The sequence below is a fragment of the Thermocrispum municipale DSM 44069 genome (assembly GCF_000427825.1).
GTDB classification, from domain to species: domain Bacteria; phylum Actinomycetota; class Actinomycetes; order Mycobacteriales; family Pseudonocardiaceae; genus Thermocrispum; species Thermocrispum municipale.
On sequence record NZ_ATYT01000006.1, the window covers coordinates 226910 to 283495 of the forward strand.

At 69.1% G+C, this 56586-nt stretch carries 55 protein-coding genes and 1 tRNA gene (2 of these 56 only partly in view); 27 read left to right on the forward strand and 29 right to left on the reverse strand.

Annotated elements, in window-relative coordinates; translation table 11 throughout:
• From YWM_RS0108010 to map, 4 genes are all read left to right on the forward strand, one after another.
• Positions 1-267 carry the 3' portion of a helix-turn-helix domain-containing protein gene (locus tag YWM_RS0108010; protein WP_028850291.1) on the forward strand. The gene continues 537 nt to the left of window position 1, outside the view, so 267 of the gene's 804 nt are visible here — the last part of the coding sequence; its start codon lies beyond the left edge, outside the window; it ends in the stop codon at positions 265-267.
• Between the two features lie 98 nt (positions 268-365).
• A complete protein-coding gene (locus YWM_RS0108015) occupies positions 366-1220 on the forward strand; it encodes a GNAT family N-acetyltransferase (RefSeq protein ID WP_028850292.1) in 855 nt (284 codons plus the stop codon).
• Positions 1221-1264: 44 nt separating this feature from the next.
• On the forward strand, positions 1265-3061 hold the full coding sequence (locus YWM_RS0108020) for a penicillin-binding transpeptidase domain-containing protein (protein ID WP_245565963.1): 1797 nt from the start codon (positions 1265-1267) through the stop codon (positions 3059-3061).
• Positions 3062-3123: 62 nt separating this feature from the next.
• Entirely contained in the window at positions 3124-3975 is an 852-nt protein-coding gene (gene map / locus YWM_RS0108025) for a type I methionyl aminopeptidase (protein WP_043660099.1), read from the forward strand.
• Here map and YWM_RS0108030 read toward each other — a convergent pair whose 3' ends face one another.
• Positions 3976-5364 carry a mycothione reductase gene (locus tag YWM_RS0108030; protein WP_028850295.1) on the reverse strand — a complete coding sequence of 463 codons (1389 nt, stop codon included), beginning with the start codon at positions 5362-5364 and terminating at the stop codon, positions 3976-3978.
• Positions 5365-5483: 119 nt separating this feature from the next.
• Here YWM_RS0108030 and YWM_RS22655 point away from each other — a divergent pair, with 119 nt between their 5' ends.
• Both YWM_RS22655 and YWM_RS0108040 read left to right on the forward strand, forming a co-directional pair.
• Positions 5484-6302 (forward strand): S1 family peptidase, encoded by an 819-nt coding sequence (locus YWM_RS22655; protein WP_052344669.1) that lies wholly within the window; start codon positions 5484-5486, stop codon positions 6300-6302.
• A gap of 29 nt (positions 6303-6331) precedes the next feature.
• Positions 6332-6769 carry a GNAT family N-acetyltransferase gene (locus YWM_RS0108040; protein WP_028850296.1) on the forward strand — a complete coding sequence of 146 codons (438 nt, stop codon included), beginning with the start codon at positions 6332-6334 and terminating at the stop codon, positions 6767-6769.
• Here the strand turns inward: YWM_RS0108040 and YWM_RS0108045 are convergent.
• On the reverse strand, positions 6766-7926 hold the full coding sequence (locus YWM_RS0108045; RefSeq protein ID WP_028850297.1) for an 8-amino-7-oxononanoate synthase: 1161 nt from the start codon (positions 7924-7926) through the stop codon (positions 6766-6768). The genes YWM_RS0108040 and YWM_RS0108045 overlap by 4 nt on opposite strands.
• A gap of 70 nt (positions 7927-7996) precedes the next feature.
• On the opposite strand from YWM_RS0108045, the gene YWM_RS0108050 reads away from it, so the two are divergent.
• On the forward strand, positions 7997-8701 hold the full coding sequence (locus tag YWM_RS0108050) for a PIG-L deacetylase family protein (protein ID WP_043660100.1): 705 nt from the start codon (positions 7997-7999) through the stop codon (positions 8699-8701).
• Positions 8702-8703: 2 nt separating this feature from the next.
• Here the strand turns inward: YWM_RS0108050 and YWM_RS22660 are convergent, their stop codons facing one another.
• The 3 genes from YWM_RS22660 to YWM_RS0108065 all read right to left on the reverse strand — a co-directional run bounded on the left by YWM_RS22660 (position 8704) and on the right by YWM_RS0108065 (position 12369).
• Complete coding sequence (locus tag YWM_RS22660) at positions 8704-9942, reverse strand: DEAD/DEAH box helicase (protein WP_156914701.1); 1239 nt, start codon at positions 9940-9942, stop codon at positions 8704-8706.
• 574 nt (positions 9943-10516) lie between these two features.
• Complete coding sequence (locus YWM_RS0108060) at positions 10517-11452, reverse strand: serine protein kinase RIO (RefSeq protein ID WP_028850299.1); 936 nt, start codon at positions 11450-11452, stop codon at positions 10517-10519.
• Between the two features lie 179 nt (positions 11453-11631).
• Entirely contained in the window at positions 11632-12369 is a 738-nt protein-coding gene (locus YWM_RS0108065) for a YaaA family protein (protein ID WP_028850300.1), read from the reverse strand.
• A gap of 128 nt (positions 12370-12497) precedes the next feature.
• On the opposite strand from YWM_RS0108065, the gene YWM_RS0108070 reads away from it, so the two are divergent.
• On the forward strand, positions 12498-14249 hold the full coding sequence (locus YWM_RS0108070) for a proline--tRNA ligase (RefSeq protein WP_028850301.1): 1752 nt from the start codon (positions 12498-12500) through the stop codon (positions 14247-14249).
• Between the two features lie 229 nt (positions 14250-14478).
• On the opposite strand, the gene YWM_RS0108075 is transcribed toward YWM_RS0108070, so the two are convergent.
• Both YWM_RS0108075 and YWM_RS0108080 read right to left on the reverse strand, forming a co-directional pair.
• The gene (locus tag YWM_RS0108075) at positions 14479-15381 is read right to left on the reverse strand and encodes a DUF8017 domain-containing protein (RefSeq protein ID WP_028850302.1); all 903 of its coding nucleotides are present in this window, start codon (positions 15379-15381) and stop codon (positions 14479-14481) included.
• 44 nt (positions 15382-15425) lie between these two features.
• Entirely contained in the window at positions 15426-15836 is a 411-nt protein-coding gene (locus YWM_RS0108080) for a YjbQ family protein (protein ID WP_028850303.1), read from the reverse strand.
• A 193-nt stretch (positions 15837-16029) separates the two neighbouring features.
• Here YWM_RS0108080 and YWM_RS22665 point away from each other — a divergent pair, with 193 nt between their 5' ends.
• Genes YWM_RS22665 through YWM_RS0108095 form a run of 3 tightly spaced genes read left to right on the forward strand, consistent with a single transcriptional unit; the run spans position 16030 to position 18910 of the window.
• Positions 16030-17184, forward strand: a complete 1155-nt coding sequence (locus YWM_RS22665) for a Re/Si-specific NAD(P)(+) transhydrogenase subunit alpha (RefSeq protein ID WP_052344671.1) — start codon at positions 16030-16032, stop codon at positions 17182-17184.
• An 11-nt stretch (positions 17185-17195) separates the two neighbouring features.
• Entirely contained in the window at positions 17196-17507 is a 312-nt protein-coding gene (locus tag YWM_RS0108090; RefSeq protein ID WP_028850304.1) for an NAD(P) transhydrogenase subunit alpha part 2, read from the forward strand.
• Between the two features lie 5 nt (positions 17508-17512).
• Positions 17513-18910 (forward strand): NAD(P)(+) transhydrogenase (Re/Si-specific) subunit beta, encoded by a 1398-nt coding sequence (locus tag YWM_RS0108095; RefSeq protein ID WP_028850305.1) that lies wholly within the window; start codon positions 17513-17515, stop codon positions 18908-18910.
• Positions 18911-19332: 422 nt separating this feature from the next.
• Here the strand turns inward: YWM_RS0108095 and YWM_RS0108100 are convergent, their stop codons facing one another.
• Positions 19333-20079 (reverse strand): SDR family oxidoreductase, encoded by a 747-nt coding sequence (locus YWM_RS0108100; RefSeq protein ID WP_028850306.1) that lies wholly within the window; start codon positions 20077-20079, stop codon positions 19333-19335.
• Between the two features lie 394 nt (positions 20080-20473).
• On the opposite strand from YWM_RS0108100, the gene YWM_RS0108105 reads away from it, so the two are divergent.
• Complete coding sequence (locus YWM_RS0108105) at positions 20474-20944, forward strand: RrF2 family transcriptional regulator (protein WP_028850307.1); 471 nt, start codon at positions 20474-20476, stop codon at positions 20942-20944.
• A 63-nt stretch (positions 20945-21007) separates the two neighbouring features.
• On the opposite strand, the gene YWM_RS0108110 is transcribed toward YWM_RS0108105, so the two are convergent.
• Positions 21008-22459, reverse strand: coding sequence for a hypothetical protein (locus tag YWM_RS0108110; protein ID WP_028850308.1), 1452 nt, complete (start codon positions 22457-22459; stop codon positions 21008-21010).
• A gap of 545 nt (positions 22460-23004) precedes the next feature.
• Between YWM_RS0108110 and YWM_RS0108120 the strand changes: the two genes are divergently transcribed.
• Both YWM_RS0108120 and YWM_RS0108125 read left to right on the forward strand, forming a co-directional pair.
• Entirely contained in the window at positions 23005-23508 is a 504-nt protein-coding gene (locus YWM_RS0108120) for a DUF3145 domain-containing protein (RefSeq protein WP_028850310.1), read from the forward strand.
• A gap of 25 nt (positions 23509-23533) precedes the next feature.
• Entirely contained in the window at positions 23534-24100 is a 567-nt protein-coding gene (locus YWM_RS0108125) for a hypothetical protein (RefSeq protein WP_028850311.1), read from the forward strand.
• A gap of 47 nt (positions 24101-24147) precedes the next feature.
• On the opposite strand, the gene fabF is transcribed toward YWM_RS0108125, so the two are convergent.
• From fabF to YWM_RS0108150, 5 genes are all read right to left on the reverse strand, one after another.
• The gene (fabF, locus tag YWM_RS0108130; RefSeq protein ID WP_028850312.1) at positions 24148-25389 is read right to left on the reverse strand and encodes a beta-ketoacyl-ACP synthase II; all 1242 of its coding nucleotides are present in this window, start codon (positions 25387-25389) and stop codon (positions 24148-24150) included.
• Positions 25390-25434: 45 nt separating this feature from the next.
• A complete protein-coding gene (locus YWM_RS0108135) occupies positions 25435-25677 on the reverse strand; it encodes an acyl carrier protein (protein WP_028850313.1) in 243 nt (80 codons plus the stop codon).
• 63 nt (positions 25678-25740) lie between these two features.
• Positions 25741-26715 carry a beta-ketoacyl-ACP synthase III gene (locus YWM_RS0108140; protein WP_028850314.1) on the reverse strand — a complete coding sequence of 325 codons (975 nt, stop codon included), beginning with the start codon at positions 26713-26715 and terminating at the stop codon, positions 25741-25743.
• Positions 26712-27662, reverse strand: coding sequence for an ACP S-malonyltransferase (locus YWM_RS0108145; protein ID WP_281168809.1), 951 nt, complete (start codon positions 27660-27662; stop codon positions 26712-26714). Before YWM_RS0108145 ends, YWM_RS0108140 begins: the two co-directional genes overlap by 4 nt.
• A 114-nt stretch (positions 27663-27776) precedes the next feature.
• Positions 27777-28982 (reverse strand): PucR family transcriptional regulator, encoded by a 1206-nt coding sequence (locus YWM_RS0108150; protein WP_028850316.1) that lies wholly within the window; start codon positions 28980-28982, stop codon positions 27777-27779.
• Positions 28983-29378: 396 nt separating this feature from the next.
• Between YWM_RS0108150 and YWM_RS22670 the strand changes: the two genes are divergently transcribed.
• Positions 29379-30137: a mechanosensitive ion channel family protein gene (locus YWM_RS22670; RefSeq protein ID WP_052344673.1), complete on the forward strand. Its 759-nt coding sequence runs from the start codon at positions 29379-29381 to the stop codon at positions 30135-30137.
• Positions 30138-30250: 113 nt separating this feature from the next.
• Here the strand turns inward: YWM_RS22670 and aceE are convergent, their stop codons facing one another.
• Positions 30251-33043, reverse strand: coding sequence for a pyruvate dehydrogenase (acetyl-transferring), homodimeric type (aceE, locus tag YWM_RS0108160; RefSeq protein WP_028850317.1), 2793 nt, complete (start codon positions 33041-33043; stop codon positions 30251-30253).
• A gap of 255 nt (positions 33044-33298) precedes the next feature.
• Between aceE and YWM_RS0108165 the strand changes: the two genes are divergently transcribed.
• From YWM_RS0108165 to YWM_RS0108175, 3 genes are all read left to right on the forward strand, one after another.
• The gene (locus tag YWM_RS0108165) at positions 33299-33709 is read left to right on the forward strand and encodes a DUF3052 domain-containing protein (RefSeq protein ID WP_028850318.1); all 411 of its coding nucleotides are present in this window, start codon (positions 33299-33301) and stop codon (positions 33707-33709) included.
• 63 nt (positions 33710-33772) lie between these two features.
• Entirely contained in the window at positions 33773-34228 is a 456-nt protein-coding gene (locus YWM_RS0108170) for a peroxiredoxin (protein ID WP_028850319.1), read from the forward strand.
• A gap of 34 nt (positions 34229-34262) precedes the next feature.
• A tRNA-Val gene (locus YWM_RS0108175) sits at positions 34263-34334 on the forward strand.
• A 236-nt stretch (positions 34335-34570) separates the two neighbouring features.
• Here YWM_RS0108175 and YWM_RS0108180 read toward each other — a convergent pair.
• The gene (locus YWM_RS0108180; RefSeq protein WP_156914702.1) at positions 34571-35041 is read right to left on the reverse strand and encodes a hypothetical protein; all 471 of its coding nucleotides are present in this window, start codon (positions 35039-35041) and stop codon (positions 34571-34573) included.
• 319 nt (positions 35042-35360) lie between these two features.
• On the opposite strand from YWM_RS0108180, the gene YWM_RS26790 reads away from it, so the two are divergent.
• Together YWM_RS26790 and YWM_RS26795 are read left to right on the forward strand one after the other, a co-directional pair.
• Positions 35361-35747, forward strand: coding sequence for a class I SAM-dependent methyltransferase (locus YWM_RS26790; protein WP_245565964.1), 387 nt, complete (start codon positions 35361-35363; stop codon positions 35745-35747).
• A 47-nt stretch (positions 35748-35794) separates the two neighbouring features.
• The gene (locus YWM_RS26795) at positions 35795-36166 is read left to right on the forward strand and encodes a hypothetical protein (RefSeq protein ID WP_245565965.1); all 372 of its coding nucleotides are present in this window, start codon (positions 35795-35797) and stop codon (positions 36164-36166) included.
• Between the two features lie 77 nt (positions 36167-36243).
• On the opposite strand, the gene YWM_RS26800 is transcribed toward YWM_RS26795, so the two are convergent.
• The 3 genes from YWM_RS26800 to YWM_RS0108200 are packed head-to-tail and all read right to left on the reverse strand — an operon-like array spanning position 36244 to position 40636.
• Complete coding sequence (locus tag YWM_RS26800) at positions 36244-38874, reverse strand: multicopper oxidase domain-containing protein (protein WP_028850321.1); 2631 nt, start codon at positions 38872-38874, stop codon at positions 36244-36246.
• Positions 38871-39989, reverse strand: coding sequence for a hypothetical protein (locus YWM_RS0108195; RefSeq protein WP_028850322.1), 1119 nt, complete (start codon positions 39987-39989; stop codon positions 38871-38873). The genes YWM_RS26800 and YWM_RS0108195 overlap by 4 nt, the downstream gene beginning before the upstream one ends.
• Positions 39986-40636, reverse strand: coding sequence for a helix-turn-helix transcriptional regulator (locus YWM_RS0108200; protein WP_211232455.1), 651 nt, complete (start codon positions 40634-40636; stop codon positions 39986-39988). The genes YWM_RS0108195 and YWM_RS0108200 overlap by 4 nt, the downstream gene beginning before the upstream one ends.
• Before the next feature lie 77 nt (positions 40637-40713).
• On the opposite strand from YWM_RS0108200, the gene YWM_RS0108205 reads away from it, so the two are divergent.
• The 4 genes from YWM_RS0108205 to YWM_RS22685 all read left to right on the forward strand — a co-directional run bounded on the left by YWM_RS0108205 (position 40714) and on the right by YWM_RS22685 (position 44948).
• Complete coding sequence (locus YWM_RS0108205; RefSeq protein ID WP_028850323.1) at positions 40714-41472, forward strand: DUF2249 domain-containing protein; 759 nt, start codon at positions 40714-40716, stop codon at positions 41470-41472.
• Positions 41473-41706: 234 nt separating this feature from the next.
• On the forward strand, positions 41707-42399 hold the full coding sequence (locus tag YWM_RS22680) for a TetR/AcrR family transcriptional regulator (RefSeq protein WP_052344674.1): 693 nt from the start codon (positions 41707-41709) through the stop codon (positions 42397-42399).
• A complete protein-coding gene (locus YWM_RS0108215) occupies positions 42386-43300 on the forward strand; it encodes an ABC transporter ATP-binding protein (protein ID WP_028850324.1) in 915 nt (304 codons plus the stop codon). The genes YWM_RS22680 and YWM_RS0108215 overlap by 14 nt, the downstream gene beginning before the upstream one ends.
• Before the next feature lies 1 nt (position 43301).
• Positions 43302-44948, forward strand: coding sequence for an ABC transporter permease (locus YWM_RS22685; protein WP_043660107.1), 1647 nt, complete (start codon positions 43302-43304; stop codon positions 44946-44948).
• Between the two features lie 33 nt (positions 44949-44981).
• Here YWM_RS22685 and YWM_RS0108225 read toward each other — a convergent pair whose 3' ends face one another.
• Positions 44982-46268 (reverse strand): pyridoxal phosphate-dependent aminotransferase, encoded by a 1287-nt coding sequence (locus YWM_RS0108225; protein ID WP_245565966.1) that lies wholly within the window; start codon positions 46266-46268, stop codon positions 44982-44984.
• A gap of 72 nt (positions 46269-46340) precedes the next feature.
• Here YWM_RS0108225 and YWM_RS0108230 point away from each other — a divergent pair, with 72 nt between their 5' ends.
• A complete protein-coding gene (locus tag YWM_RS0108230; protein WP_043660108.1) occupies positions 46341-47231 on the forward strand; it encodes a MurR/RpiR family transcriptional regulator in 891 nt (296 codons plus the stop codon).
• 1 nt (position 47232) lies between these two features.
• On the opposite strand, the gene YWM_RS0108235 is transcribed toward YWM_RS0108230, so the two are convergent.
• Positions 47233-47490 carry a hypothetical protein gene (locus YWM_RS0108235; RefSeq protein WP_028850327.1) on the reverse strand — a complete coding sequence of 86 codons (258 nt, stop codon included), beginning with the start codon at positions 47488-47490 and terminating at the stop codon, positions 47233-47235.
• A 3-nt stretch (positions 47491-47493) separates the two neighbouring features.
• On the opposite strand from YWM_RS0108235, the gene YWM_RS27050 reads away from it, so the two are divergent.
• Both YWM_RS27050 and YWM_RS0108245 read left to right on the forward strand, forming a co-directional pair.
• Complete coding sequence (locus YWM_RS27050; RefSeq protein ID WP_281168810.1) at positions 47494-47628, forward strand: hypothetical protein; 135 nt, start codon at positions 47494-47496, stop codon at positions 47626-47628.
• A gap of 60 nt (positions 47629-47688) precedes the next feature.
• A complete protein-coding gene (locus tag YWM_RS0108245) occupies positions 47689-48204 on the forward strand; it encodes a DUF6585 family protein (protein WP_028850328.1) in 516 nt (171 codons plus the stop codon).
• A gap of 4 nt (positions 48205-48208) precedes the next feature.
• Here the strand turns inward: YWM_RS0108245 and YWM_RS0108250 are convergent, their stop codons facing one another.
• The 8 genes from YWM_RS0108250 to YWM_RS22695 form a co-directional block, all read right to left on the reverse strand.
• Entirely contained in the window at positions 48209-49168 is a 960-nt protein-coding gene (locus YWM_RS0108250) for an esterase/lipase family protein (protein ID WP_028850329.1), read from the reverse strand.
• A gap of 122 nt (positions 49169-49290) precedes the next feature.
• Positions 49291-49593, reverse strand: a complete 303-nt coding sequence (locus YWM_RS0108255; RefSeq protein ID WP_028850330.1) for a DUF1905 domain-containing protein — start codon at positions 49591-49593, stop codon at positions 49291-49293.
• A gap of 75 nt (positions 49594-49668) precedes the next feature.
• Positions 49669-50145: a (2Fe-2S)-binding protein gene (locus YWM_RS0108260; protein ID WP_028850331.1), complete on the reverse strand. Its 477-nt coding sequence runs from the start codon at positions 50143-50145 to the stop codon at positions 49669-49671.
• 8 nt (positions 50146-50153) lie between these two features.
• Positions 50154-52514 carry a molybdopterin cofactor-binding domain-containing protein gene (locus YWM_RS0108265; protein ID WP_028850332.1) on the reverse strand — a complete coding sequence of 787 codons (2361 nt, stop codon included), beginning with the start codon at positions 52512-52514 and terminating at the stop codon, positions 50154-50156.
• A 172-nt stretch (positions 52515-52686) separates the two neighbouring features.
• Positions 52687-53895, reverse strand: a complete 1209-nt coding sequence (locus YWM_RS22690) for a PucR family transcriptional regulator (RefSeq protein ID WP_052344675.1) — start codon at positions 53893-53895, stop codon at positions 52687-52689.
• Entirely contained in the window at positions 53892-54653 is a 762-nt protein-coding gene (locus YWM_RS0108275; protein WP_028850333.1) for a cupin domain-containing protein, read from the reverse strand. The genes YWM_RS22690 and YWM_RS0108275 overlap by 4 nt, the downstream gene beginning before the upstream one ends.
• A 45-nt stretch (positions 54654-54698) precedes the next feature.
• Positions 54699-56120 carry a glycosyltransferase family 39 protein gene (locus tag YWM_RS0108280; protein WP_052344676.1) on the reverse strand — a complete coding sequence of 474 codons (1422 nt, stop codon included), beginning with the start codon at positions 56118-56120 and terminating at the stop codon, positions 54699-54701.
• 284 nt (positions 56121-56404) lie between these two features.
• Positions 56405-56586, reverse strand: the 3' portion of a protein-coding gene (locus YWM_RS22695) for a DedA family protein (RefSeq protein ID WP_245565967.1). 577 nt of this gene lie beyond the right edge of the window; the window shows 182 of its 759 coding nt (coding positions 578-759); its start codon lies beyond the right edge, outside the window; its stop codon occupies positions 56405-56407.

Sequence of the window (56586 nt, forward strand, 5' to 3'; positions counted from 1 at the left end):
GAGGTCGGCTGGAGCGAACGGCACTTCCGGGAACGGTTCCGCGCCCAGGTGGGGCTGTCGCCCAAGGAAGCCGCCCGAGTGCTGCGGTTCGAGCGGGCGAAGGAGGCGTTGCTGCGACGGCCGACGCAGTCCCTGGCGGAGCTGGCCGTGGCGTGCGGCTTCTACGACCAGGCCCATCTGACCAACGAATGGCGCAGGCTCGCCGGGTGCACGCCCACGACCTGGATCGCCGAGGAGACACCGCACCTGCGCGTCGATGCCGCATGAGGCGTCCGGGTGCCCCACTCCGGCATTTTTCCCGGTCAACCGGGCCACAGCGGGCCGGAGAGTAGGCGGAAGTCCGAAATGTCTGGCAGGCTGAACGAGTGCTGCGGCTGGTAGGGACGAGGGTGCTGGACGCGCGGGATCACGCCGCGATTCGCGCTGCACTCGCCGACGATCCGATCGGCAGCTGCATGGTGACGTCGCGGATCGAGGCGGTGGGCCTGGAACCACGCAGGCTGGGGGGCGAACTGTGGGCGCTGGAGCATCGCGCCCTGCGGTCGCTGTGGCTGGACGCGTTGTGCTTCTACGGCCCGAACATGATCCCGTTGCGCGGAGACCAGGCGGCGTGGCGCGCGTTCGCCGACCGGGCGCTGCGTCGGGCCAGGCAGTGTTCGTCGCTGGTCGGCCCGGCCGAACAGGTGATGGGCCTGTGGGAAGAGCTGGCGATGGCCTGGGGCCCGGCCCGCGACGTGCGGGAGTCCCAGCCGCTGATGGCCGTCGACGGCCCGCCCGCGGTCAAACCGGACCCGCTGGTGCGTCGCGTGCATCCCAGCGAGTTGGACACCTACTTGCCCGCCGCCATCGCGATGTTCATCGAAGAGGTGGGGGTCGACCCGCGGCTCGGTGACGGTGGCGCGAGCTACCGGACCCGGGTGTCCGAACTGATCTCCAGCGGCCGGGCGTTCGCGCGGTTCTGTGACGGCGAAGTGATTTTCAAGGCCGAGATCGGCGCCCTCTCGTCGACCGTGGGACAGATCCAGGGCGTATGGGTGCATCCGCACTGGCGCGGACGGGGCCTCGGCACGGCCGGCACCGCTGCCGTGGTCGCGCACCTGGTCGAGGACTTGCACCGGACCGCCAGCCTGTACGTGAACTCCTACAACAAGCCCGCGCTGGCCGCTTACCGCAAGGTCGGATTCCGGCAGGTGGGCGAGTTCGCCACGGTGCTGTTCTGACGCTGTTCCGAGCTCGTCGTGGGGATCGGGCATACTCCACCAGCGTGATACGTCGCACGCTGTGCTGGGGCCTGACCGTCGTGCTGGCCGGAGTACTGGCGGCTTGCGGATTGTTCTCCTCCACCGGTGCGGACGAGGCCGCGCGCGCGTTCGGCGCGGCTTTCGGCGACCCGGCGAAGGCGGCGCGGATGACCGACGCGCCGAAGACCGCCGAGGCGGCCCTGCGGCAGGCCAAGCAGGCCCTCGCGCCGGAAAAGGTCCGGGTCTCGGTCGGCGAGGTCACCGAGTCCGACGGCGTCGCGACCGCCGACTACACGGTGACCTGGCAGCTGCCGCACGACCGCACGTGGAGTTACCGCACCAAGGTCGAACTGGTTCCGCACGACGATTCCTGGCAGGTGCGTTGGACGCCGTCGGCGCTGCACCCGAAGCTCGCCGCGCAGCAGACGCTGGCGATGGAGAGCGAGACACCCGAGTTGGCGCCGGTCCTGGACCGGGACGGGGCGAAGCTGCTCGAGCCGGGCCAGGTCGTGTCGGTGATGCTGTATCCAGCCGAGGCCAAGCAGGCCGGCGGGGTGCAGCGGGTCGCCCGTTCTCTCGCTGCCTCGCTGCGCACGTTCGACCGGTCCATCACCGCCGACTCGATCGTGGCCGAGGCGCGCAAGGCGACCGGCAAGAACGACTCGACACTGGTGGCCGTGCTGCGCGAAGGCGACTACCAGTCGGTGAAGCCTGCGATCTACGACTTGCCCGGCGTGAAGTTCGCCCGGCAGACCCGCCTGCTCACGCCGACGAAGGACTTCGGGTCGCAGGTGCTGCCGGCAGTCCGGTCGATGGTGACCGAGCGCATCGCGGGCGAGGCGGGCTGGCGGGTGATCGCCAAGGACTCGCTCGGCGCGGAGGTCGCCGAGCTGCACCGGGTCGAGCCCAAGCACGGCGCGGCGGTGAAGACCACACTGAGCCGGAAAGTGCTGACGGCGGCCGAGAAGGCCGTGGACGACGTGCGCAAGCCCGCCGCGTTGGTGGCGCTGCAGCCGTCCACGGGGGACATCCTGGCGGTCGCGCAGAACGAGGCCGCCGACAAGCAGGGCGCCATCTCGCTGACCGGTCGCTATCCGCCCGGGTCGACGTTCAAGATCGCCACCGCGCTGGCCGCACTGCGCGCCAAGGAGGTGACTCCGCGCAGCAAGGTCGACTGCCCGGGCACGACGGTGATCGGGGGCCGGCTGGTGCCGAACGAGAAACGCTTCCAGCTGGGCACGGTGCCGCTGTCGCGGGCGTTCGCCAAGTCGTGCAACACCACGTTCGCCCGGCTCGCCGCGCGGATGCCCGCCAACGCCCTCACCGACGCCGCGCGTGACCTCGGCATCGGCGCGGACTTCGTCATCCCCGGCCTCACCACGATCACCGGCTCGGCGCCGCCGTCGGGCTCGCTGGTGCAGCGCGCGGAGAACGGCTTCGGGCAGGGCAAGGTGCTGGCCAGCCCGTTCGGCATGGCGCTGGCCGCGGCGACCGTGCGAGAAGGCCGCACACCGGTGCCGTCGTTGATGGACGGCGACAAGGTCAAGGCCACCGGCCTGGGCAAGCCGCTGGCCGCGAAGGACGCCGCCGCGTTGCGCGACATGATGCGGCGCGTGGTCACCGAGGGCACCGCGACGGCACTGCGCGGGATGGGTCCGGTGCACGGCAAGACCGGCACGGCCCAGTTCGGCGACGGCAAGCACTCGCACGGCTGGTTCGCCGGCTATCGCGGGGACCTGGCGTTCGCCGTGCTGGTGGTCGGCGGGGAGAGTTCGCAACCGGCGGTCGAGGTCAGCAAGGCGTTCCTCGGCGGATTGTGACGTTCGGGCCGACTTGCTTGCCCCGGCCTCGGGCCGCGGGCGGCCGCAGTAAGGTCGGGAGTATGCGTGAACCGTTGCAGCCCGGGGTACAGAGCCCGCCGCGCGCCGTCCCGCCGTCGATCGAACGCCCGGAGTATGTGGGCAAACCAGCGCCGCAACGGGATCGGGGCAACGGTGTGCGCACGCCGGAGGTCATCGAGGCGATGCGCGTCGCGTGCCGGATCGCGGCCCAGGCGCTGGAGGAGGGTGGCAAGGCGGTCAAGCCCGGTGCCACCACCGACGACATCGACAAGGTCGTGCACGAGTTCCTGTGCGATCACGGCGCCTACCCGTCCACGCTCGGCTACCGCGGCTTCCCGAAGTCGTGCTGCACGTCGCTGAACGAGGTCATCTGCCACGGCATCCCGGACTCGACGGTGATCGAGGACGGTGACATCTGCAACATCGACGTCACCGCCTACATCGGCGGCGTGCACGGCGACACCAACGCCACGTTCCTGGCCGGTGAGGTCTCCGAGGAGGCCCGGCTGCTGGTCGAGCGCACCAAGGAAGCCACCATGCGAGCGATCAAGGCGGTGCGTCCCGGCAGGCAGCTCAACGTCATCGGCCGGGTGATCGAGTCCTACGCCAAGCGCTTCGGCTACGGCGTGGTGCGGGACTTCACCGGCCACGGCGTCGGCCCGGCGTTCCACACCCCACCGACGGTGCTGCACTACGAGGAGCCCTCGGTCACCACGATCATCGAGGAAGGTATGACCTTCACCATCGAGCCGATGATCACCCTGGGCACGATCGAGTACGACATCTGGGACGACGGCTGGACGGTCACCACCAAGGACAAGAAGTGGACCGCTCAGTTCGAGCACACCATCGTCGTCACCGCCGACGGGGCGGAGATCCTCACGCTGCCGTAGTCACAGCGGCAGGTTGAGCAGCGCGTTCTCCAGCACCTCCGGCATGGCCGGGTGGATCCAGTACTGGCCGCGCGCCATCCGCTTGGCGTCCAGGCCGAAGCTCATCGCCTGGATGGCCGGCTGGATGACCGTCGGCGCCTGCGGGCCGATGACGTGCACGCCGAGCAGCAGGCCGGTCTCGGGGTCGGCGAGGACTTTCGCGAAGCCCGTGGTGTCCTCCATCGCCCAGCCGTAGGCGACGTCCGAGTAGTTCTGGGTGCCCACGACGTAGGGAACACCTTGCGCGCGCAGTTGCTCCTCGGTGCGGCCGACGGTGGCGATCTGCGGGGAGGTGAACACCGCCTGCGGGATGTACTCGTGGTTGGCGGCGACCGGGTCGTCGGGGTGCAGCAGGTTGTGCTGGACCACCCGCGCCTCGTGGTTGGCCACGTGCTTGAGTTGGTCCGGCGAGCTGAGGTCACCGAGCGCGTAGACGCCTTCGGCGGACGTCCGCTGGTACTGGTCGACCCAGACCCGGCCGTCGACGGTGCGGATCCCGCCCGCTTCCACGTTGAGCAGATCGGCGTTGGGTTTGCGGCCGATGGCGATCAGCAGCAGCTCCGCCTCGACCGTTTCCGGTCCGCGGGCGGTGGAAAGCTCCAGCGCGACACCGCTCTCCGTGGTGCGGACGGCAGTGGCGTGCGACTCCAACCGGACGTCCCACTTGCGGGTGGCGATGTCGGTGATGCGCTCGCTGATCGCGCTGTCGTGATCACGCAGGATGTGCTTGGTGCGGGCGATCATGGTGACCTTGACACCGAACGAGGACAGCACGTGCGCGAACTCGGCGGCGATCGTGCCACTGCCCAGGATGACCGCGCTCTCCGGCAGCTTGTCCAGCCGCATGACGGTGTCCGAGGTGTGATACTCGACCTGGTCCAGGCCGGGCAGGTCCGGGATGATCGGTCGGCTGCCCGCCGCGAGGACGATACGGTCCGCGCTCAACTGGTGCGGCGCGCTGCCGTCGTTCGGGATCACCTCGAGCTTGCGTTCGCCGGTGAAATGGGCGACGCCTTCGAACACGGTGACGTTGGCGTTGTCCGGGTGCTCGATGCGATAGGTGCGGCCGCCTTCCGCGATCGGGTCGATCCGTCCGAAGATCCGGTCGCGCACGTCCGCCCAGCGCACCCCGGCCAGCTCGGCGTCGACCCCCAGTCGCTCGCTGTTGGCCGCGTAGGTGGCCACGTCGGCGGTGTGGACGAACATCTTCGTGGGGATGCAGCCCACGTTCAGGCAGGTGCCGCCGAAGGTGCCTTTCTCGACGATGGCCACCTTCATGTCCGCGAATCGCTGGTCGAGAATCGAGTTGCCGGATCCCGTGCCGACAATCACCAAGTCGAAGTGCTCCACGGTGATAGTCAACCCCGTCGCCACCCTCGGTGTTCCCTCCACCCCTACCGGAGTGAACTCCGCGACGATGTCCGATTCGCTGTCCGTGGTGCGCGGCCGGGGCGCCTAGGGTCGCCGCCATGCGAGGGAGCAGGTGCGTTGCCGGTGTGCTGGCCGTGGTGGCGTCGTTGGTGTTCGTCGCCGGGACGACGACGGCCGAGCCGGCGGACGAGTCACAGGAGCAGATCGTCGGCGGCGAACCGGCGCAGGTGGAGGACTACCCGTATGTCGCGTACCTGGCCAACGAACGAGGGCGGCAGTTCTGCGGTGCCGCCTTGTTCGCCCCGGATCGGGTGGTGACCGCTGCGCACTGTGTGTCCAGGGAGGACGAGGACTCGCTGACCGTCGTCGTCGGACGGCAGGACGTCAGCACGTCCGACGGCCACGAGGTGGGCGTACGGCGCATCTGGACGCACCCGGAGTACCGCAGCGCCGTTCGAGGCTACGACGTGGCGGTGCTGGAACTGGACCGGAGCGTGCCGTATCGGCCGTTGCGCCTGGCCACCAAGCGAGACGGTGCGGCATACCAGGCGGGGCGCAAGGCCACTGTCCTCGGCTGGGGCCATGTCGACGAGCATGGCGAGTCGTCGCGGACGCTGCGCAGTGCGCAAGTGCCGGTGCGCTCGGACAACGTCTGCACGAAGGCGTACACGCGATTCGAGCCGACGTTGATGGTTTGCGCGGGCTACGACAAGGGCGGCGTCGACGCGTGCCAAGGTGACTCCGGTGGACCGCTCGTGGTGGGCGACCGGCTGATCGGCATCGTCTCCTGGGGTGAGGGCTGCGGGCGTCCCGGCAAGCCCGGGGTGTACACGGAGGTGCGGGCGCTGGCGGACGACATCGCCACCGCGGCCGACACCCGCTCGGACACCGGAGCTTGGGACATATTGGGCGGCTGAGTGGGCCTGCTTGTGCCAGGATGCGGCCTATGACGATCATCGCCGCCACGGGGGACCAGGTCACCGCGAGCCAGTTGTACGCGCTGCTGCGGCTGCGCGTCGACGTGTTCGTGGTCGAGCAGCAAGCCGCGTATGCCGAAGTGGACGGCCTCGACCTGCTCCCGACCACCGTGCACCTGTGGCAGCCCGGCCAGGGCGAGCTGCTCGACGGCTGCGTGCGGCTGCTCGACGAGGACGGTGTGATCCGGGTCGGGCGGGTGTGTACCGCGAAGTCGGCCCGTGGCACCGGGCTCGGCGCGCGGCTGATGGACGCCGCGATGCGTCACATCGGGGAGCGTGAGTCCGTGCTCGACGCCCAGACCTACGCGACCGGGTTCTACGAGCGCTACGGCTACCGCATCGAGGGCGAGGAGTTCCTGGAGGAGGACGGGACTCCGCACGTACGCATGCGTAAGCCCGCTGGCTAGCGCGGGGCGGTCGCGACGATGACGTCGACGGCCCGGTCGATGTCATCGTCGGTGAGCGTGGCGCGCGCGGTCAGGCGCAAGCGTGAGATGCCGTCCGGGACGGACGGCGGCCGGAAGCATCCGAGGCGCACACCCTGCTCGGCGCAGCGGGCCGCCCAGGCCACGGCGTCGTCAGGCGAGGGCGCCCGCACCGACACCACGGCCGCGTCGGGTGAGCTGACCGGCAGACCGGCGTCGGCCAGGCGCTCGGTGAGCCTGTTTGCGACCGCCAGCACGCGCTGTGGACGGTCCGGTTCCTCACGCAGCACACCGAGCGCGGCCAGTGCGGCGGCAGCGTTGGCGGGCGCGAGGCCGGTGTCGAAGATGAAGCTGCGCGCGGTGTCGACCAGGTGCCGGATCACGCGCTTCGGGCCGAGCACGGCCCCGCCTTGCGACCCCAGCGACTTCGACAACGTGAGCGTCGTGACGACGTCCGGGGCGCCGGTCAGTCCCGCGGCATGCACCGCGCCGCGGCCACCGTCGCCCAGCACACCGAGTCCGTGCGCGTCGTCGGCCAGCAATGCGGCGCCCTGTTGACGGCACACCGCGGCCAACTCGGCCAGAGGTGCCTGGTCCCCGTCGACGGAGAAAACCGCGTCGGTCACCACCAAGGCACGGCGATGCCGACGCGTACGCAGGGCGTGTGCCACGGCCTCCGGGTCGTTGTGGGCGACCACGGCGATGTCGGCACGCGAAAGGCGACAGCCCTCGATCAGCGATGCGTGGATGTAGCGGTCGGTGACGATGGCGCTGTCCCGGCCGGTGAGCGCGGTGATCGCGCCCAGGTTGGCCAAGAAGCCGGACGAGAACACCAGGGCGGCCTCGGCGCCGCAGAACCGAGCCAGCTCTCGCTCGAGTTGGGCGTGCAGCTCGGTCGAGCCGGTGACGAGTCGCGACCCGGTCGATCCGGCGCCCCAGCGCAGAGCGGCCGCCGCCGCGGCGCCCGCCACCCGCTTGTCCCTGGCCAAGCCCAGATAGTCGTTGCCTGCCAGGTCCAGCAGCTCGCCCTCGTCGGCCGATCGGGGCCGCAGCCTCCGGACGAGCCCGGCCTCGGCGCGCTTGACCGCTTCGTCGTCGAGCCAGTCGAAGACGTGCTCGCCATCGCTGCCGTGAGTCACCTCGGCAGTGTCGCACCAACCGGATACTGTCGGCGCGAGGAGGTGGGGGCATGTGAGCGAACTCGCCGCAATGCCGTCGGATTTCACCCGGGCGCTCGCCGTGGTGGCCCATCCGGACGACCTGGAGTACGGCGCGGCAGGCGCCATCGCCCGCTGGACGGCGGAAGGCAAGGAGATCACGTATCTGCTGCTGACCCGCGGGGAAGCAGGCATCGACAGCATGGACCCGGCCGAAGCCGCCGTGGTGCGGGAACGCGAGCAGCGGGAGAGTGCCGCGATCGTGGGTGTCGGTGAGGTGGAGTTCCTCGACTACCCGGACGGCGTGCTGGAGCCGTCGCTGCGTCTCCGGCGGGACATCGCCGCGGCCATTCGCCGACACCGGCCGGAGTTGGTCATCACCAACAACCATCGGGAGACCTGGCCGGGTGGGGCGTTGAACATGGCCGATCACCGGGTGGCCGGACAAGCGACGATCGACGCGGTGCGCGACGCCGCCAACCGGTGGGTGTTCCGCGAGCTGCTGGACGAAGGCCTGGAGAAGTGGGACGGCGTTCGGTGGGTCGCCGTGCCCGGTTCACCGCAGCCGACGCACGCGGTGGACATCACCGACAGCTTCTCCGCGTCCGTGGCCTCGTTGCGAGCGCACGCGGCCTACCTGGCGGCGCTGGAAGGGGAGATGGCCGACCCGGAGCCGTTCCTGCGCGGTATGGCCGAGCAGGCCGGCAAGCAGCTGGGCTGCCCGCTGGCCTGCTCGTTCGAACTGTTGGCGATGTGAGTTCAGCGGCGGCGCTGCGGTGACCGCTTGCCGCCGCCGCGCCGCTCGACCGGGTCGCGCAACGGCTCGCCGGACGGCTGCTGGGCGCCGGTGATCCTGGCCAACTCGGCGTCGCCCGGGCGCACCTGGATGGTGCTCGGTTGCACGCCTGCCTGCTGGATGATTCGCCGCATCGACCGCTTCTGGTCCGGCGTCAGCAGCGTGACGACCGTGCCGGTGGCCCCCGCGCGCGCAGTGCGGCCCGCGCGGTGCAGGTAGTCCTTGGCGTCGTTCGGCGGGTCGATGTGCACGACCAAGCTCACGTCGTCCACGTGAATGCCGCGCGCGGCGACGTCGGTGGCGACCAGTGCCGAGCAGCGGCCGTCCTTGAACTCCTCCAACACGCGGTTGCGCTGGCCCTGGGTCTTCCCTCCGTGCAGGGCAGCGGCGGGCACCCCGACCTTGCGCATCTGCTTGGCGACCCGGTCGGCGTGGTGCTTGGTCCGCACGAACAGGATCGTGCGGCCCGTCCGGGCACCGATCTCCGCCGCCACCGCCGGCTTGTCCGCGTGCGCCACCTGGAACACGTGGTGGTCCATGGTGTCGACGCTGGCCGTCGTCGGCGCGACGCTGTGCTGAACGGGGTCGTCCATGTACTCACGGACCAACGTGCCGACGGCGTTGTCCAACGTGGCCGAGAACAGCAGCCGCTGCCCGGTTGCCGGGGTCAGGTCGAGGATCTCCCGCACCTGCGGAAGGAAGCCCATGTCGGCCATCCGGTCGGCTTCGTCGAGCGTGACGATCTCGACTCCGGACAGGTCGGCCGTGCCCTGGCGGACGTGGTCGGACAACCGGCCGGGGGTGGCGATGAGCAGGTCGACGCCGCGGTGCAGTGCTTGCGCCTGCCGGTCGAACGACATGCCGCCGACCACCGTGCGGACCCACAGCCTGGCTTCCTTGGCCAGTGGCGTCAGCGCGTCGGCCACCTGCATGGCCAGCTCGCGGGTGGGAACCAGCGCGATGGCGCGCGGCCGTTTGGGGTGTGCCTTGCCGCCGTACAGGCGGGTCAGCATGGCCAGGCCGAACGCCAACGTCTTGCCGGAGCCGGTCTGCGCCCGGCCCAACACGTCGCGGCCGTCGATGGCGTCCGGCAGGGTCGCGGCCTGGATCGGGAACGGAGCCTGGATGCCCTGGGCGCGCAGGCCGCGCAACAGCGCGGTCGGCAGGGAGAAGTTCTCGAACGAACCGGTGGGGCCGCTCACGGCCGGAGTGGGGCGGGTGTCGGTCGCAACGACCGCGGTCTGCTCGCGCTTGGCCGTCGAGGCAGGCCGGGAGGACGGCTCCCGGCGCTTGTCCGACCGGAACGAGCGGTCAGTGCGAGCGCTTTCCCGACGCTGATTCGCCGAGAAAGATTGGTCGGCACGGTCGCGGCGGGTGCCCGACGACGGACGCTCGGCACGGTCACGGTGCTGGTACGTCGTCCGCTCGCGGGTCTCCGCGCCGTGCTCACGGCCGGTATGACGGGTCGCCGTGCCGGACCGCGGCCGGCCCGCGCCGCGTGAGCCCGCGCGACCGCCTGCGGTGCTGAAGCGCCCTTTGCCGGAGTGGCGATGGCGCGGCTTCTTCTTGCCGCCTTGCGGGGAGCGCGCGCGGATGGTCGATTTCTGGTGAGCCAATGTCAGCCTTTCGGTGGTGGTACGTCACCGTCAGGCTCCGCAGGCACGCGAACGCGGCGGGCAATTGAGGGGACGGACCCGACGCGATCTGCGTCGAAAAATGAACAACTTGTCCAGACTACCCCACCCAGCCTGCCGCGCCCGCGCTGCATGACGCGACTCACCCCCGTGCCACGGTCAGCAGATCCGCGATCAAGCCGTCGACATCGGTGATCGACTCCGGTAGTCCGCGCCGGTGGAACCACTCCGCGACATTGCGCACGTCCCGCTGCAGGAAGTATTCGCCGTTGGGGTTGGCGACCACGTCGACGATCTGCGGCAGGTCGATGAGCACCAGCTGGCCGTCGTGCACCAGCAGGTTGTAGGCCGACAGGTCACCGTGGGCCAGCCCGGCACTCGCCGTGAGATCCAGCAACGCGACCAGTTGCAGCCACAGCTCGTGCAATTCGTCGGGATCCGGCCTCAGCTGGGCCAGCCGAGGTGCGGCCGCACCGTCGGGGGAACCGATGAACTCCATCAGCAGTTCTGTGCCGTCGCGCTGTACCGGGTACGGCACCGGCGCACCGAGCGACCACAGCGCGCTGAGCGCACCGAACTCGGCCACCGCCCACTGCTCGGCGATCAGGTTCCGGCCGAACGACGTGCGGTGCTCGATCGCGCGCATCTCGCGCGACCTGCGCATCCGCCTGCCTTCCAGGTACGCGGCGTCCCGATGGAAGTCCCGCCGATCACTGCTGCGGTACCGCTTCGCGGCCAGCAACACCTGCGGTCCGTCGGGAAGCCCCCGGCGCAGCAGGTGCACGTCGGCTTCCTTACCGGTCTTGAGCACACCGAGTTCGTGGTCGACCGCGGCAAGTTCGGTGACGACCCAGTCCGGGCGCGGCACCGGGCCCTGGTCCGCCCGGTCCCACGTGGACCACCGGTCGGCACCGTCGGGCGCCACGGGGTCGGAGTAGGCCTCTTCCCGCACGCGTGCGAGCCGAGCCTTCTCCCGTTCGGTCAACCGCCCACGGCGGGACGGACCGACCGAGTTCTTGGTGCGGCGTGAACGCCGCATGGGAAGTTGTTCCGGCTGGTCGTAGTCGTGTTCGTACACCTTCGGGGTCTCCTGATTCGGGCCCCGGACCAGCGCTTCTCAGGCGATCGCCGGGGCAGACGTGACGGGCAGGGAGCTGCCCGGAACCGTCGTCGACATCGGGCACCTCCTCTCGTCGCGTTCTGCCGTGCGCAGCCGAGTGTGCACGCCCCGCCGCACGCGGGCAATCGAATTACGCGTCAGCCGGTGTGCAGCTCCAGCTCGCGCTCGTCGTTCTGACGCAGATCCAGGCCGGCGCGGTTGGCGATGGACAGCACTCCGCGCAGCGTGGACGGTTCCCGCGGCGCGGACACCAACGCCGCCGCGAGCTTGCCTTTGTACGCCTTGTTGAAGTGGCTGACCGTCTTCCCGTCCGGTCCCACGACCCGCACAGTCACCGCGTGCGGAATCGGCGCCAGGTTGACGTAACCGCCCGAGCGCATGTCCAGCACCGGACCCGGCAGCGACTCCAGCACCGGCGTCAACACCGGCCGCCAGAGCTTGCGCAGCGAACCGACGCCCGGCACGGTGCTGCTCGCAGAAAGCCGATACGCGGGGATCGCGTCGCTCGGTCGCAGCAAGCCGAACAGCGCCGACGCGATGGCCAGCCGGCCCTCCGCCCGAGCCCGCTGGTGCCGATCGAAATCCGCCGCCCCCAGCGCGTCGTACAGCACGCCGGTGTAGCGGCTCAGCGCAGGCGCGGTGGGCGAGGTCCACAACGCGGCGTTGCGGGCGATCTCGGCGTCCTGCTTGGCGCTCAGGCCCAGCGCGGCCCTGCTGGCTTCCACGTCGGCGGCCAGGTCCACGACCGCGTCGATCAGCTTGCGGCGAGTCGGTGTCAGCTCCGGTGACGACAGTGACTCGAGGTCGAGCGGCGCGCCGTCCGACCCACCACTGCCGGCCGACTTGGATTCCGAAGGGGGCAGCACGATCAGCACGCTGCTGAGCCTAGGAGCCGCACACCGCCACGCCGCGGAGGGGATAACCGGTTGCGACCTGCGAAGCGGCGGCGACTACCCTGCGTTCATTCGCAAGTTCCATTGCCTCATCGCGAGGAGCGCAACCCGTGATCACCCGGATGTCGACTCTGTTCCTGCGGACCCTGCGTGAGGACCCGGCGGACGCCGAGGTGCCGAGCCACCGGCTGCTGGTGCGAGCCGGGTACGTGCGACGAGTCGCGCCAGGCGGTTTCGCGTGGCTGCCGCTGGGGATGATGGTGCTGCGCAACATCGAGCAGGTCATCCGCGAGGAGATGGACGCCATCGGCGGGCAGGAGATCCAGTTCCCCGCGCTGCTGCCCCGCGAGCCGTACGAGAAGACCGGCCGGTGGACCGAGTACGGCCCGAACATCTTCCGGCTCAAGGACCGCAGGGGAGACGACTACCTGCTCGGCCCGACGCACGAGGAGCTGTTCACGCTCACCGTGAAGGGCGAGTACTCCTCGTACAAGGACTATCCGGTCATCCTCTACCAAATCCAGACCAAGTATCGCGACGAGGCGCGGCCGCGGGCCGGCGTGCTGCGGGGTCGCGAGTTCCTGATGAAGGACTCGTACTCGTTCGACCTCGACGACGAGGGTCTGCAGCGCAGCTACCAGGCCCACCGCGACGCCTACATCCGGATCTTCGACCGCCTCGGCCTGAATTACGTGATCGTGTCGGCCATGTCCGGCGCGATGGGCGGCTCGGCGTCGGAGGAGTTCCTGGCCGACGCGCCGACCGGTGAGGACACCTACGTGCGCAGCACGGCGTCCGATTACGCGGCCAACGTCGAAGCGGTCGTCACGCCTGCACCGCCCGCGCAGTCGATCGAGGACAAGCCCGCCGCGCAGGTGCACCACACGCCGGACACCCCGACGATCGAAACGCTGGTCGACTTCCTCAACACCAAGGCCGACCTGGGCCGCACCTTCACCGCGGCGGACACGCTGAAGAACGTGCTGGTCAAGACCAGGCAGCCGGGCAGCGACGAGTGGGAACTGCTCGCCGTCGGCGTGCCCGGCGACCGCGAAGTGGACATGCGGCGGTTGGAGGCCGCCGTGTACCCGGCCGACGTCGCGGTGCTGGAGGACGAAGACTTCGCCAAGTACCCGTTCCTGGTGAAGGGCTACATCGGCCCGCGGGCGCTGCAGGAGAACGGCGTCCGCTACCTGGTGGACCCGCGCGTGGTGGAAGGCACCGCGTGGGTCACCGGCGCCGACAAGCCCGACCACCACGTGGTCGACCTGGTGGTCGGCCGGGACTTCACCCCGGACGGCACGATCGAGGCGGCGGAGATCCGCGAGGGCGACCCGGCGCCGGACGGCGAGGGCACGCTGGTCGCGGCGCGCGGCATCGAGATCGGCCACATCTTCGCCCTGGGCCGCAAGTTCAGCGACGCGTTCGAACTGGACGCGCTGGGTCCGGACGGCAAGCCGGTGCGCATCACCATGGGCTCCTACGGCATCGGCGTCTCGCGCCTGGTGGCGGCCATCGCCGAGCAGTACCACGACGAGCTGGGCCTGGTGTGGCCGCGCGAGGTGGCGCCTGCGGACGTGCACATCGTGCTGGCGGGCAAGGACGACGCGGTGTTCGAGGCAGGGGAGAAGCTGGCCGGCGAGCTGGACGCGGCCGGAGTGCGGGTCTTCCTGGACGACCGCAAGGCCACTCCTGGGGTGAAGTTCGCCGACGCCGAGCTGGTCGGGGTGCCGACCATCGTGATCGTCGGCAAGGGCTTGAAGTCCGGCGTGATCGAGGTGAAGGACCGCGCCACCGGCGAGCGCACCGAGGTGCCCGTCGACGAGGCGGTGCGGCGGCTGGTGGAGCTCGTCAAGGACTGACGAGTCGCCCTCGGGTCGCCTGCTGAACGGCGGTGCGGCTCCGGCCGGCTTACCCCGCGTCGACCGTCCAGGTCAGTGAGCGGCGGTGCGCCTCTGCTCGCCTACACCGTGCAGACCGTGTCACGACCGCCTGCGCACGTCTCGCACTCAGTCGGTATGCGTTGTGCGGGACCCGCGGAGGTCAGTCGCTGTAAGCGGCTCGTTGCCTCCACGGCACAGCTGGCCTGCGTCAGTCGCCTCCCACGGCCCGCAGGCTGTCGATGATCTTCTTCGCCTCGTCCGCGGGCAGCTCGTCCTTCACGCCCGTGTCGTGGTACAGGATGAACAGCGCGGTGTCGCCTTCCGCGTGCGGCTTGAACGCGACCGCGGTGACCTTCACCTCGTCCGACGAGCACTTGTCGCCCGTGGAGGCCTTTGCCGTAGCGGTCGACGTCCACGCTTGCTTGCCGTCATGGGTCGTGATCGTGCGGATCGGCGTCGGCTTGACCTTCGGCGAGTCCTCCGGCAGCTCCATGGCGGCCGTCGCCCACAGCTTGGCCGCGGTGGCGGTGATCTTCGCAGGGTCCAGGTCCTTCGCCGTCATGAAACCCGCACGACCGCGATTCGAATTCGGCTTGCCCGAGCAGAACCCGTCCCGGTACGTCGCGATCCCGTGCATCACCACGCGCAGGCCGGTTTTGTCCTCGAATCCGGCGAGTGCGTCCGGCGGCTCGACGGTCCAGTTCTTCGACACGTCGAACGCAGCGCCCTCGCGCGCGGAGAAGACGGCCTTCCAGCCTGCGACCACCGGCTTGAGGTTGCTGCTTTCGCCGCCTGAGGGTGGGTCGTCCGGCGGCGGGCTCGACTCGGTCGACGTGATCGGGCTTTGCGACGTCGTGCTGGGCGGCGCACTCGTCGAGGACTCGGTGGCGACGTTCTGCGGCTCGTCCTCGCCGCCGGTGGCCAGAAAGTACACGCCGACACCGCCCGCCACCAGCACGATCGCGGTGACGACACCGATGATCAGCGGAGTGCGCGGGCGGCGCGGAGGCTGGTCGAACGCGCCTAGTCCTTGGTAGGTCGATCCGCCGCCGTAGTAGTGCGGGACCGGTTGACCGCTGTACGGATCGTGCTCACCGCCCGGATAGCTCATAACCTGCAGACCCTATCCGGGTGGCCGGACGGCACGCAGGAAGGTCAACCGGACAGGTAGCTGAACCGCACTTTGCGCACCGGGTTGTCGACGTTGGTGTCCACCAGGCAGATCGACTGCCACGTGCCGAGCGCCGGCCGCCCGTCCAGCACCGGCAGCGTCGCATAGGGCGGCAGGAACCCGGGGACCACGTGGTCGCGGCCGTGGCCGGGGGTGCCGTGCTGATGGCGCCAGCGGTCGTCGCGCGGCAGCAGGTCGTCGATGGCCGACAGCAGGTCGTCGTCGCTGCCCGCGCCGGTCTCGATCACGGCAAGTCCTGCCGTGGCGTGCGGGACCCACACGTGCAGCAGGCCGTCCGTCGCACCGCAGTCGGCCAAGAACTTCTGCGCCGCGTCGCTCAGATCGTGTACGACGGCTTCGCGTCCGGTGGTGATCTCTACCTCGATTGACTGCACATCTTCACCGTAGGCTTCCGCGGCCCGGCCTGGAAACCGGTGGTCGTCGACGCCTGGTGCGAACGGGTCCAGTCCATTGTTATCAACGCCACCGAAGATCGCGGAGGCCGGGAGACCGTGGTACACAACATCTTCAACGCCAGCGATCCTGGCGCTCGAACGGTCTGAGTTTTCTCGGACGGGAGGTCACGCGATGGCGGACACCGAAGCGGGGAGAACTGGCGGGACGACGGTCGGCGTGGTCGCCGAGACAGCGGCGGGCGAGCGCCGTGTCGCGCTGGTGCCGAAGATGGTCGAGCGCCTGGTCAAGCGCGGCTTGACCGTCGTGGTTGCCGAAGGGGCGGGCGCAGGCTCGTTCCACAGCGACGAAACCTACGTCGCCGCGGGCGCCACCATCGGCGATCCCTATCGAGCGGACATCGTGGTGCGGGTGGCCCCGCCCACCGACGACGAGATCGGCCGGCTGCGCGAGGGCAGCGTGCTCATCGGCTTCCTTGCGCCGCTGAGTGATCCGGAGCGGCTCACCAAGCTCGACCAAGCCGGGATCACCGCGTTCGCCATGGAGTCGATCCCGCGCATTTCCCGGGCCCAGGCGATGGACGCCCTGTCGTCGCAGGCGAACGTCGCCGGCTACCGCGCAGCGCTGCTGGCGGCGACCCACCTGGCCCGGTTCTTCCCGATGCTGACCACCGCGGCGGGCACCGTGAAGCCCGCACGTGCGCTGGTCCTCGGGGCCGGTGTCGCCGGCCTGCAGGCGCTGGCCACGTGCAAGAGGCTCGGCGCCCAGCCGACCGGCTACGACGTGCGGCCCGAGGTCGCCGACCAGGTCAGGTCGGTCGGTGCGCAGTGGCTGGACCTGGGGATCGAAGCGGTCGGCGAAGGCGGCTACGCCCGCGAGCTGACCGAGGAGGAGCGGGCCGAGCAACAGCGCAGGCTCACCGAGGCGATCACCGGGTTCGACGTGGTGATCACCACCGCGCAAGTACCCGGCCGCAAGGCGCCCACGCTGGTCACCGCGGAAGCCGTGCAAGGCATGAAGGCGGGCAGCGTGATCGTCGACCTGGCGGGGGAGAGCGGTGGCAACTGCGAGCTGACCGAGCCGGGTCAGGTGGTGGTCAAGCACGACGTCACCATCGTGTCGCCGTTGAACCTGCCCGCCGAGATGCCCGACCACGCCAGCGAGCTGTACGCGCGCAACGTGGTCGAACTGCTGGAGCTGCTCGTCGACGACAACGGCGTACTGGCCATCGACTCGAGCGACGAGATCGTCGACAAGGCCTGTGTGGCGGGGCGGTCGCTGCTGCCTGCCGAGCCGGAACACACCGCCGAGCAGTCCGGGGAGGCGTGATGGAAAACCTCGTGTTGATCCAGAACCTGGCCATCGTGGTGCTGGCCGGGTTCACCGGATTCCTGGTGATCTCCAAGGTGCCGAACACGTTGCACACGCCGCTGATGTCGGCGACCAACGCGATCCACGGGATCGTCGTGCTCGGCGCGGTGTTGGTGCTCGGTATGGGAGTCGGTGACGACGTGGTGAGCGGCATCATCCTGTTCGTCGCGGTCGTCTTCGGTGCCATCAACGTCGTCGGTGGCTTCGTGGTCACCGACCGGATGCTGGGGATGTTCAAGCAGAAGCCCGGCACCTCGAGCAAGGGGAAGGCCGACAAGTGAGCTGGATCCACCACGAGGTGTTCATCAACACCCTCTACATCATCTCGTTCTCGCTGATGATCTACGGGCTGATGAAGCTGACCGGCCCGCAGACGGCGGTGCGCGGCAACTGGATCGCCGCGATCGGTATGACGCTGGCGTTCGTCGCCACCCTGCTCAAGGACGAGATGGGCGAGAACTGGCTGCTCATCATCGCAGGCCTGGTGGTCGGCGCGGCGGTCGGCGTGCCTGCCGCGCTCAAGGTCAAGATGACCGCGATGCCGCAGATGGTGGCGCTGTTCAACGGTGTCGGCGGTGGCGCGGTCGCGCTGATCGCGTGGGCGGAGTTCCGCAACACCGACGGCTACGCGCACGAGCCCAAGTACATGGCGATCGCGTCGCTGTTCGCCGCCCTGGTCGGCTCGGTGTCGTTCTGGGGCTCGAACGTGGCGTTCGGCAAGTTGCAGGAGATCCTGCCCGGCAAGCCGATCACGCTCGGCAAGCTGCAGCAGCCGGTGAACGTGCTGGTGCTGCTCGGTGCCGTGGCATGCGGCGTGGCCATCGCGGTCGGTGCGGACTCCGAGTGGCTGATGGTCGGGCTGCTGGTGCTGGCGGCGCTGGTCGGGTTGTTCGTGGTGCTGCCGATCGGCGGCGCGGACATGCCGGTGGTCATCTCGATGCTCAACGCCGCAACGGGTTTGTCCGCGGCGGCGATGGGTCTGGCGCTGAACAACACCGCACTGATCGTGGCGGGCATGCTCGTCGGCGCGTCCGGTTCGATCCTGACCAACCTGATGGCCAAGGCGATGAACCGGTCCATCCCGGCGATCGTGGCCGGCGGCTTCGGCGGCGGTGGCGGGTCGGCCGGCGGTGCGGGCGGCGGTGAGACGCGTCCGGTGCAGAGCACCAGTGCGGCCGACGCGGCGATCCAGATGGCCTACGCCTCCAACGTCGTCGTGGTGCCGGGATACGGCATGGCGGTCGCGCAGGCGCAGCACGCGGTCAAGGAGATGGCCGAGCTGCTGGAGGCCAAGGGCGTGCAGGTCTCCTACGCCATCCATCCGGTGGCAGGCCGCATGCCTGGGCACATGAACGTGCTGCTGGCCGAGGCCGACGTGCCGTACGAGCAGCTGAAGGAGATGGACGAGATCAACTCGCAGTTCGCGCAGACCGACGTGTCGCTGGTCATCGGCGCGAACGACGTCACCAACCCGGCGGCGGAGACGAACCCGAACTCGCCCATCTACGGCATGCCGGTGCTCAAGGTCAACCAGTCGAAGTCGGTCATCGTGCTGAAGCGGTCGATGAGCTCCGGCTTCGCCGGGATCGACAACGAGCTGTTCTACGACAGCAAGACGGCGATGCTGTTCGGGGACGCCAAGGCTTCGGTGAGCGAGATCGTGGAGGAGCTCAAGCAGCTCTGAACCGCGCCGGAAGCAGTCGGACGGGAGCGGCCTGCGGGACGCGGCCGACCGGACGGGAACGGCCCGCGGGAAGCGGTCGACCGGTGGGGGCGGCCTGCCGGAAGCGGTCCGACGGGAGCGGCCTGCGTTCAGCCCAGGGACAGCCCAGCTGAACGCGGCCCCGTTCGAGTCGCGGGTGGTTCCCGTCCGGAAGTCCCGGTCAACCGGGGCGGCGCGTGGGCCGGGTCGGTGCGAGCCCGGCCCCGCGTCGCTACCTCGACGCGCCGGGGCCGGCGCACGTTGTCCTCGGACGCGTCTTCATCCACCACCGTGCCTGCCGGGCACGTGCTGATGGGTGCCCTCCGACCGGAACCGGACCGAGCGGCGACATCCGTCCGGGCAGAAGAGCACCCATCCGCTGCGAGCCAGGGCCGGGCAGGGAGTCAGTTCACGGTTGACAGCCATCCCTCGACGTCCGGACCCACGACGCGGGCTTCCGCCGGAGCCAGCAAGACACCTTCCTTCAACTCCAGGAAATACGGCTCGGTGGTGTGCACGGGCCGTGAGTCGCCGCGGGCGTCGAGCAATCGTCGGGTCAGGTCGGGGAGGCGGATCTGCTCGGGTCCGGTGATCAACACCCGGCTCTCGTTCGACGGCTTCAGGACCTCCTGGACGAGGACGTCGGCCACGGCGTCGGCGGCGACGGGCTGCACCAGCCAGTCCTGAACCTCGACCTTGTCGGCGTGGAACGTCACGGCTGCTGGGTTCGTCGCGAACTCGTGCCACTGGCTGGTCTTGACGAGCGTGGCGTTCAGGTCGCTGTTCTCGACGATCGCCTCCTGCTCGCGCTTGGCGAGGTAGTACTCGAACCGGTCGAATGCGGGGTGCTCGATCCCCACGATGGACAGCAACACCAGGCGGGACACCTGCTGCTTCGTGCAGGCGTCCACGACGTTGCGCGTCGCGGTCGTCACGGCCCCGCGCCGCTTCCTCGGGTCGTCCGAAGGGCCGACGTTGGAAGCGTCGACGACAGCGTCGACGTCGGCAAGAGCGTCCGTCAGTCCCTCACCGGTGACCAGATCGATCCCACACGACCTGGAGACCTCCACGACGTCGAAGTCCCGGGCCTTGAGGCGCTGCACGGCCCGCGAGCCGGCCGTGCCCGTGGCACCCATGACTGCGATCTTCATGTCCTTTCGATCCTCTTTCTCTCGAACACCGAAGCGGGCCACCTCCCGGGATGTGTCTCCCGAAACAGCAGATCAGGCGTCCGGTGGTGAGGCTCCCCGGAGATCGGGACGAGGCCAGGCCGGGGAACGTTCGTCCGACCGTCGACGAGCGCCTGCTTGGTCGACCCTCCGCGTGCAATCTGGACCTTACATGTCCAGGTTCTCCGTCGGTGACGGGCCGCACGGTGATCCGGCCAACTTTCGGTCCGCCGTGCGCACTGGACAGCCGCCAGGAGATCGGCTGAGACCGGGCGGATTCGGAAAGCTCAATCCGCGCCGACGCTGAGCGGGCCTGCGTCTTCCGAAGTCGGCGGGGCACGAAGGTTTGCGTCCAGGTCAGGTAGAAACGTCAATTATGCGGCTCAGTCAGGCGGTCGAGTGGACTCTTCATTCCTGTGTCAACCTGGCCTGGGTTCAGGGCCCGGTGCCCGCCGCCCGGCTGGCCCGGCTCTACCAACTACCCGCTGCCTACCTGAACAAGCAGCTCCAGGCGTTGGTACGAGCGGATATTCTCGTTTCGGTTCCCGGCGCCCACGGCGGATTCCGGCTCGCACGGGATCCCGCCGACATCTCCTTGCTCGACGTCGTGGTCGCCGTGGAGGGGTCGGAAGAGGCCTTCCGTTGCGCGCAGATCGTCCAGCGCGGTCCCGGTGGTGACCCGAACGTCGACTACCGGCATTTCTGCGCGATCGCCCAGAGCATGCGGCGCGCTGACCTGGCTTGGCGGCGCGAACTCGCGGCACGGACGATCGCCGACGTCGCTGCCGAGGCCGCTCGGCATTCCCCGGATGCGCCGGAACGCATCCGCACCGCCTTGGCGCGCTGAACGCGGGCTGTATGGCAGATCCCGGTCTTCGGTCTCCACGTCCGAGCGGAGACGTCTCGGCAACTAGTCGACCGGCACCTCGAACGACGTCTTCGCCACGCGGTCCAGCAGCTTGTCGTCGCTGCTGGTCTCTTCGCCGACCCAGGCCACCCGTACCAGCCGCACGGAGGTGCCCTCGACGGTGTTGTGATACAGCGCGTTGTGGAAGGTCAGCTTGCCCTCCGGCCACGCCTCGCTCATGTTCGCCGCGTCCGCGGCGCCGCCCGAGCCCGGCTTGTCCGCGAGCTCCTTCAGCTGTTTCGCGTGTTTCGGATCGTCGAACTCGATCTCCGCGAGGCTCACCGCCGCCTGTTTGCCGGACACCGTCGCCAGGTAGCTCGCCAGTCGGATCTGGCTGCAGGGGTTCTTCTGGATCAACGCCTGCACATCGCCGTAGGTCAGGTCCTGACACTCGTCGTTCGCCCAGCGCTCCACCGCGGTGAACTCGACACCGGAGATCGCGTACCGCTGGGGCCGCTGCTCGGCCTGCGGCGTGGGCTTGGGCTCCTCGTCCGATCCGCTGCTGCTCGTTGCCATGACGATCGCCGCGACCAGGCCCGCCACCACGACGAGCACGGCAGCAATCGGCAGCAGCCGCACCTGGCTGCCGCGCTGGGGACTTGCCTGCTTCGGCGGCGGTAACGGCATGAGGTCGGTGGGTGCGTCGTCATCCACCCCCGCAGGCGTGCGCTGTGCGCCGTTGACCTGCGGGCCCCGGTTCGCCTCGGCGGCCGCCGCAAGCGCGGCGGCCTTGGCCTTCTGCGCCGTGCCGCGGGCGTTGGACTTGTGCCCTTGTGCGGGTGGCTGCATCGGTGTCGTGGTGGCTTGCTCGGCCAACGCCGGCGCACCCGCATGCGCGTAAGCCGCCACGCCGACGGCGAAACCTTCGCCCTTCAACACCTCGTCGGGCTGGATCGGCACAGTGGGGTCGAGCGTGCGCAGCACGGCGCGCGCTTGCTCGGCGGTGCAGGCGAGGCCGTCCTGCGGGACGAGATCGACGATGGCCGCACGCAGCGCCGCCGGCCTCGGATGGACGATCCGCACGTACCGGTTCTCCGGGTTCTCGGGCGTTACTCGCTCCACGAACGGTCCCACCGCCAGTACCAGGCCGACCGGCATGGCCATGTTCGTCAGGGTGTTCAGGCGGCGGGTCAGCTCCTCGGCGGCCGCCAGCGCCGCACTCGCCGGGTTCACCGCGGTGCCGTCGCTCACCAACGGCCAGTTGTCGGCCTTCCACTGGCCGTACAGCGGCGCTTCCAGGTGCAAGGCCGGGCCGGGGAGGTCGATGCCCGCCACGATGACGATGCCGTGCGGTGTCACCAGGACCGATTCGAACGCCGGGCCGTTCTCGAGCGGGCGGACGTCCACCAGGGCGATCCCGCCCAGATCGGAAGAGCCCCGGCCGAGCGCGGTCAACCCGGCCCGGACGTCGGCGGCAACCTTGGTTGCCGGCTCCCCGATGCGCAGCAGCCGCACGCCTACCTCCCGCTCCTGTGGATTCCCCCGGACAGGTTATCCGCGACGCCCCGCGCCGTGCGGTCAGACCGGCGAAAACCAAGCGGATGTTGCCGCAGGTCACCGTGGTCGAACGGGCTGATTGACCCATTCGGTCCGAATGTCGGATTTGCCCGTCGGGGTGGCACTGTCCACACGTACCGACGGTGGTCGGCCGGTTCAGTTCTGTGCGCCGGATCTGGGCTACGCGGTGGTGCTGCGCCCGGTGCGCTCGGCAGTTGCGGCAGCCGTTCACGGACCGTGTCTGACGATCGACCTTCGGTTGTGGGAAGCTGTCCGCGACCCCGGCGTGGCGGGTCGACATGTCAAGTTCACGTGTTGTATTGGGCAGGTTCGGGTGTTGCGGCTGGTGCACATGTGACGAGATGGGTAATCTCACGTACGACACAACTCCATAGCACCTGAGTGCCCATGGCCTACGTGGCTGCGATCGAGCCTGGTGGACGAGGACGTAGGGGAAGATGCCCCTCGTCGGCAGAGCAAGATCGACAACGCGGAGGTCAGCTGTGAGCACTCGTGGGAACACGCGCGGCGTGGTTTATGTCCACTCGTCGCCTGCTGCGGTCTGTCCGCATGTCGAGTGGGCGCTCTCCGGCGCGCTCGGTACTCCTGCGCAGTTGAGTTGGACGGCGCAGGATGCCGCGCCTGGCCAGTTGCGCGCGGAGTGCGACTGGCGCGGGCCGGCAGGTACCGCGGCCGCCATCGCCAAGGCGCTCAAGGCGTGGCCGATGCTGCGCTTCGAAGTCACCGAAGAGCCCAGCGAGGGCGTCGACGGTGAGCGATTTTGCTATGCCCCCGGTCTGGGCTTGTGGCGCGGCCGCACCAGCGCCAACGGCGACATCGTGGTGGGGGAGGACCAGCTGCGAAACCTTGTCGCGCGCAGCAGGGCAGGCGAGGATCTGGTGCACCGCATCGACGAGCTGCTCGGCACCGCGTGGGACGAGGCGCTGGAACCGTTCCGCCACGCAGGCGACGGAGCGCCGGTGACCTGGCTGCACCAGGTGGTGTAGCCAAGGCCCGGATAGGCTAGGCGCCGTGCGGTGGCTCGTACCGGTGGTGATCGGTGTGGTGTCGCTGGCGGTGGCCGGCGGCCTGATCGCCCGTGAGTTCTACCAAGAACGCGAACCGGTACGAGCGCAAGCTCCCGTCGCCGTGCCGTCGTCGACCTCGCTCGCTCCGTCCGAACAGCCCGGTCCTGCCGAAGTCAAGCTGACTCCTGATGCTGCTCGCCACCCGTACGGCGAGACCGTCCGAGCGTTGCTGGAGGCGTACACGACCGGCATCAACGAGCGCAATTACGAGCGGTGGAAGTCCGCGGTCTCGCAAGAGCGCATCGCGGTGCAGCCCAAGCACGTGTGGCTGCAGAACTACCGCAGCACCCGCAACGGCAGCATCCTGCTGCACCGCATCGAGACCGCCCCGGACGGCTCGCTGCGCATCCTGTTCAGCTTCACCAGCACGCAGGACCCGGAGGATGCGCCACCGACGCTTCCGGTCGACTGCATCCGTTGGCGCCTGATGTTGCCGGTGACGCAGGAGAACGGGCAGTGGAAGATCGCCAAGGTGGTCGCCGGGACGATGCCGGAAACCCAGCGCTGCTGACGCGAACGCCCCGGAGACCGCGCTCCGGGGCGTTGCGACGTCGTGGCTCAGGCCTTGGCGAATGCCAGCGACACGTTGTGCCCGCCGAACCCGAACGAGTCGTTGATCGCTACGTCGATATCCATCTTCCTGGGTTCGTCGCGCACCACGTCCAGCGTCACGCCGGGGTCGAGCTCCTGCAGGTTCATCGTCGGCGGGATGAGGCCGTGGTAGACCGACAGGATCGTGGCGATCGACTCGACCGCACCCGCAGCGCCGAGCATGTGCCCGATCACGCTCTTGGGCGCGGTGAGCACCGGATGATCGCCGATCGCCTTCCGCACGGCCACCGTCTCGGTCACGTCGCCGACCGGGGTCGAGGTCGCGTGCGCGTTCACGTGGCCGACCCGCTGCGGGTCGATGTTGCCGCTGCGCAACGCGGCCTGCATGGCCCGCGCCTGACCGGTGCCCTCCGGGTCCGGCGCGGTGATGTGGTGCGCGTCCGAGCTGGTGCCCGCACCCGCCAGCTTGGCGTAGACCCGCGCGCCACGAGCCTGGGCGAACTCCGCGCGCTCCAGCACCACGCACCCCGCGCCCTCACCGAGCACGAAACCGTCCCGGTCGACGTCCCACGGCCGCGACGCGCCCGCCGGGTCGTCGTTACGGGTGCTCATGGTGCGGGACTGGGCGAAGCCGGCCATCGTGATCGCCGCGATGCAGGCCTCCGCGCCGCCGGCCACCACCACGTCGGCCTCACCGGCCCGCAGCATGCGGAACGCCCACGCGATGGCCTCCGCACCGGACGCACAGGCCGACACCGGGGCGTGCACCCCGGCCCGCGCCTTGAGGTCGATACCGACGATCGCGGCCGGACCGTTGGGCATGAGCATGGGGACCGTCAGCGGCGACACCTTGCGCAGCCCTTTGGTCTCCAGCGCGTCGTCCATGTTCAGCAGCGTGCCCGCACCACCGACACCGGTGCCGATGACGACCCCGAGCCGCTCCGACTCCACTTCCGCGTCGCCGTCGGGGCCGAAGCCCGCGTCCTGCCACGCCTGCCGCGCGGCCACCAACGCCACCTGTTCGACCCGGTCCAGCCGGCGTGCTTCCACCCGAGGCAGGACTTCGGTGGGCTCGACCGCCAGCGGCGCGGCGATCCGCACCGGGAGGTCGTACTTGTCCACCCACTCGTCCTCCAGCAACCGGACGCCGCTCCGGCTGGCCAGCAGGCCGTCCCACAGGGCTTCGACGTCCCCGCCCAACGGCGTCGTCGCGCCCAGGCCGGTGACCACGACGTCTGGTGTGCTCATCTGACTAACGCCTCCCCACTAGAAGGAATCGATCGGAGGATCCGATCAGGAGTTGTTGGCGACGTAGTTGACCGCGTCGCCGACCGTCTTGAGGTTGGCCAGCTCGTCGTCCGGGATCTTCACGCCGAACTTGTCCTCGGCCTGCACGGCGATTTCCACCATGGACAGCGAGTCGATGTCCAGGTCGTCCACGAACGACTTCTCCGGCGTCACCTCGTCCTGCGAGACGCCCGCCACCTCCTCGACGATCTCGGCCAGGCCGGCGAGGATCTGCGCGTTGTCCGCCATTGCGTTTTCCCTTTCTGTCAGTTCACCAGTGCTCTTCCGCCCGGCACCTGCCCGAGCAGCTGATCACGGAGCCACGAAGATCTGTCCCGCATAGGACAGTCCGGCCCCGAAGCCTACGGCCAGCACCACATCGCCGGACGAGACCCGTCCCTTTTGACGCATGTGGTCGAGCGCGAGCGGGATCGAGGCGGATGACGTGTTGCCGGAGTGCACGATGTCATCGGCCACGACGAGGTCCTCCCGCGCCCCTTTGGCCTTGAGTTTCTTGCCGATCGCCTCGACGATGCGCAAGTTCGCCTGATGCGGGATCAGCACGTCGATGTCGGCCAGGCTCAGCCCGGCCGCCTCCACCGCGCGCTGGGCGATCGGCGCGATCTTGGTGGTCGCCCAGCGGAAGACCGACTGGCCCTCCTGGTAGATGTACTTGTGTTCCCGCATGTAGATCGTGTCGACCAGATCGCCCGCGCTGCCCCACACCACCGGGCCGATCCGCGGCTCGTCCGCCGGACCGACCACGGCGGCGCCCGCGCCGTCGGCGAAGATGATCGCGTTCGCCCGGTCCACCGGGTCCACCACGTCGGTGAGTTTCTCCGCGCCGATCACCAGCACTCGCTGCGACGAGCCGGATTTCACCAGGTCGGAGGCCACGCCGAGGGCGTAGCAGAAGCCCGCGCAGGCGGCGTTGAGGTCGAACGCGCCTGCGGCCTTCACCCCGATGCGGTCGGCCACCTGGGCCGCGGCGTTCGGGATCGGCGAGGGCATCGTGCAGTTCGGCACGATCACCGTGTCGACGTCCGACGGCTCGAGCCCGGCGTCGGAGAGCGCTTTGCTGCCCGCTTCCACCGCCATGTCGACCAGCCGCTCGTCCTTGGCGGCGAACCGGCGCTCGACGATGCCGACCCGGTCCCGGATCCACTGGTCGCTGGTGTCCATGATCTGCGACAGCTCGTCGTTGGTGACGATCCGCTCCGGCTGATAGCTGCCCACCCCGAGGATCTGGGTGGCGGGCGGACCGCTGGTCTGGCGAATGGTGGTCACGAGTTCTCCCCAGCGGTCTCGGCCAGCTTGTCCAGGTCGGCCGGCGTCTTGACGGCGGTCGTGCTGGTGACGGTGCCCTTCAGTTGGCGCCGGACCAGGCCGGTGAGCGTCCCGGCAGGGGGCAGCTCGACCGTGCTGGTCACGCCGATCTCGGCCAGCTTCTGCATGGTCAGGTCCCAGCGCACCGGGTTGGTCACCTGGCTGACCAGGCGGTCCAGGTACTCCTGACCGGAGGTGACCACGTCCCCGTCGGCATTCGACAGCAGCGGCCGGTTCGGGTCGCGCGGGCTGATCTTCGCCGCGTGCTCGGCCATTGCCTCGCGAGCGGGCGCCATGTAGTCGGTGTGGAACGCGCCGGCGACCTTCAGCTCGCGGACCTTCGTGCCCGCCAGCGGCTCGGCCACGATCTTGGCGATGGCGTCCGCGGCGCCGGAGGCCACGATCTGGCCGGCACCGTTGCGGTTGGCCGCGGCCAGCCCGTGTTCGTCCAGCCACGCCACGACCTCGTCGGGATCGCCCAGCATGACGGCGGCCATGCTGGTCTCGGTCAGTGCGCAGGCCTTGGCCATCTCGGCGCCGCGCACCGCGGCGAGCGCCACGGCGTCGGTGGCGTCCAGGACGCCCGCGATGGCGGCGGCGGCGAGTTCACCGACCGAGTGGCCTGCGACCGGGGCATCGGCGGGCCAGACGTCCCGTCGGCCGCCGATCTCGTAGGCCAGCAGCGACGCGGCCACGATCAGCGGCTGGGTGACGGCGGTGTCCTGAATTTCTTCTGCGTCGGCTTCGGTGCCCAGCCGGATCAGGTCCAGGCCGGTGGCCTCGGACCACTCGCGAAGTCGTTCGCGAGCCCCGTCGACTTCGAGCCACGGGACCAGCATTCCGGGTGACTGGGAACCCTGTCCGGGGGTGAGAACGGCGAGCGCGTGCGTCACATCTCTAGCGAACACGTCAGGGGCCTCCGCCCGTGATGTCGCGGAGCACCAAGTACTCCCGGGGTCTTTAGAGGAACTCTCCAAACGTACCGCTGATCGTCGGGTCCGCATACCGGCACGTGTAGAGGCTCACCACAAGCCGCGCGCTCTGGCCAGCCTGCCGACCATCAGCCCGACACGCAGCACAAGCGCGTCCCGTGGGTCGGTCGCGCTCCGGCCGGTGAGCTCCGCTGCCCGTTTCAGCCGGTATCGCACGGTATTGGGGTGCACATACAGCTGGCGGGCGCACGCCTCCAGCACACCACCTGCCTCCAGATAAGCCGTGACGGTCTGTTCGATGGCGCCGCCCGCTTGCTCCAGCGGCCGCGCGATCTCCTCGATGAGGGTTCGTTCCGCCTCGGCGTCGCCGGCCAGTGCCCGTTCGGGCAACAGGTCGGACGCGCGAACCGGGCGCGGCGCCCCCGACCACCCGACGACGGCACGCAGCCCGGAGAGCGCCTCGACGGCGCTGCGATGACCGTCGGCCAGCCGAGGTACGGTCGACCCGGCCACGACCGGGCCGGTGCCGAAGCACTCGGTCAGCGCCGGCAAGACCTGTTCGGCGTCCGCGGTGCCGGTCGTGGGGCCGTTGACGACCACGATCAGCCTGCTTCCCTGCACGCCGACCAGCACGGACCGGCCGATCCTGGCGGCCTGCGTGCGCACCTTGGTGATGACGTCGGGGGAGTCGGCCGACGGTGCGGCCCCGACCACGACGGTGGCCGCGCTCGCCGGGTCCCAGCCGAGGGCGGCCGCGCGGGACAACAGCGACTCCTCGGCGTCACCACGCACGATCCCGTCGACCACGAGGGCTTCCAGGCGGGCGTCCCATGCACCACGGGACTCGGCGGCCGCTGCGTAGGCGGTGGCCGCCGCAAACGCGACTTCCCGGCCGTAGCGCAGCACGCTCTCGGTCAGCAGCACGCGCTCGGCTTCCGTCGCCGCGTACTTGGGCAGCTCGCGCTCGAAGACCTCGATGGCGATGCGGATGAGCACGACGGTGTGGCGGAGGTTGATCAGCCGGGACAGTTCCCGTGGTGCGTCACGGAAGGCTTCCGTGGTCGGTCTGGACGGAATCGTGGGATCACGCAGCCACTTGGTGAACCCGGCTGCTTCCGCCTGGGTGATGAGCAGGACGCTGGCCCGTTGGTCGGCGGTCATCCGGGAGAACCACGGCAACCGCCGGTGCATCTCCGCCACGCACGCGCCTGCCAGATCACCCGAGGCGCGCTCGACCTTGCGCATGGTGGTCGGTGACAGCCCGGTGGCGGGCGGGTCGGGCGCGTGCGAGGTCATGCCGACAACAGTAATCGAGCGAGCCGTCGCGGCCGATTGCGTCGCGATGCGGCCGACCTACCCCGCCAGTCATCGAACGGGTGACATTTCCCTCGGCGCGATCGAACGCGGGTTCTGCTTTTTCGAACCATGCCGGAAGTCGTTCCAGCCGGTGTGATGATCACCGTCGAGGAATGTGTGCCCTGGTCCGCAGGCAAAAGAGATTCGACCGGTGCCAAGCGTTTCGCATGGGCGATTGTCGCGATTTCCGCAGCGTTTGCGTCCACTATGGACCGGCACGTCCTTTTTGCGCTCCTCGACTCACCCGTCCGTGCGGCCCGTTCGAGTTGCTGACCAGCGTCGGCGGGCTGACGATCACGCTGACCGGCGTCCAGCGCTGACGAGGAGGAGATCGCTGTGGATCAGCTCAAACAGGGCCTGGGCGACGCGTGGAGTGCCATTGCCACGTTCGTGCCCAAGCTGTTGATGTTCCTGATTGTCTTGTTGATCGGTTGGCTTATCGCCAAAGCCGTGTCGAAAGGCCTGAGCCTGCTTCTGCAGAAGCTCGGGTTCGCCCGGCTGGTCGACAAGACCGGCCTTTCCCGCATGTTCCAGCAGTCGAACATCGACGCCGGGCAAATCATCGTCAAGCTGGTCTACTATTTCATTCTGCTCATCGCGCTGCAGATCGCGTTCGGGGCCTTCGGGCCGACGAATCCGGTCAGCCAGTTGCTCAACGAGGTGATCGCGTTCCTGCCGCGCATCGTGGTGGCCATCGTGTTGGTGCTCGTCGCGGCGGCGATCGGCAACGCGGTCCGCGAGCTGATCGGCAACGCGCTGGCCGGTCGCGGGGCCGCGCACGGGTTGGCCACGGCGGCCTACTGGTTGATCCTGGCACTGGGCATCATCGCGGCACTGAGCCAGGTCGGCATCGGCGAGCTGGTCACCGGTCCGGTACTGATCGCGGTGCTGGCCACGGTCAGCGGTGTGATCATCGTCGGCTTCGGCGGTGGGCTGATCAAGGCGACGGCGCAGCGCTGGCCGAACTGGCTGGACACCATCGAGCGGCAGTTCTCCGGCGATTCGGCCGGGGCTCGGCGTGCGCAGGCGGGGCCGGCCCCCGGCCAGCACGGTGGGCCTGCTGCCGGCGGCGTCAGCGGGGACCTGCGCGAATAGTCACGCACGGCCCGCGAGTAGTCACGCAAACGACGAACGAACAGCCACGCAACGACAAGCGGGCTGGGCGGAAGCGATCTTCCTGCCCAGCCCGCTTTCGTGGGTCCGGCGACTTACGCCACGCCCGAGTCCGACAGCTGCGGACCGGCGGCCGTCACGTCGTCGATGCGGTACTTGCGCGCCGCCTCGATCACCGTGGACGGCTTGATGTCGCCGTTGCGGGCCAGCGCGTTGAGCGTGGCGACTGTGATCGACTCGGCGTCGACCAGGAAGTGCCTGCGCGCGGCCGGGCGGGTGTCGGAGAAGCCGAACCCGTCGGTGCCCAGCGTGTACATCGGCACCGGCACCCACGGCCGGATCAGGTCCGGAACCGCGCGCATCCAGTCGGACACCGCCACGACCGGGCCCGCCACGTCGGACAGCACCTGGGTGACGTACGGGACGCGCGGCTCGTCGTCGACGTGCAGCAGGTTGTCCCGGTCGACCTCCACCGCCTCCCGGCGCAGCTCCGACCACGAGGTCGCGGACCAGACGTCGGCGTGTACACCCCACTCGTTGGCGAGCAGCTCCTGGGCGCGCAGCGCCTCGGGCATCGCCACACCGGACACCAGGATCTGTGCCCGCGGGCCGGTGCCCTCCGGGGCGACCTGGTACCGGTACAAGCCCTTCAACAGGCCCTCGACGTCGAGGTCCTCCGGCTCCGGCGGCTGCTGGTACGGCTCGTTGTAGACCGTCAGGTAGTACATGACGTCTTCCGGGTTCTCGCCGTACATGCGCCGCAGCCCGTCCCGCACGATGTGCGCGATCTCGAACGCCCACGCCGGGTCGTAGGACACCACGGCCGGGTTGCCGACCGCCAGCAGCTGGGAGTGCCCGTCCGCGTGCTGCAGGCCCTCACCGGTGAGCGTGGTGCGGCCCGCCGTGGCACCGATGATGAACCCGCGGGCCATCTGGTCGGCCGCGGCGTAGAAGCCGTCACCGGTGCGCTGGAACCCGAACATCGAGTAGAAGATGTACACCGGGATCATCGGTTCGCCGTGCGTGGCGTACGACGTACCGACCGCGGTGAACGACGCCGCCGAACCGGCCTCGTTGATGCCTTCGTGCAGCAGCTGGCCGTCCTCGGCCTCCTTGTAGGCCAGCATCAACTGCGCGTCCACCGACGTGTAGCTCTGCCCGTGCGGGTTGTAGATCTTGGCCGTCGGGAACATCGAGTCGAGGCCGAACGTGCGTGCCTCGTCCGGGATGATCGGCACGACCCGCTTGCCGATGTTGGCGTCCTTGGCCAGCTCGCGGATCAGTCGCACCAGCGCCATCGTGGTGGCGACCTCTTGCTTGCCGGAGCCCTTGCGGATGCCCTCGTAGACCTTGTCGCCGGGCAGCACCAGCGGCTTGGATTCCACCCGCCGCTCGGGCAGGAAGCCCCCGAGCGCCTTGCGGCGGCCGATCATGTACTGGATCTCCGGGGATTCCTCGCCCGGGTGGTAGTACGGCGGCAGCGCCGGGTCGGCCTCCAGCTCCTTGTCGCTGATCGGGATGCGCTGGGCGTCCCGGAACAGCTTGAGGTCGTCGAGCGTGAGCTTCTTCATCTGGTGCGTGGCGTTGCGGCCCTCGAACGCCGGGCCGAGGCCGTAGCCCTTGATGGTGTGGGCCAGGATCACCGTCGGCTGACCGTGGTGCTCCATCGCCGCCTTGTAGGCCGCGTACACCTTGCGGTAGTCGTGGCCACCACGCTTGAGGTTCCAGATCTCCTCGTCGGTGAGGTGCTTGACCAGCTCCTTGGTGCGCGGGTCACGCCCGAAGAAGTGCTCCCGCACGTAGGCGCCGTCGTTGGCCTTGTACGTCTGGTAGTCGCCGTCCGGCGTGACGTTCATCAGGTTGACCAGCGCGCCGTCGCGGTCGGCGTGCAGCAACGCGTCCCACTCACGGCCCCAGATCACCTTGATGACGTTCCAGCCCGCGCCGCGGAAGTAGGCCTCCAGCTCCTGGATGATCTTGCCGTTCCCGCGGACCGGGCCGTCCAGCCGCTGCAGGTTGCAGTTGATGACGAACGTCAGATTGTCCAGGCCTTCGGCGGCCGCGACGTGGATCAGGCCGCGCGACTCCGGCTCGTCCATCTCGCCGTCGCCGAGGAAGGCCCACACGTGCTGGTCGGAGGTGTCCTTGATGCCGCGGGCGTGCAGGTAGCGGTTGAACCGCGCCTGGTAGATGGCGTTCATCGGGCCGAGGCCCATGGACACCGTGGGGAACTCCCAGAAGTCCGGCATCAGCCGCGGGTGCGGGTACGACGGCAGGCCGCCACCCTTGCCCGCGTGCGAGTACTCCTGGCGGAACCCGTCCAGCTGGGCGGCGGTGAGCCGTCCCTCCAGGAACGCGCGCGCGTAGATACCGGGGGAGGCGTGCCCCTGGATGAAGATCTGGTCGCCGCCACCGGAGTGCGACTTGCCGCGGAAGAAGTGGTTGAAGCCGACCTCGTACAGCGCGGCGGACGAGGCGTAGGTCGAGATGTGGCCACCGACGCCGACACCGGGCCGTTGCGCGCGGTGCACCATGACCGCCGCGTTCCACCTGATGTAGGCGCGGTAGCGGCGCTCGATCTCCTCGTCCCCGGGGAACCACGGCTCGTTCTCCGTCGGGATGGTGTTGACGTAGTCAGTGGCGGTCAGGGGCGGGACGCCGATGTTGCGTTCGCGGGCACGCTCGAGAATGCGCAATAGCAGGTATCGAGCCCGCTGTTGGCCGCCCCTGGCCAACGCTTCGTCGAACGAATCCAGCCATTCGCCAGTCTCTTCCGGGTCGATGTCGGGCAGGTGTGCCGCCAGGCCGTCCCGGATGACCCGCACGCGGGCCGGCGCTTTGTCACCCGATGGGGCAGCGCCGGACGGCGGAGTGTTTTGCTGGGGCAAGGGTGCCGCTCCTAGCTCGTAACTATCTCTTGTGTGATGTTGTTGCCATCCTTCCGCGTCCCGGCGTTTTCGTCATCGTTACTCGCCGGTAAGCGGGTGGTCGTGACCGTCGAGTGCGGGAAATAATGCCGACTCGGTGGCCGTTGCTGCTTGCATGCGCGGCCACTGCGGTGTTCGCTGTCACTACTCAATACTGACGTTACAAGAGTCAGCGCGCCGATGCGCAGCGCATGGCAGGTAGGAGGAGTAGCAGTCGTGGTCGCGGCTGGAGACGTCGCCGACAGGCTTGGCATCAAGCCGGACATGGTGGTTCAGGAGATCGGCTGGGACGAGGATGTCGACGAGGACGTTCGTGCCGCGATCGAGGAAAGAATTGGCGGGGAGATCCTCGACGAGGACGCCCAGGAGGTCGTCGACGTGGTCCTGCTGTGGTGGCGTGACGGTGACGGCGATCTCGGCGACGCGCTGGTGGACGCCAGGCAGCCGTTGAGCGAGGACGGCGTGGTGTGGGTGCTCACACCCAAGACGGGGCAGGAAGGCCACGTCGAACCCGCGGAGATCTCCGAGGTCGTGCCGACCGTCGGACTGGCACAGACGTCAACCCTCAGTGTGGGGCCGAAGTGGGCTGCGTCTCGCCTTGTGCCGCCGAGGGGGGCACGGCGTTGACCTCGGCACTACCCTGACCCGCGTTGGAGGACCATCCACGGGTTAGGGAGGCAGCAGCACATGATCGACGTCGAGGTCGGTTCGATCGCGCCCGAGTTTTCGCTCAACGACTACAACAAGCAGCCCGTGAAGCTGTCGGATTTTCGGGGCGAGAAGCCGGTGCTGCTGGTGTTCTACCCGTTCGCCTTCAGCGGGATCTGCACGTCCGAGCTCTGCCAGCTGCGGGACGAGTTCGCCGCCTATGAGGACAAGGTGCAGGTGCTGGGCATTTCGGTGGACACGCCGTTTGCCCTGAAGGCGTGGGCGGACCAGCAGGGTTACCAGTTCCCGCTGCTGTCGGACTTCTGGCCGCACGGTGAGGTCGCGAAGAAGTACGGCGTGTTCAACGAGGACAACGGCATGGCCGTGCGCGGGACGTTCTTGATCGACGCCGACGGTGTCGTGCGGTTCGTCGAGCGCAATGCGCCGGGGGAGGCGCGCGACCAGGAGGCGTGGAAGAAGGCGATCGCGGAGCTTTAAGGTATAACGGGTACCTGGTACGCCGGGTACCTTCGGGCGCATAGCTCAGCGGAAGAGCACCTGCCTTACAAGCAGGGGGTCGCTGGTTCGAACCCAGCTGTGCCCACCGTTCGAGCCTCGGGCAGTGTCCTCTGACCTGCAAAAATGTCGTTCCTCGTGGCCTGATGTGCCCGCAGATGGCAACCTGATTGGGCACGAATTGGGCACGTTGGGCACGAGGTAGGGCGCTGAGGACCTCGCGCAACCGGTGGGCGTGCTCGGCGCTGAGGTCGATCTCGCGCAGCCAGGCCGACACCGAGGCGGCCCCGCAGGGGACATCCCGCGGGGCCGCCTGCAAGTCGTTCAGCGCGCGCAGCTTCCGGTGCCGTACGACAGCACGGGGTCGTTCTTGGCCACACCGGAGAACGACGTGGTGTTGAACCAGTCGACCTTCGCGCCGTTGAGCTTGTACTTGTTGACTTTGCCCGAGTACGTCCGGCCGTTGCTGTCGAGCGTCGCATTCACCGTCAGCAGCGTGGTGCCCTCGCACCGGTACCGCGACGCGGCGGACATACCGCCGCCTTCCCACAGGTCGAATACGCGGTTGCCGCTGCCCTTGACGGTCAGCCACCGGCCTTCGGCGCGGGTGAGGATCCGGAACCGCATCGTGTTCGCGCCTGCGGACGTGGTCACCAGCACCTCTTCACCGTCACGACCGTCGATGTCGGTGATCCGGGGCGTGCGCGGCGCCATTCCTTCCATGACATCGAAGCGGTACCGCTCAATTGTGCCGTCGTCGAATGTGACCACCATTTCGTGCTGCGTTTCCGACACGTCACGAATCGTGACTCGCTCGTCCCCGCCGCGGCTGTCAACATTCGCATAGGTGGTCACCCAGGCAGCGGTCGACATGGCTCCGCCGCCGCTGTCGGTGCCGTCATGGCGGCCACCGCGACGAGTCCGGACACCACGATCCCCAGGTCCCTTTGACGCGTGGATGTCTCCCCTGATCCCGAACGCCCGGTTCGTTCCGGGCAGCCAGAAAGTCGCCCGGCCGCCACCGAGGTTGTGCGCCTGACGAAACTGTGCTGACGGCCCGCACATCAGCCGCATCCGGCACCTGCTCGTCGCGACAGCGGACTAGTCTCAGCCGATGGCTCACGACACTTGGGCAGACTTGGCAAGCACCTACGTCGACGAGGCTTTCGCTTCGGCGAAGGGCTATGTCCGCGCGTATGTGATGCACCAGCAGCTGCGCGTCCACCTCCCTCCGGCGCCGGCTACGGTGCTGGACGTCGGCGGCGGTGCAGGCCATCACTCGTTCCCGCTGGCCCAGATCGGTTACCAGGTCACGTTGCTCGACCCGTCCTCGGCGATGCTGGACAAAGCACGGGAACGGCTGGAGCGGCTCCCCGCCGAGGTGCGGAGTCGCGTGACGATCGTGCAGGCGGACGGGGAGAGCGCCGACGACGCGGTGCGGGGGCAGCGGTCGTGTTGTGTCACGGCGTGCTCGGCTACCTCGCTCGTCCGGAACCGGTAATCGACCAGCTGTGCCGGTGTGTCGTCCCTGGCGGGCTGGTCTCGATCATGGACGGGAACGCTAACGCGATGGCGGTCCGGCCCGCGCTGGAGGGGCGGTGGGCCGACGCGCTGGAAGCATTCGACGCCCGCACCGAGATCGGGGTTCTCGGCGCTCGGGGATACGCGCGCACGGTCGACGAGATCGCCCGACTGCTCGCCGAACGCGGCGTTGGCATGGAGCACTGGTACGGCGTGTGGCTGTTCGTCGACTGGCTGGAGTTCAGCGGGCGTGCACTCGATCCCACCGACGAAGAGCGGCTTCAGGCGGCGGCAGCGGTCGAGCTCGAGGCCAGCAGACGCGACCCGTATCGGCAGCTGAGCCGAGCGTTCCACGTCGTCGCCCGCAAGCCTCGCGACGCACACCGTCAGCCGAGTTAGCAGGGGAGAACGCCGCAGGCCGGTGACGATGGCCGCGAGCTTGGTCCGAAGCCAGCGGTGTCAACGGCGACGTCGAGTCACCTGGTGACTCGGATCATCCCGCGCGCGCCACGCTCGGCGTCGGACATGACGTGGTTGACGACGGGGTAGTGGCCCGGCTCCGTGAACGTCAGCTCGGCGAAGCCGCCCTGGGCGGGCAACAGGGGAAGGACCTGTGCCCCGGTGTCGACCGCCGGTGCGGACGCCGAGCCGACCAGCCAACGTCCCTCACTCCACACGCGGTCGAACTGCCCGCCGACGACGTGCAAGGACAGCGGCCGGTTGGGGCCCGCGTCGAGCGCCCAGATCCGCACACGCTCGCCGACTTCGGCGGTGAGCGGTTGGTGCGAGTACTGGTCCGGATACCCGTTGAAGACAACCGTGTCCGGCTTGCCCGCCTGGATGGCGGCTGCGTCCGGCGTGCCACCCTGCGGACCGAAATACATCTCGGACTGCACCAGCACGTACGAGCGGTCGACCGGAGGCAGGTTCGGCGGCTCGATCACGACGGCGCCGAAAAGCCCGGCCGCGATGTGCGTGGACATAGGCACGGTCGAGCAGTGATACATCCACACCCCGGCACGTGTGGCCGTGAACCGGTAGACCAGCGACTCGCCGGGGGCGATGGTGCGCATGGGCCGGTCGGGGGCGAGCGCCCCGGCGTGGAAGTCGATCGAATGCCCGATCGATCCGTCGTTGACCAGCGTGATCTCGAAGCGGTCACCCACGCGGCCGTGCAGGATCGGGCCGGGGACGGTGCCGTTGTACGACCACACGGTCTGCCGTACGCCTGGCGCGACTTCCCGTTCGGTTTCGCTGATCACCAGGCGCACCCGATGCAGCCGGCCGGATGGTGCTGCCGGCAAGCGTGCGTCCCGAGCGCGAAAGTCTTCCGGTGGTGTCGCCCCGGGGGCGTACGTGGCGCGCGGGCCGTCGTCGGTGTCGTGTGGGTGTTCGCCGGTGCTGTGCCCGCTGACGCGCGAGCTACCGCTGTCGGGCGACGGGGTGTCGTGTTGAGCGCCCTTGACCTTGATGGTCAGCACCATGCCCATCTGACGGTGTCCTGCCACCGAACACCACCCGTCGATGTTTCTGCCCACCACTCCGACGTCCACGACAGCGCTTTCCCCGGGCGCCAGCCGGCCGGACTTGGCACCGGTGTCCAGCACCAGGTCATGCACGGTGCCTTTCGACGCGTTCCGCACGGTGATCACCAACCGGTTGCCCGCCGGAACCTCGATCGTGTCGGGCGTGAAGCGCATCCCGGATGCCCGAACCTCGACCGTGGTCGTGCGACCGGTCGGGGTGATGTCCTCGGCGGCGGAGGTGATCGGACGGTTCAGCGCGACCGGATCGAGTGCGGCGCCGGTCGCGGTCGCGACAAGGACCGCAGCCAACCCGGCGATCGCGAGACCGCTGGGTCGGCCGGGCGTGCGGACAGGATCGACCGGCCGCGCCGATGCCCCACCTTGGCGCGCAGCGGCCTTGGCCCGTCGTGAAGCGCGCATCGCGGCGAACAGGATCGGCACGAAGCTCGCCAGCGCGCCGAGCACCAGCATCGAGACCACCACGCGCACCAGGCTGGGCACCGGAAACGCACAGACGACCAGGCCGACGTTGGTCATCACCAGGCGCGTCGGACCACCGGCGTCGAACACCCGGTTGGCGGCACGTACCGGAGACGGGCCACCACCGAGAACGACCGGGACCAGATACGACAGCGCGCCGACGAGGATCTGCGCGACGAAACCGACCGCCAGCAGCGGCGTGATCTCCTCGATGACGGTGCCCAATCCGGTGAGGTCCACCGTGGCGGCGGCTACCGTGGCCACGATCAGACAGGCCACCAGCCAGCTGACCGCGCACAGGATGGACCATGCGGCGAAAGACGTCGGTGGTTTCGTACGCGCCGATCGGATCGCCGGCCGGGCGAGCACCGCGATCCCGGTCAGATAGCCGAGCAGCCCCACGACGATCGGGGCACGCCACCCGGTCAGAGCGCCGCCGGCGAGCACTCCGACGGAGCAGAGCAGGACCGGCAACGCGCGCCGCGCGGTTCGTTCGGCGCCGGGGCTGATCCGGGTGCGTAACACCGTCGGCCACAGGGTGATCAGCGTGCCGAGCACGGTGAGCCCGAGGAAACCGAGCACGTTCACCGCGATGTGGGCGAGGCGCAGCCGCTCGTGCAGCACACCGTCGTGGTCGTATGCCATCCAGGCTCCGAAGACCGCGCCGATTGGGAGCAAGCATCCTGCCGCCACGTAGAAGTGGGCCGTCGGCGCGAACCGGTTGGCCAGTGCCCGGCGAAGCTGACCCATCAGCACGCAGGCATGCCACACGACCGCTGTGACGAGCAGAGCCGCACCGATGGCGACGGCCGCCCACACGCCGGTGAGCATGCCGACGACAAGGACGACAACACCGCCGTTGAACAAGACGAGCCGGGCGGTCTGTTCGCGCCGCGGGGCCGGTGGGCAACGCAGCAGCGTGTCGGCGAAATACCTGCTCCACACCAGGATCGCGTGACCGGCCGCGCCCAGCACCAGGAGGTGGATCATCAACCAGCGTGGCTCCGGTACGAACGGATGCACCAGCGTCGCCGCGACCGCGGCGACCAGCCACCCCACGGTCGGCAGGTCGCGCATCGGCCAGAATCCGCGGCTGTTCATCTCGCACCTCGCTTGTCTCCGGTCCGGATCAGTGACCAGCCGACGGCGGCGAGGAAGCCGAGCAAGGACAGCACGGTGACCACGCCGCCCACCTGCCACGCGAGGCGAAGACCGAGTGCATCGCCGAGCCACAGTCGCACGACCAACCCGGCGTGGAGCAGCAGCAACGGCAGGTACATGCCGCGGTGGTGCGACAGCGGAATCCGCACCACCGCAGGCAGGATGACGGGGGCGTGCGCCATCACCATCGACATCGCGAAACCGAGAAACACAGCGTGCGTCGTGGCGTCGTACACGGCTTCGGACGTCGAAGCCGGGTCGGTCACCAGCCACAGCGAAGCTGCCACCACCAGCCACGCTTGCCCGGCGAGCATGGCGCAGGCCATGAAGCGGGCCGGTTCGCCCGCCCGCACCGTTCGACGTGCTACGTCGAACCGGACCAGCCACGCCGCCGTACCAGCGAGAACGACGCCGAAGAGAACGGTCGAAGCGGGCCACAACAGGGCGATCAGCGCGCCACAGCCGACGGACGCGGCGAGAAGCACCAAAGCGCGACCCGCGTGCGGCGGCATGTGCAGAGTGGCCAGCTCGAGCCGTTCCCCGGCGATCGTGAGCACCAGGAAACCGGCCAGCCAGGGCACGACCGACTGGACCGGCACGCCGCCGAGCAAACAGATCGCAGCGCCGAGCGCGAGCACCGCGCCGAGCCCTTGCACCACGACCGCCTGGTCATAACGGCGGCGCCACAGTGCGCCGTACACGGCGACCAGCACCGCCGCCCCCACCACGAGCAAAACCGCACCAGCGGTCCGGGTGTGCGGGGCGAGCATGAGCAAGGCGCCCGCGGACAGGCATGCGGGCGCGCTGTAGGCGGCACGCCGGCGGAGCGCGACGGCACGTTCCAAAGCGATGAGTGTGCCGAGGAACCCCAAGGTCATGAGCGACCCGTGGGCCTCGGCGGTGCGATCGCCCGGAACGGGGGACCAGACCCCGAGCAGGGAGAGTGCTCCGTCGAGGCCGGCCAGCAGTGCCGCCACGGCGGGCACGGCGAACACGGCTCGCCACGGCCGAGATGCGGCGATGCTCGTCGATGTCGCAGCGACCTCGGCGGTCATGCCTGTTCTCCGATCCGCAAGCGGCACGCGCCGACCTCGGCGAACGGCGTCAACTCCACACCGGTGTCGGTGCCGGTACGGTGCAGCAGCCCTTCCACCAGGCCCTGATGGACCCCGCACACCACATCCGGCGCCTCGCGAGCCGCGGCGAGCAGGGGGCAGCGGGTCAGCCGCACGGTGTGCTCGTCGGATGCGTCCGCCTCCGGACCGAATCCCATCCGCTCGAGCGTCTGCGAGACCTCCGACCGTCGCGCCGGCTGGTCGGCGAGCCGTCGCCCCCAACCACGCCCCGCTTGCCGCGCGCTCTCGGCCGGGGAGTTGCTGGCCAGCCGGACGGCGTCGACGAGCGCGATGGCCAGCCCGGTGAGCTCCGCCGCCGGTCCCGGGCGAGCTCCCGTGGCCACGTAGCGATGTGCCGGGCGTCCTCGCCCCTGGCCCTGCTCGGTGGTCCGGACGACAGCACCACACTTCAGCAGCGGCTCCAGATGGAAGCGCACGGTGTTCGGATGCAGGCCGCTCGCCTCGGCCAGCTCGGCGAGGGTCGCCGGTCCCGGCAACGAGTCCAGCGCGGTCAGCAGCTTCGCCTGCCCCGCGGGCAACGGCTGCTCCGCGGCGGTACGAGGACCTACCTGCCCACTAATTTTCACGAGAAAACTGTAGTAAATTTGGCGGCGCCGGGTCCAGCCGGGGTGACCTGTGTGACGACAGTGAGGAGAGATCGACGATGCCGGATGTCGCCATCGCGTCGAACCGGGAAGACGCCGCCGCAGCCGACCAGGTTGTGGCACATCACGCCGAGATGGCCGGGAAGCTGGCAATGCTGGTGACCGCCGTAACGCAGGCGTCCACCGGTGAGGAGGCCCGCGCCGCGCGTGATCGCCTGGTGGCGTGGGCACGTGCCGGACTGTTGCCGCACGCCGCGGCGGAAGAGCGTTCCCTGTACCGGGCAGGTGGCGAGTTGGCCGAGTTGAAGGTGCTCGTCCCGGCCATGCTTGCCGAGCATCGAGCCATCGACGAGCTGGTCGAGACGCTCGCGCGTGCCGACACTTTCGGCGCGATCGCCGGTGCGGCCGGGGGTTTGCGGGAGATCGTCAGCGTTCACATCCACAAGGAGAACGAGGCTCTGCTCCCGGCGCTGGTGGCGTCCAACGCACATTCTGTGGCCGACCTGCTCGCGGAGATGCACGCAACGTCCGGAGCCTCCTCGCCGTCGGCGGAGTGTGATGCGCATGCGTGCGCGTGTGGTCACGAGGAGGCAGCCGAGCCTGAGCTGGATGCGTGTGCGATCCCGCATGCGATCAGGCACGCCACGATCTTCGGGGCACTGGACACCCTTCAGCCGGGCCGCTCGCTGACCCTGCTCGCCCCGCACGACCCGGTGCCGCTGCTGGCTCAGCTCGAGCAGCGCAACCCCGGCGCGTTCGAGGTGGAGTACCTGCGCCGCGGGCCCGACGTGTGGCGACTGCGTTTTCTGCGCCGCTGAGCGATCGAGCTCGACGACCCGTCCGTGAGCCGTCAACCGTGGGCCCGATCATCCTGTCGCGGATGCACGGACGCTACGAGCGCGCTCATGCGTCCGCAGAGGCTCCGGTGCAAGTGTGGCTACGAGTCGTGTACGGCCATTTCGCGGTGACCGTCGCTCATCGCGCCACACTCCAGTTGACTGACTGAACGTTCAGCCAGTATGCTGAATGGACGTTCAGTTAGGGGGTAGGCGGTGGCCCGACCGGAGACACGGCGCAGCGAAGGACAGGAGCGAGGAGCCGGCCTGGAACGCATCCGGGACGCGGCGATCGAGCTGTTCGGCAGGCACGGCGTGAAGGGCACGAGCCTGAAGGCGATTGCCGAGCACGCGGGGGTTTCGCCCGCGCTGATCGTGCACCACTACGGCTCCAAGGACGGCTTACGCGTGGCCTGTGACCAGCACGTGGCCGAGAGCCTGCTGGCGATCAAGACCGACGCGGTCCGGCAGGGGCCGCAACTCGATCCGGTAGGCATGATGGGCCAGCTGGTCGAGTACCGGCCGATGATGCGCTACCTGGCCAAGACCCTCGTCGACGGCAGCCCACACGTGAACGACCTGGTCGACCAGATCGTCAAGCACGCTGAGCAGTACACCGAGGACGGGGTGTCCGCGGGGTTGATCAAGCCGAGCGCGCACCCGCGAGCCCGCGTGGTGGTGCTGGTCCTGTTCTCGCTCGGCACGCTGGTCCTCCACCAGCACCTCAAGCGCTTGCTGGGCGTCGACCTGGTGGAAGGCGACGGGCCTCCGGCCGCGTATCTGCAGGCGGTCATGGAGATCTACAGCGAGGGCGTGTTCACCCCAGGGACCTACGAGAACCTCCGCAGCTACGTGGAGCAGCTGGGCGAGGAGTCCGACGCGAAAGGCGGCAACGATGAACGTGATTGAGTGTGCCGGGCTGGTGAAGAAGTTCGGCAACGTCCGTGCGCTCGACGGCCTGGACATGACGGTCGTCCAGGGCGAGGTGCACGGGTTCCTCGGTCCCAACGGTGCGGGCAAGTCCACCACGATCCGAGTCCTGCTCGGCCTGTTGAAGGCCGACGGCGGAACGGTGAAGTTGTTCGGCTCCGATCCGTGGCATGACGCCGTCGCCCTGCATCGTCGGCTCGCCTACGTGCCCGGTGACGTCGAGCTGTGGCCGAAGCTCACCGGTGGCGAGGCGATCGACGTCTTCGCGCGGCTGCGCGGTGGGATCAATCGTCGCAAGCGCGACGAGTTGTGCGAACGGTTCGACCTGGACCCGTCGAAGAAGGCACGCACGTACTCGAAAGGCAACAGGCAGAAGGTCGCCCTCATCGCCGCGTTGGCGTCCGACGTCGAGCTGCTGTTGCTCGACGAACCGACCGCGGGTCTGGACCCGCTGATGGAAATGGTGTTCCAGCAGGCCATCCGCGAGGCGCGCGAGGCAGGAACGACCGTGCTGCTGTCCAGTCACATCCTGGCCGAGGTGGAGGCGCTGGCCGACCGGATCTCGATCGTGCGACAGGGCAGGATCGTGGAGTCCGGGTCGCTGCGGGAACTGCGGCACATGACGCGCACGACCGTGGTGGTGGAGACCGAGAACTCCGCGGAACGGCTCGCCTCGGTCCCCGGTGTGCACGGGCTGCATCGCGAGGACGGCCACGTGCGGTTCGAGGTGGACGGCGACCGGGTCGACCAGGTGATGCGCGAGCTGTCCGGACTCGGTGTCCGGTCGATCGTCGCGCACCCGCCGACGCTCGAACAGCTGCTGATGAGCCACTACGGCGACGACCTCACGGCGCGCGGCGCCACGGCGGGGGTGAAGTGACGTGGCCACGCTGACGCGCACCCGGGCGGTGTCGCATCGCAGCGAGCCTGCCGCGTCGCGCACGGCGACCAGGCAGCTGGTGCGCTTCATGCTGCGTCAGGACCGGGTGAAATTCCCCGCCTGGGTCGGTGGGCTCGGACTGCTGGTGGTGTACATCGGCGCGGCCCTTCCGCAACTGGCGCCACAGGAGAAGGACCTCGTCTCGGTGGTGCCGCTGCTCGAGCAGCCGGTGGGCCGCATGTTCACCGGCCCCGCGTACGGCCTTGATGCGCCGACCTACGAGCGGTTCTTCGCCGGTGGGTACGCGTTGTACCTGTTCGTCCTGGCCGCGCTGATGAACATCATGCTGATCGTGCGGCACACCCGGCTCGAGGAGCAGACCGGCCGCGCGGAACTGATCCGCGCAAACGTCGTCGGTCGTGACGCGCAACTGACCGCGGCGCTGATCGTCGCCGGCATCACCAACCTCGCCGCCGCGCTCCTGGTGACGGTGCTGGCCGTCGCCAACGAGTTCGCCGTGACGGGGTCGATCGTGCTCGGGTCGGCCACCGGCCTGACCGGCATGGCGTTCGCCGGGATCACGGCGGTGACCGCCCAGCTCAGCGAGAGCTCGCGCGCGGCAGCGGGCATGGCCGGCGCGATTGCCGGAGCGGCGTTCGCCGTCCGAGCTGTCGGTGACATGGCCGAGGTCGGCGGCAGCGCTCTGTCGTGGGCTTCCCCGTTCGGGTGGGCGTCGCAGACTGCGCCGTACGTGCTCGACCGGTGGTGGCCGCTGGTGCTGCTGCTCGCGTTGAGCCTGGTCGGTGCGTACCTGGGCTTCGTCTTGCAGAACAGGCGCGACTTCGGGGCCAGCTTGATCAGCGCCCGGCCCGGTGCGGCGGAAGCCTCGCCTGCCCTCGGTACGCCGATCGGCCTGGCTGCGCGACTGCACACCGGTGGTCTCCTCGGGTGGGGTGTGGCGATCCTGATTCTCGGCGCCGTCGACGGAGCCTTCGCGAACGTCATGCTGGATTCGGCGGAAGACCTGCCGCCGGCCGTACAGGAGATGTTCGGCGGGGAGCAGCTGCTGGCCCGCTATGTGGCGTTCCTGGCGACCTTCTCCGGGTACCTCACCGCGGCCTACGTGGTGTTCGCCGCGAACGTGTTGCGCTCCGAGGAAGGATCCGGGCGGGCAAGTGCTCTGCTGGCCACGCCGACCAGCCGGTTCTCCTGGGCGGGTGCGCACCTGCTCGTGATCGGAGTCGGTGCGATCGGGATCCTGCTGGTCACGGGGCTGGCCACGGGGGCGGCCGTGGCCGGATCGCTCGGGGACTCGGAGCCGTTCGGGGACGTCGTGGCCAGCCACCTGAACATGGCTCCCGCGGTGTTGGTGGTGCTCGGCCTGTGCGCCGTGCTCTACGGCTGGGCGCCCGGAGCGTTGTCGGCGGTCGGCTGGACGGTCGTGGCCCTGATGGTCCTGGTCGGCAACTTCGCCGAGCTGCTCGACCTGCCGCAATGGGTGCGCGACTTGTCGCCGCTGAGCTATCCGGCCGAGATGCCGATCGAGGAGTTCGACGTGCTGCCGCTGTTGTGGTTGGCCCTCGTGGCGGTGGCGGCAGCCGGGGTCGGGCTCGCCGGCCTGCGCAGGCGCCAGATCGGCGTTCGCTGACTCGGCGCGGGTGTCAGATCAGCGTTCGCTGACTCAGCGCAGGTCGGCCAGCGCGGTGCGCAGCTGCGTCAACGCGGCCGAGATCCACGGCAAGCCGACCGGATCGTCCGAGTTCAGGGCCTGCCAACGCTGGTCGTCCGACTCGCCGTACAGCAGGCTGGTGGCCACCCGGAACCGCGGTGCTTGCGGGTGATCGCCGAACGCGGCGCCGCTGAGCACACCGACTCCGTGCTTGTCCAGCAAGAAGTCCGCGACGGCGTCCGCGCTGCGGAGGTCGTACTTGGCCAACCCGGGCAGCGGGCTCAGGTCGGGATACAGGTAGAAGGCCGCGGTGGGCGGACGGCAATCGGCGCCGGCGGCCACGAACTCGCGATGGACCGCCTGGGCCACGGCGGAGTGCAGCGCCCTGCTGGCCGCGACATGCTCACGGACCTCTGTGGGCTCGTCGAGCGCGTAAGCGGCCACTTCCTGCATGGGAGCGGCAAGGCTGGACCAGACCTCACTGGCGATGCCGATGACCGCATCGTGCGTGCGAGCGCCCAACTCGCCGTCGGGGAAGCGCGCGAAACCGATCCGCCAGCCGCCGAGCGCCAGGCTCTTCGACAAGCCGCCGGTGACGAAGCACTGGTGCGGCAGGAACTCGGCGGGGGAGTGCACCGGTTGGTCTGCCAGGTCGCGGTAGATCTCGTCGGAGACCACGGCCAGGCCGTGCTCCTCGGCGATCGCGCACACCTGCTTGACCCGCTCCGGCGAGGCCACCGTGCCGGTGGGGTTGTCCGGCAGGGTCAGCACCAGCACCCCGGGCCGCTGCCCGGCGTTGCGTGCTTGCGACAGCGTCGCGACCAGTGCGTCGGGGTCCGGCACGCCGCCCGCTTCTTCCGGAGTGTCCACCCAGTGCACCCGCTTGGCGCCGAGTGCGGCTTGCGCGGCATAGCTGACCCACGACGGGCGCGGCAGGATCACGTCCCCGGGAAGCGCCGTGATCAGTGCATACAGCAGAGCCTTGCTGCCCGGGGCCGTGATGATCTGCTCGGGGTCGGTGGGCACACCCCGGCGGATGAAGTAGCCCGCCACGGCCTGCCGCACCTCGGCGGAGCCGGCGACCGGGCCGTAGCCGTTGCGGACGACTGCGTCGCGCAGTCGTCCGGCGATCGCGTCCGGCACGGGCAGTCCGGCCTCGCCGAAGCCGAGGTGCACGACTCGTTCGCCTGCCGCGCGCCGAGCGGCGAGTTTCTCGTTGATGGCCAGTGTCGCCGAGTGGGCAACCATGTGGTGGGCCTCCTCCATCGCTTGCTGCAAACAATATTGCACGAACAGCATGCTGTGCAAACATGGTTCTCAGAATGGTGGCCCAGCGCGCTCTCGGCGCGCGGACTGAGCATGATGGGGGTCATGGCCGAGACGAACACCGCGCCGGAGACGTTCGACGAGCTGGCGGCGCTGTTGCGGACCCGAATGCCGCAGCTGACGCGATCGCAGCAGCTGCTCGCCGAACGCGTGCTGTCCGATCCGGAAGGCGTGGCGTTCATGACGGTCACCGAGCTGGCCAAATCGGTCGGCATCAACGAGTCGACCGTGGTGCGGTTCGCCGCCGGCCTGGGACTGGACGGTTATCCGGGGTTGGCGCGGCTGTGCCGGGAGCGGTTGCGGGAGCAGGCGCAGCTGTTGCGGCGGTTCGCCAACGTCGAGTCGCTGGCCGCGCAGGCCCGCGACCCGCTCGAGCTCGCCGTGGCGTTCGATCAGGCCAACATCGCGCGGAGCATGGCCCGGGTCGACCGGCCGGCCTGGGATCAGGCCGTGGAAGCGCTGGCCACGGCGCCGCGGGTGCACGTCCTGGGGCTGCGCAAGTGCTACTCGGTGGTCCACCTGTTCGGCTACTTGCTGGGTCTGGTGCGCGAGGACGTGCGGGTGCTCGGTGGCGCGCACGCGACGCTCACCGACGAACTGCGCAGGGTTCAGCAGGGCGATTGCTTCGTCGCGGCCTCGATTCACCGCTACTCGGCCGACACCGTGCGCGCGTTCGAATGGGCCGCCAAGCGTGGCGCCACCGCCATCGCGCTGACCGACAACCCGGCGTCCCCGTTGGCGCAGTCCGCGACGCACGCGTTCTACCTGGACACCACCGGGGTGTCGGTGCTGCGGTCGATGACGGCGTTCGTGGTGTTCGTGCAGGCCATGGCCACCGCGGTGGCGGCGGCACGGGGCACCGAGGCGCGGTCGTCGCTGCTGGTCGAGGAAGAGCTGCTCGACACGTTCGGCGTCTACCACGGGGGCAGCCGCTAGCTCAGTGCAGGATCGCCAGCTCCCCGATGTAGACCGCGAGCGAGACCAGCAACAGCACCCACGAGCTGTAGAGCACGCGCTTGAGCGCGGTCGACCGGGCCATGCCGACCGGGGCGATCATGTTGACACCCGGCGCGGGTCCGTACGTGTCGGCCTGCGCCGAGGCGAGCAGCACGACCGACCATGCGGCGATCGGCACGCCCAGCGCTTCGGCGGTCGGGCCGAAGATCCGGTCGGCCGGGTCGTCTACGACGGTCACGATGTGGCCGGCGACGGCGGCAAGATCCTCACCACCGAGCTGGGCGCGCCCGCCGTCGCCGAGCGGGGCATCGACTACGAGGTGGTCGACATCGGCGCGGGCCTGCTGCGCAGTCAGGCCCGGGACCAGGCGGCATGAGCTGACGGCAGCTTGCTGCCGCCGGCGTCTGCGGCCGGGCCGGAGTGCTACCACTGCGGTATGAACGCCACGGATTTGGGAACCCTTGTCGGCCGGTACCCGGTCGACAACAAGCGGCGCAGCACCCTCGGCCTGGCCTACACGACCGGTGGCCTCGTCGCACTGGTCGCGGGCATCGTGGTGATGCTCGCCCAGGACGAGAGCCCAACCGTGCCGGGCCAACCGGCGCACACCTGGATCGAGACCCTGATCGGTGGCCTGCTGGGCCTGGGTGTGCTCGGCCTGCTCTTCGGCGTCGTCCTGCTGATCCGGGCCGCACAGACCCGCGGTCACGCGATCGACCTGTACGAGCACGGCCTGGTACGCCATCGCGGTGACGCAGCCGAAGCGATCCCCTTCGGTGCCATCGCGGACGTCGTCATCCAAGGCAACCCGGTCAATCGCGGTGGCTTGGGCATCAACTTCCGCTGCGTCGTCCGGCTGACCGAGGGAAGCCAGTTCGCGTTCAGCAGTCACACCACGAACGCCGTCGAGCTCGCCGAACGTCTACAGGCGGCGGTGCACCGCGTGGCGTGATGCGCTATCGCGGTAGACCGTCGCCCTGGTAGCGCACCGCGTTCCGGGCAGCTTTGAGTGGCGACCACCCGTCGGACGTGGTGTGCGGGCCACCGTGTGGTCCGTGGTGCCAATACCGCAGGCAGTAGCCACCATCGCCGGTCAGCGAGATCAGCTCGCCGTGGTCGACGTCCGGGTCCGAACAGTCCGCGGTGCCGTCGCCGTTCAGGTCTTCGTCGTAGCCGTACTTCTGGTGGGCGAAGTAGCCCTGGTCGATCGCCGAGGAGTACGACACGAGGGAGTCTTCCTTCGACCCGATCAGGCTCCAGTCGATGCCCGCGGCCCACGGATCGTCCAACCCGCGGTCGGCGGCGCCGGGCGCGGACTCGTGCAGCTTGTCGATGAACCCGGTGCCGTTCTCACCGCTGGTCATCTGCCGCCATTGATACGTGCACTCGGCCTGGCATCCGTACACCAAGCCCTGGTGCGGCGTGCCTGCGGTGACGATGTCGTCGACCGCCACCTCGGGTGGGAAGCCCGCCCAGCCTTCCCCGGTGCCCAGCACGGCGACGCGGGTGACCAGGCCGCCCATGGAGTGACCGATGATGTCGACCTCGCGGCCCTTGCTGGTGTAGTTGTCGTAGATGTAGTTCGCGAAGTCGCGGGCGATGTCCTGGATCGGGCGGTCCGGGCCGGCCTTCCCGTCGCCCACGACGTCGTCGCAGTAGGCCTCGTCGCCCTCGTAGTAGCCGATGGTGCGGATGTTTGCGCGGTCGTAGCCGGCATCCTGGAAGTACTGCAACGCCTCGCCCCAGATCAAGCCGTTGCAGTCCGTCGGCGGATTCTCGTTGTAGCCGTGCACCAGCAGCAACACGTTCGGCGGCCTGGGCGGCCGCTCTTCCGACGCCTGTGCTGCGATCGGCACGGACACCGTGACTGCCAACGCGGCAACGGCGGCCAGAACACGGATACGACGGACGGACATCACGAAACCACCCCCCACTGTGGCCGCTTGACCAGTGACGACCCTAGGGGAAGGTTGGCGCTCGTGTGAGCTTCTTGCCGGAAATGACGGCGAACGTCGGCCTTCGCGTGCGGCGCGGGCAGTCAGACGTCGATCAGCTCAATCGTCACCGACGTGACCGCGCCCGGCTCGAGCCCCTCCGCGTTGCGGACCGCGCGCTTGATCGGAAGCGCGTAGCACCCGGACTTGCTGTCCGGGAACACCGACGTTCGCCACGTGCTGCCGCCGATCGTGGCCTGCACCCGGACGGAGCCGAAGCCGCCCCGCACACCTTCGGTGAGCTCGCGAATGTCCTCACTCAGCTCGATGGGGACGGAGACGAACGTCCACGTCTCGGAGCGGCGGGCGTCCCACACCCACAGTTCGGCGTCGAAGGTGACGATCACTCGGCCAGCATCACACACCGGCCCGACAAACTTCGGCGGGGCGGACACACCCGCCCCGCCGAAGCTCGCCGTCGACTACATGTTGCGCGCGCCCTGCTCGATCGCTTCGCGAATACGCGAGTAGGTACCGCAGCGGCAGATGTTGCGGATGTGGTCGAGGTCGTCCTCGGTGATCTCCCTGCCTTCCCGCCGCACCTTCTTCACCAGCGCGACCGCGGCCATGATCTGGCCCGGCTGGCAGTAACCGCACTGCGACACGTCGTTGTCCAGCCACGCCTGCTGCATCGGGTGCAGTTCGCCGTCGGCGGTGTCGGCCAGGCCCTCGATCGTGGTCACGCGGTCGTTCGGCTTCAGGTCGCCGACCCGCACCGAGCACGGGTTGAACGCGCGGCCGTTGATGTGACACGTGCAGGCCTTGCACACGTTGATGCCGCAGCCGTACTTCGGGCCGGTGACCCCGAGAACGTCGCGCAGCACCCACAGGACGCGCACGTCGTCCTCGACATCGACGGTGACCGGTTTGCCGTTGAGGATGAATGTCTGCTCGGGCATGGCGCTCCTCAGTAGGTCAGCTTCAGGCCGTTGGTCGGCGACGCGGGAACCGGCGGAACGAACGGCTTGGGCCGGAAGGCCAACGGATCACGGTGGTTGATCGGGAAGTAGTCCGGAACCTTGCCGGTCGCCCTGGCGTAGGCGCACGCCACCGCGGCCATGCTGGCGGCGACACCGGCCTCCCCGGCGCCGCCGGGCGTCTTGGCGTCCGACGGCATGACGATGATGTTCACCTCGGGCGGGGTGTTCCACTGCCGGGTGTAGAAGTAGTTGTCCCAGCTGGCTTCGAGGAAGTGCCCGTCCCGCAGGTGCATGCTGGAGGTCAGCGCGAGCGCGATGCCGTCGTTGATGCCGCTGAGCATCTGTGCCCGCAGACCGGTCGGGTTGATCGCCAGGCCGATGTCGATGGCGTACACCGCCTTGGTCACGCGCGGGCCCGTGACCGCGTTCGGGATGTCCCTGCCGACGGTCTCCGGACGACAGTCGATCTCCACCAGGCAGGCGCTGGCGCTCTTGTACTCCTTGTGGATCGCGATGCCCTGCGCCATCCCCTTCGGCAGCGGACGGCCCCACTTGCCGACCTCGGCGACCTTGTTCAGGCACGCCAGCACCCGCTTGTCCTTGAGGAATTTGCGACGGAACGTCAGCGGGTCCAAGCCCATCGCGGCGGCCAGCTGGTCCACCACCAGTTCGGCGGCCGTGCGCACATCGGGAGAGTAGATGTTGCGCATGCTGCCGGTGTTGAACCGGTCGTCGGTCTCCACCAGCGTCTGGTTGACCACGCCGAAGTTGTACGGGATCTCCTGGGTCAGCGCGAAGATCGTCTCGGCGAAGCCGAAGTTGCCCAGACCGGTGGGCAGATCGGCCACGTGGGCGGTGATCAGCTCGCCCAGGCCGTGCCGGAAGTCGGTCTCGATGCTGGTGTGGTTCTGCACGAAACCCAGCACCTGGGTGCCCAGGTAGAGCGCGCGCACCCGGCTGGTGGCCATCGGGTGCATGCGGCCGACCCGGGCGTCGTCCGCGCGATGCCACATCAGCTTGACCGGCTTGCCCATCGCCTTGGACACCTTCGCGGCCTCCAGGGCGGCGTCGAAGAACAGCTTGCGGCCGAACGACCCGCCGCCCTGCACGACATGCACCTTGACCTTGTTCTGGGGCAGGCCGAGCTCTTGCGCGATGGTCTGCTGGGCGACGATCGGCGACTTGAGGCTGGCCCAGATCTCCGCCCGGTCCGAGCGGACGTCGGCGATCGCCGCGTTGGTGTCCAGCGCCGAGTTGCTGCGGAAGTAGAACAGGAAGTCGGCGTCGATCGACTTCACCAGGTTCAGGTTGATCGGGCCGAGCTTGAGCTTGTCCAGGCCCAGCTCGCTGATCTTCGGCAGCGGCACCTCGGCCTGCCGGAGCTTGCGGACGATGTCCTCGTCCGACTCGCCGGCGACCGGGCCGTCCCGCCACTCGACCTTCATCGCGCGGATCGCGTCGATGCACTGGCCGAACGTCCTGGCCCGCACCGCGACCCCGGTGTCCACCATGGCCACGTCGGTGACACCCGGCATGGACGTGATCTCGGCCTCGTTGAGCAGCTTGACCGGCTTGCCGTTCAACGTCGGGGGACGGCACAGCATCGTCGGCAGCGCGTCGTCGACCTTCAGGTCCATCGTGAAGACCTTGCGGCCGGTCACCGCGTCGCGCGCGTCGATGCGCTTCTGCTCGGTGCCGATCACCGTGAACTTGCTGACGTCCTTCAGCTCCACCTCGACCTTCTTGGTCTTCGGAGCAGCTGCGTGCTTGGCCAGCTCACCGTAGGACACCGAGCGGCCGTTCGGCGCCAGCACGGCCCCGGCCTTGGTGATCAGCCTGTTGACCTCGTCGCCGAGCAGGATCGCCGCGGCGTCCAGCAGTGCGTTGCGCGCCACGGCGGCGGCGACCCGGATCGGGGTGAACGTCGAGATGGTGGTGTTCGAGCCGCCGGTGAGCTGGTTGAACAGCAGCTCGGGCCGGGCGTCGGCCAGCGTCACCTTGACCTTCTCCACCGGGATGTCGAGTTCTTCGGCGATGAGCATCGCCGTCGACGTGGTGATGCCCTGACCGACCTCGGCCCGCGGCAGCGCGAACGACGCCGTGCCGTCCTCGTTGATCGTGACGGTGATCAGGTTCGCCGTCGGCAGGGTGGCCGTGGTGAGCAGGTCGTTGAGGTCGTAGATCTCCGGGATCTGCGGGGGCGAGGGGATCGCGGCCTTGGCGGGCTCGGCGAGCGCGATATCCGCGGCGGCGATCAGTGTCGTGCCGCCGATGACATAGCCGAAGAACTTCCGCCTGTTGAAGCCGGAACGCTCACTCGCCGGAGCCTGCGTTCGTTCGGAATCCATCGTTGGATCGGACATAGGCACCTCGTGGTGGGGAGCGGACTGAACCAGGTCGTTACGCCAAATGGCGGTCAACCATCGGCCGGGGTGGCCCTGAGTGTGTCACCCATCACGCTCAGTGCCTAGGACAGACGCGCCCAAATTCAGCCGAACCGGTTGTGCACATGGCACAACGTCAGCGAAGCGAGCGGGTCGCCAGGGCGCGCAGAGCGAGGTCGAGCTCCACCGGTGGCGCGTCGTCGGCGAGGGAACGCCCGGTGAGTTGGGCGACCCGGCGCAGCCGGTTGATCACCGTGTTGCGGTGGCACGGGACGGCCTTGGCGGTGCGGACGGTCGACCCGCCGCAGGCGACCCAGGCGCGCAGGGTGCGCAGCAGATCGCGCGCTTCGGCAGGCGGCAGCGCGAGCAGGGGGTCCAGCCACATTCGGACCAGGTCGTCGGCGATCTCCGGTGAGGTCAGCAGCAACGCCTCGGGGAGGCATTCGTCGTAGCGGGACAACCCGGACGAACCGGCACGGGCGCGCAACGCCAGCAGCGCCTGCCGGTAGCCGTCGGCCACACCGGCAAGGCCGTGGACGATGCCGGAGACACCGACCAACCGGCCGGGCGGGACGGCGGCGAGCCGGCGCAGGGCAGCCGTCGCCTCGTTCGCGCACGGCTCGCGCAGCGCGATGACACCGACGACGGCATCCGCCCGGTCCACCCACGCCGAGGCGTGCGGAGACAGGCGCGACTGCGCCAGAGGGATGTCGAGCTCTGCGCTGACGGCCACGACGTAGTCGTCCTCGACCGGGAGGTCGAGGACTCTGGCGGCCTCGGCGATGAAGCCCGGTTGCCCGGTGCGGCCGCTGAGCACGCCCTCCCACAACATCGCTCTGCGGCGTTCGTCCGCGCGGACGGCTGACCGTTCGTAGTGGTGATAGGCGCTGGCCACCTCCGCCGACGTCTGGTCGACGACCTCCCAGAGCCGGGTACCGATTTCCGGCACGACCTCCGGCGGGAGCACGTCGCGGCCGTGCTCGATCAGGTCGTCCCAGATGATGCGGCCACCGAACCGGAACGAGCGCAGCACGTCGTCCAGCGGAACGCCCTGCTCGGCGCGCCTGCGACCGGTCTGGCGCGCCGGTTCGAAGATCGCATCGGTGTGGTCGCGGGAGGGTGCGCCGCTGATCGCCTCGGCGAGCATCTGCAGCACCCGGTCGATGTTGTCGTGACACGACAGGCGCAGGTCGTCGTGCGGGACGCGGATGGAGTCCTGATAGCCGGGGTTCTCGTTCTCGATGGCCTTCACCAGCCGGTCGGTCAACGCCTCCAGGCGCTCACTGCGATGCCGCGTGATGAACTCGACCGCGGCCTGCTGGGCTCGGTTTCGGGGAGCCGTCATCGTGCACTCCCGGCGGCAGGCGTCACGCGGAAGTCGGCGAAGTCGAAACCGGGGGAGACCACGCAGCTGACCACGACATCCCCATGGGCCCGCGCGTACTGCACCGCGTCCGCCGGGACGACGGCCTGCGGAGTGAGATTCTCCGTGGGACTGCCCAGCTCGACAAGCTGCTCGTCGACCATGAGCTCCACCCTTCCCGGCCCGTGCCACAGCCACAGCTCGTCGGAGGCGACCGTGTGTGGCTGCGAGGTTTCGCCGTCGCACAACAGATACAGGATCGACGTGGCGGTGGCCCGCCTACCGCAGGGAAGGTCGACGTGCTGCGGGCTGGTCCAGGTGCGGCGATACCAGCCGCCCTCGGGATGCGGGAGCAAACCCAGATCCCCGGCGAGCGCCGGCTGACGCTCGAAGGACCGGTACGTGCCGTCGAGATCGCGCCGGGCATGCAGCACACCCACCACCGCTTGCCGGTCGATGGGCCCGTACACGTGCGGGAAGCGGGTGCCCGCAGTGACACCAGGCGGTTCAGCGGCGGCCTCTTCGAACAGCACCGGGGCGGTGAGCCGGTCGGTCTCCACTTGGACAGCCACCTGCGGTTGGCGAACCTCCTGGTAGAACGCGTTCGCGACGGCCAGGAGCGTCGGTTCGTCCGCCGTGCAGTGCACGAAACCCTCGGAGTGCAGCGACGCAGGTCGGAGCGGCTCGTCCGGCGTGCGCAGGTAGTCCTCCCAGGACATCATGTGCAGCACGACGGTCATTCCGTGATGGTAAGCGGCCGGTGGTGGACCGGTGGAGGCTGTCGGTCAGCCCATGCGACGCAGGTCCGGCCACAACTTCGACCACGGGCGGCTGGGGCCTGCGCAGAACAGCACCGGTCTGCCGTTCTCCTCGTTGTCGACCCCGGCATCGTTGCGAATCCTCGTCTGGACGGAGCAGCCGACGAAATACTGCGACGCCTGCTGTTCGGACATGCCCACGACGACCACCCGTCCGGCCAGGTCGGGCGGCGGGCCCCAGTGCCAGTACGCGTTGTGCCCGCTGTAGGCCGGCGGCAAGCCGTACGCGGGACCGAACCGGTCGATGGCGCCCGCTTCGCCGTAGTTGGTGGCGTAGATGACCGCACCGCTGCGATAGGCGTGCGCGACCAGGCTCACCAGCTCCGGCCAGCCCACCGTCTCACCGACGTCCTCGTTCATCGACACCACGAGTTCGGTGTCCTTCACCGGCAGCACGGGTAACGCGATGACCGGGTCGACGACGAGGCTGGTCACCAACGCCAAGCCCAACGCGACCTTGCGTAGCAGCGAGAATCGCCCGCGCAGCCAGCGGGGGATCGCGACGCAGCCGGAGGCGATCAGCAGCGGCAACATGCCCGCCAGGTAGTACGGCTTGCCGCCGGTGGCCATGAACACCACCGCGAGCAGCACCCAGCTCACCGCGAGGAAGCGCAGCTCCGGATCGCGGAACAACCGCACCAGACCGGCGATCCACACGGGCGCCAACACGGGGCTGACCAGCAGGAACTGGAACGGAACGACGGCCCACCAGGGCTCGGAGCTGGTGGAGCCGCCGCCGGCGATGTTGGCCGAGACCTCCAGATGGGGCCAGTCGTGTGCGACCTGCCAGAGGATGAACGGCGCGAACAAGATCAGGGCGATCATCGCGCCGAGCCAGGGGTACGGGCTGCGCAGCACGTGGCGCGGACCGACCACCACCAGGCTGACCAGCACCGCGACCGCAAGCAGTGCGGGCAGCGGCTTGTTCAACAGGCCGAGGCCGACGACCAGGCCGGCGGCCAACCAGAGTCGTTCGTCGCGCAGCACCGCCCGGACGATCAGCCACGTCGCGGCGGTCCAGCACAGCAGGTCGAACGTCGTGGTGCTGAGCAGATGGCCGTTGAACAGCACGACCACCGACACGCCGGAGATCACCGCGGCGAGCACCTGGGCGCCGAGCTTGGCGTGCAGCTCGCGGGCCAGCAGGCCGGTCAGCAACACGATCACCCCGGCGGCCAGCGCGGACGGTAGTCGCAGCAGCGTGAGCGAATCCGGCGCTATCTCCGTCATCGCCCGGGCGATCAGCGGCGTCAGCGGGCCCTGGTCGACGTAGGCCCACTCGAGGTGTTTGCCCGCAGCGATGAAGTACAGCTCGTCACGGTGGTAGCCGTAGTCATGCGCGAACAGGACGAGCACCGCGCTGACGATGCCTGCGACCGCCAGGATCATGGGTCGGGAGCATAGCGGTCCGAGTCGCGCGATTGGTCGATCTGGGCTGGTCAGAGCGGGTCAAAGGTAGATTAAAAGATGCGCTGACGGGCCGGCCCCGCCGCGGTCCGAGTCTCCTGGGTCGACGGCCGCGGGGAAGGGGACCGAAAGGCGGACGGGGTGAGCCGCAATGGTCCTGGGGAATCGCCTGTCGCACCGGACCGCCTTTCGCGGGCGGCCATGCGCCCCGGTGTCGCGGCAACCGCCGCCGCGGAACGCCGCCTGCGCTGCGCCCGGGTGTTCGGTCAGCGCTGCGGCTCGGGCTCCGCGTCCGCCTCCGTGGCGACCTCGGCGCTCGGGCCGCCCTGCGCGTCGTTCGTGGTGTCCGCCTCGGCGCTCGGCTCGTCCTGGGCGTCGTTCGCGGTGTCCGCCTCGGCCTTCGGTGCGCCCTTCGCGTTCGCCGCCGTGCGCTTCCGCTTGATCAGCA

Excerpts from the sequence above, each read along its gene's own strand:
- YWM_RS0108135 (WP_028850313.1), bottom strand. The coding sequence starts at position 25,677 with ATGGCGGACAACGCGCAGATCCTCGCCGGCCTGGCCGAGATCGTCGAG.
- YWM_RS22655 (WP_052344669.1), top strand. The coding sequence starts at position 5,484 with ATGCGAGGGAGCAGGTGCGTTGCCGGTGTGCTGGCCGTGGTGGCGTCG.
- YWM_RS0108050 (WP_043660100.1), top strand. The coding sequence starts at position 7,997 with ATGCCGTCGGATTTCACCCGGGCGCTCGCCGTGGTGGCCCATCCGGAC.
- YWM_RS0108245 (WP_028850328.1), top strand. The coding sequence starts at position 47,689 with ATGAACGCCACGGATTTGGGAACCCTTGTCGGCCGGTACCCGGTCGAC.
- YWM_RS0108230 (WP_043660108.1), top strand. The coding sequence starts at position 46,341 with ATGGCCGAGACGAACACCGCGCCGGAGACGTTCGACGAGCTGGCGGCG.
- YWM_RS0108195 (WP_028850322.1), bottom strand. The coding sequence starts at position 39,989 with ATGACCGCCGAGGTCGCTGCGACATCGACGAGCATCGCCGCATCTCGG.
- YWM_RS0108250 (WP_028850329.1), bottom strand. The coding sequence starts at position 49,168 with ATGTCCGTCCGTCGTATCCGTGTTCTGGCCGCCGTTGCCGCGTTGGCA.
- YWM_RS0108100 (WP_028850306.1), bottom strand. The coding sequence starts at position 20,079 with ATGAAGATCGCAGTCATGGGTGCCACGGGCACGGCCGGCTCGCGGGCC.
- YWM_RS0108260 (WP_028850331.1), bottom strand. The coding sequence starts at position 50,145 with ATGCCCGAGCAGACATTCATCCTCAACGGCAAACCGGTCACCGTCGAT.
- YWM_RS0108040 (WP_028850296.1), top strand. The coding sequence starts at position 6,332 with ATGACGATCATCGCCGCCACGGGGGACCAGGTCACCGCGAGCCAGTTG.
- YWM_RS0108205 (WP_028850323.1), top strand. The coding sequence starts at position 40,714 with ATGCCGGATGTCGCCATCGCGTCGAACCGGGAAGACGCCGCCGCAGCC.
- YWM_RS0108265 (WP_028850332.1), bottom strand. The coding sequence starts at position 52,514 with ATGGATTCCGAACGAACGCAGGCTCCGGCGAGTGAGCGTTCCGGCTTC.
- YWM_RS0108275 (WP_028850333.1), bottom strand. The coding sequence starts at position 54,653 with ATGACCGTCGTGCTGCACATGATGTCCTGGGAGGACTACCTGCGCACG.
- YWM_RS0108225 (WP_245565966.1), bottom strand. The coding sequence starts at position 46,268 with ATGCTGTTCGTGCAATATTGTTTGCAGCAAGCGATGGAGGAGGCCCAC.
- YWM_RS22690 (WP_052344675.1), bottom strand. The coding sequence starts at position 53,895 with ATGACGGCTCCCCGAAACCGAGCCCAGCAGGCCGCGGTCGAGTTCATC.
- YWM_RS0108105 (WP_028850307.1), top strand. The coding sequence starts at position 20,474 with ATGCGGCTCAGTCAGGCGGTCGAGTGGACTCTTCATTCCTGTGTCAAC.
- YWM_RS26790 (WP_245565964.1), top strand. The coding sequence starts at position 35,361 with ATGGCTCACGACACTTGGGCAGACTTGGCAAGCACCTACGTCGACGAG.
- YWM_RS26800 (WP_028850321.1), bottom strand. The coding sequence starts at position 38,874 with ATGAACAGCCGCGGATTCTGGCCGATGCGCGACCTGCCGACCGTGGGG.
- YWM_RS0108215 (WP_028850324.1), top strand. The coding sequence starts at position 42,386 with ATGAACGTGATTGAGTGTGCCGGGCTGGTGAAGAAGTTCGGCAACGTC.
- YWM_RS26795 (WP_245565965.1), top strand. The coding sequence starts at position 35,795 with ATGGACGGGAACGCTAACGCGATGGCGGTCCGGCCCGCGCTGGAGGGG.
- YWM_RS22665 (WP_052344671.1), top strand. The coding sequence starts at position 16,030 with ATGGCGGACACCGAAGCGGGGAGAACTGGCGGGACGACGGTCGGCGTG.
- YWM_RS0108280 (WP_052344676.1), bottom strand. The coding sequence starts at position 56,120 with ATGATCCTGGCGGTCGCAGGCATCGTCAGCGCGGTGCTCGTCCTGTTC.
- YWM_RS0108075 (WP_028850302.1), bottom strand. The coding sequence starts at position 15,381 with ATGAGCTATCCGGGCGGTGAGCACGATCCGTACAGCGGTCAACCGGTC.
- map (WP_043660099.1), top strand. The coding sequence starts at position 3,124 with ATGCGTGAACCGTTGCAGCCCGGGGTACAGAGCCCGCCGCGCGCCGTC.
- fabF (WP_028850312.1), bottom strand. The coding sequence starts at position 25,389 with ATGAGCACACCAGACGTCGTGGTCACCGGCCTGGGCGCGACGACGCCG.
- YWM_RS0108150 (WP_028850316.1), bottom strand. The coding sequence starts at position 28,982 with ATGACCTCGCACGCGCCCGACCCGCCCGCCACCGGGCTGTCACCGACC.